The 57671-nt window shown below is 65.2% G+C and carries 40 protein-coding genes, 1 tRNA gene and 6 pseudogenes (2 of these 47 only partly in view); 27 read left to right on the forward strand and 20 right to left on the reverse strand.

Annotated features, from left to right (window positions below):
- Window positions 1-2078: the 3' portion of a BTAD domain-containing putative transcriptional regulator gene (locus tag ACIBGM_RS16565; protein WP_396386031.1), read on the forward strand. 1057 nt of this gene lie to the left of the window's left edge; 2078 of the gene's 3135 nt are visible here — the last part of the coding sequence; its start codon lies off the left edge, out of view; its stop codon occupies window positions 2076-2078.
- 319 nt (window positions 2079-2397) lie between these two features.
- On the opposite strand, the gene ACIBGM_RS16570 is transcribed toward ACIBGM_RS16565, so the two are convergent.
- Window positions 2398-3564, reverse strand: coding sequence for a helix-turn-helix domain-containing protein (locus ACIBGM_RS16570; protein ID WP_396386033.1), 1167 nt, complete (start codon window positions 3562-3564; stop codon window positions 2398-2400).
- Window positions 3565-3657: 93 nt separating this feature from the next.
- Here ACIBGM_RS16570 and ACIBGM_RS16575 point away from each other — a divergent pair, with 93 nt between their 5' ends.
- From ACIBGM_RS16575 to ACIBGM_RS16600, 6 genes are all read left to right on the forward strand, one after another.
- Window positions 3658-4005, forward strand: a complete 348-nt coding sequence (locus tag ACIBGM_RS16575) for a hypothetical protein (protein WP_396386034.1) — start codon at window positions 3658-3660, stop codon at window positions 4003-4005.
- A 104-nt stretch (window positions 4006-4109) separates the two neighbouring features.
- On the forward strand, window positions 4110-4403 hold the full coding sequence (locus ACIBGM_RS16580; protein WP_396386036.1) for a transposase: 294 nt from the start codon (window positions 4110-4112) through the stop codon (window positions 4401-4403).
- Window positions 4404-4553: 150 nt separating this feature from the next.
- Window positions 4554-5306, forward strand: a complete 753-nt coding sequence (locus ACIBGM_RS16585; RefSeq protein WP_396386038.1) for an IS3 family transposase — start codon at window positions 4554-4556, stop codon at window positions 5304-5306.
- A gap of 776 nt (window positions 5307-6082) precedes the next feature.
- Window positions 6083-6247, forward strand: coding sequence for a hypothetical protein (locus tag ACIBGM_RS16590; RefSeq protein ID WP_396386039.1), 165 nt, complete (start codon window positions 6083-6085; stop codon window positions 6245-6247).
- 526 nt (window positions 6248-6773) lie between these two features.
- Window positions 6774-7739, forward strand: a complete 966-nt coding sequence (locus ACIBGM_RS16595; RefSeq protein ID WP_396386040.1) for a nucleotidyltransferase — start codon at window positions 6774-6776, stop codon at window positions 7737-7739.
- Window positions 7740-7777: 38 nt separating this feature from the next.
- Window positions 7778-8338 carry a hypothetical protein gene (locus ACIBGM_RS16600; RefSeq protein ID WP_396386041.1) on the forward strand — a complete coding sequence of 187 codons (561 nt, stop codon included), beginning with the start codon at window positions 7778-7780 and terminating at the stop codon, window positions 8336-8338.
- On the opposite strand, the gene ACIBGM_RS16605 is transcribed toward ACIBGM_RS16600, so the two are convergent.
- The gene (locus ACIBGM_RS16605; protein ID WP_396386226.1) at window positions 8317-8589 is read right to left on the reverse strand and encodes a hypothetical protein; all 273 of its coding nucleotides are present in this window, start codon (window positions 8587-8589) and stop codon (window positions 8317-8319) included. The genes ACIBGM_RS16600 and ACIBGM_RS16605 overlap by 22 nt on opposite strands.
- Before the next feature lie 279 nt (window positions 8590-8868).
- On the opposite strand from ACIBGM_RS16605, the gene ACIBGM_RS16610 reads away from it, so the two are divergent.
- The 5 genes from ACIBGM_RS16610 to ACIBGM_RS16630 all read left to right on the forward strand — a co-directional run bounded on the left by ACIBGM_RS16610 (window position 8869) and on the right by ACIBGM_RS16630 (window position 11989).
- Complete coding sequence (locus ACIBGM_RS16610) at window positions 8869-9630, forward strand: ThiF family adenylyltransferase (protein ID WP_396386217.1); 762 nt, start codon at window positions 8869-8871, stop codon at window positions 9628-9630.
- On the forward strand, window positions 9615-10130 hold the full coding sequence (locus ACIBGM_RS16615) for a Mov34/MPN/PAD-1 family protein (RefSeq protein ID WP_396386042.1): 516 nt from the start codon (window positions 9615-9617) through the stop codon (window positions 10128-10130). The genes ACIBGM_RS16610 and ACIBGM_RS16615 overlap by 16 nt, the downstream gene beginning before the upstream one ends.
- Window positions 10127-10921 (forward strand): DUF6602 domain-containing protein, encoded by a 795-nt coding sequence (locus ACIBGM_RS16620; RefSeq protein WP_396386044.1) that lies wholly within the window; start codon window positions 10127-10129, stop codon window positions 10919-10921. Before ACIBGM_RS16615 ends, ACIBGM_RS16620 begins: the two co-directional genes overlap by 4 nt.
- Window positions 10922-10969: 48 nt before the next feature.
- A complete protein-coding gene (locus tag ACIBGM_RS16625) occupies window positions 10970-11140 on the forward strand; it encodes a hypothetical protein (protein WP_396386045.1) in 171 nt (56 codons plus the stop codon).
- A gap of 279 nt (window positions 11141-11419) precedes the next feature.
- Entirely contained in the window at window positions 11420-11989 is a 570-nt protein-coding gene (locus ACIBGM_RS16630) for a hypothetical protein (protein ID WP_396386046.1), read from the forward strand.
- Between the two features lie 53 nt (window positions 11990-12042).
- Here the strand turns inward: ACIBGM_RS16630 and ACIBGM_RS16635 are convergent, their stop codons facing one another.
- A complete protein-coding gene (locus ACIBGM_RS16635; protein ID WP_396386047.1) occupies window positions 12043-12879 on the reverse strand; it encodes a hypothetical protein in 837 nt (278 codons plus the stop codon).
- A gap of 1047 nt (window positions 12880-13926) precedes the next feature.
- On the opposite strand from ACIBGM_RS16635, the gene ACIBGM_RS16640 reads away from it, so the two are divergent.
- Window positions 13927-15333, forward strand: coding sequence for a helix-turn-helix domain-containing protein (locus tag ACIBGM_RS16640; RefSeq protein WP_396386048.1), 1407 nt, complete (start codon window positions 13927-13929; stop codon window positions 15331-15333).
- 1011 nt (window positions 15334-16344) lie between these two features.
- Here the strand turns inward: ACIBGM_RS16640 and ACIBGM_RS16645 are convergent.
- Both ACIBGM_RS16645 and ACIBGM_RS16650 read right to left on the reverse strand, forming a co-directional pair.
- Entirely contained in the window at window positions 16345-17445 is a 1101-nt protein-coding gene (locus ACIBGM_RS16645; protein ID WP_396386049.1) for a hypothetical protein, read from the reverse strand.
- 35 nt (window positions 17446-17480) lie between these two features.
- On the reverse strand, window positions 17481-19859 hold the full coding sequence (locus tag ACIBGM_RS16650) for a hypothetical protein (protein WP_396386050.1): 2379 nt from the start codon (window positions 19857-19859) through the stop codon (window positions 17481-17483).
- A 641-nt stretch (window positions 19860-20500) separates the two neighbouring features.
- On the opposite strand from ACIBGM_RS16650, the gene ACIBGM_RS16655 reads away from it, so the two are divergent.
- A complete protein-coding gene (locus ACIBGM_RS16655; protein WP_396386052.1) occupies window positions 20501-21376 on the forward strand; it encodes a helix-turn-helix domain-containing protein in 876 nt (291 codons plus the stop codon).
- The gene (locus ACIBGM_RS16660) at window positions 21373-22407 is read left to right on the forward strand and encodes an ImmA/IrrE family metallo-endopeptidase (RefSeq protein WP_396386053.1); all 1035 of its coding nucleotides are present in this window, start codon (window positions 21373-21375) and stop codon (window positions 22405-22407) included. The genes ACIBGM_RS16655 and ACIBGM_RS16660 overlap by 4 nt, the downstream gene beginning before the upstream one ends.
- 703 nt (window positions 22408-23110) lie before the next feature.
- Here the strand turns inward: ACIBGM_RS16660 and istB are convergent.
- From istB to ACIBGM_RS16675, 3 genes are all read right to left on the reverse strand, one after another.
- On the reverse strand, window positions 23111-23956 hold the full coding sequence (istB, locus tag ACIBGM_RS16665) for an IS21-like element helper ATPase IstB (protein WP_396386055.1): 846 nt from the start codon (window positions 23954-23956) through the stop codon (window positions 23111-23113).
- Window positions 23953-25575: an IS21 family transposase gene (gene istA / locus ACIBGM_RS16670; RefSeq protein WP_396386056.1), complete on the reverse strand. Its 1623-nt coding sequence runs from the start codon at window positions 25573-25575 to the stop codon at window positions 23953-23955. Before istA ends, istB begins: the two co-directional genes overlap by 4 nt.
- Before the next feature lie 223 nt (window positions 25576-25798).
- Window positions 25799-26743, reverse strand: coding sequence for a hypothetical protein (locus ACIBGM_RS16675; RefSeq protein WP_396386057.1), 945 nt, complete (start codon window positions 26741-26743; stop codon window positions 25799-25801).
- 546 nt (window positions 26744-27289) lie between these two features.
- On the opposite strand from ACIBGM_RS16675, the gene ACIBGM_RS16680 reads away from it, so the two are divergent.
- The 5 genes from ACIBGM_RS16680 (at window position 27290) to ACIBGM_RS16700 (ending at window position 31054) form a co-directional block, all read left to right on the forward strand.
- On the forward strand, window positions 27290-27757 hold the full coding sequence (locus ACIBGM_RS16680) for an RNA polymerase sigma factor (RefSeq protein WP_396386058.1): 468 nt from the start codon (window positions 27290-27292) through the stop codon (window positions 27755-27757).
- Window positions 27754-28602, forward strand: coding sequence for a hypothetical protein (locus ACIBGM_RS16685; RefSeq protein ID WP_396386059.1), 849 nt, complete (start codon window positions 27754-27756; stop codon window positions 28600-28602). The genes ACIBGM_RS16680 and ACIBGM_RS16685 overlap by 4 nt, the downstream gene beginning before the upstream one ends.
- Entirely contained in the window at window positions 28599-29441 is an 843-nt protein-coding gene (locus tag ACIBGM_RS16690; RefSeq protein ID WP_396386060.1) for an ABC transporter ATP-binding protein, read from the forward strand. Before ACIBGM_RS16685 ends, ACIBGM_RS16690 begins: the two co-directional genes overlap by 4 nt.
- A 97-nt stretch (window positions 29442-29538) precedes the next feature.
- Window positions 29539-30363, forward strand: a complete 825-nt coding sequence (locus ACIBGM_RS16695; protein WP_396386062.1) for a hypothetical protein — start codon at window positions 29539-29541, stop codon at window positions 30361-30363.
- 88 nt (window positions 30364-30451) lie between these two features.
- Entirely contained in the window at window positions 30452-31054 is a 603-nt protein-coding gene (locus ACIBGM_RS16700; protein WP_396386063.1) for a hypothetical protein, read from the forward strand.
- A gap of 119 nt (window positions 31055-31173) precedes the next feature.
- Here the strand turns inward: ACIBGM_RS16700 and ACIBGM_RS16705 are convergent, their stop codons facing one another.
- Window positions 31174-31998 carry an SAVMC3_10250 family protein gene (locus ACIBGM_RS16705; protein ID WP_396386218.1) on the reverse strand — a complete coding sequence of 275 codons (825 nt, stop codon included), beginning with the start codon at window positions 31996-31998 and terminating at the stop codon, window positions 31174-31176.
- A 282-nt stretch (window positions 31999-32280) separates the two neighbouring features.
- Here ACIBGM_RS16705 and ACIBGM_RS16710 point away from each other — a divergent pair.
- From ACIBGM_RS16710 to ACIBGM_RS16725, 4 genes and pseudogenes are all read left to right on the forward strand, one after another.
- Window positions 32281-34890 (forward strand): annotated as a pseudogene (locus ACIBGM_RS16710) (Tn3 family transposase); the annotation flags it as partial.
- 55 nt (window positions 34891-34945) lie between these two features.
- Entirely contained in the window at window positions 34946-35353 is a 408-nt protein-coding gene (locus ACIBGM_RS16715) for a Tn3 family transposase (protein ID WP_396386219.1), read from the forward strand.
- Between the two features lie 420 nt (window positions 35354-35773).
- Window positions 35774-44338: a DNRLRE domain-containing protein gene (locus ACIBGM_RS16720; RefSeq protein ID WP_396386065.1), complete on the forward strand. Its 8565-nt coding sequence runs from the start codon at window positions 35774-35776 to the stop codon at window positions 44336-44338.
- A gap of 9 nt (window positions 44339-44347) precedes the next feature.
- Window positions 44348-44737, forward strand: coding sequence for a hypothetical protein (locus tag ACIBGM_RS16725; protein ID WP_396386066.1), 390 nt, complete (start codon window positions 44348-44350; stop codon window positions 44735-44737).
- A 424-nt stretch (window positions 44738-45161) separates the two neighbouring features.
- On the opposite strand, the pseudogene ACIBGM_RS16730 reads toward ACIBGM_RS16725, so the two are convergent.
- Window positions 45162-45575: pseudogene (locus ACIBGM_RS16730) on the reverse strand (transposase); the annotation flags it as partial.
- Window positions 45576-45611: 36 nt separating this feature from the next.
- Window positions 45612-45890 (reverse strand): annotated as a pseudogene (locus ACIBGM_RS16735) (IS1634 family transposase); the annotation flags it as partial.
- 590 nt (window positions 45891-46480) lie between these two features.
- Between ACIBGM_RS16735 and ltrA the strand changes: the two are divergent.
- Entirely contained in the window at window positions 46481-47917 is a 1437-nt protein-coding gene (ltrA, locus tag ACIBGM_RS16740; protein ID WP_396386067.1) for a group II intron reverse transcriptase/maturase, read from the forward strand.
- Window positions 47918-48046: 129 nt separating this feature from the next.
- On the opposite strand, the pseudogene ACIBGM_RS16745 reads toward ltrA, so the two are convergent.
- From ACIBGM_RS16745 to ACIBGM_RS16780, 8 genes and pseudogenes are all read right to left on the reverse strand, one after another.
- Window positions 48047-49255, reverse strand: a pseudogene (locus tag ACIBGM_RS16745) (IS1634 family transposase); the annotation flags it as partial.
- Between the two features lie 121 nt (window positions 49256-49376).
- Window positions 49377-49807, reverse strand: a pseudogene (locus tag ACIBGM_RS16750) (transposase); the annotation flags it as partial.
- Between the two features lie 206 nt (window positions 49808-50013).
- Window positions 50014-51093, reverse strand: coding sequence for a hypothetical protein (locus tag ACIBGM_RS16755; RefSeq protein ID WP_396386068.1), 1080 nt, complete (start codon window positions 51091-51093; stop codon window positions 50014-50016).
- A complete protein-coding gene (locus tag ACIBGM_RS16760) occupies window positions 51090-51674 on the reverse strand; it encodes a hypothetical protein (protein ID WP_396386070.1) in 585 nt (194 codons plus the stop codon). The genes ACIBGM_RS16755 and ACIBGM_RS16760 overlap by 4 nt, the downstream gene beginning before the upstream one ends.
- Before the next feature lie 17 nt (window positions 51675-51691).
- Window positions 51692-52789 (reverse strand): HigA family addiction module antitoxin, encoded by a 1098-nt coding sequence (locus ACIBGM_RS16765; RefSeq protein ID WP_396386072.1) that lies wholly within the window; start codon window positions 52787-52789, stop codon window positions 51692-51694.
- A gap of 17 nt (window positions 52790-52806) precedes the next feature.
- Window positions 52807-53115 (reverse strand): type II toxin-antitoxin system RelE/ParE family toxin, encoded by a 309-nt coding sequence (locus ACIBGM_RS16770; RefSeq protein ID WP_396386074.1) that lies wholly within the window; start codon window positions 53113-53115, stop codon window positions 52807-52809.
- 336 nt (window positions 53116-53451) lie between these two features.
- Window positions 53452-53739, reverse strand: coding sequence for a transposase (locus ACIBGM_RS16775; RefSeq protein WP_396386075.1), 288 nt, complete (start codon window positions 53737-53739; stop codon window positions 53452-53454).
- Between the two features lie 202 nt (window positions 53740-53941).
- Window positions 53942-54322: pseudogene (locus tag ACIBGM_RS16780) on the reverse strand (transposase); the annotation flags it as partial.
- Between the two features lie 830 nt (window positions 54323-55152).
- On the opposite strand from ACIBGM_RS16780, the gene ACIBGM_RS16785 reads away from it, so the two are divergent.
- Window positions 55153-56613, forward strand: a complete 1461-nt coding sequence (locus ACIBGM_RS16785) for a helix-turn-helix domain-containing protein (RefSeq protein WP_396386076.1) — start codon at window positions 55153-55155, stop codon at window positions 56611-56613.
- 97 nt (window positions 56614-56710) lie between these two features.
- Here ACIBGM_RS16785 and ACIBGM_RS16790 read toward each other — a convergent pair.
- Window positions 56711-56783 (reverse strand) — tRNA-Thr (locus tag ACIBGM_RS16790).
- Between ACIBGM_RS16790 and ACIBGM_RS16795 the strand changes: the two genes are divergently transcribed.
- Window positions 56757-57671, forward strand: the 5' portion of a protein-coding gene (locus ACIBGM_RS16795) for an MFS transporter (protein ID WP_396386078.1). 309 nt of this gene lie beyond the right edge of the window; only the first 915 of its 1224 coding nucleotides appear in the window; it begins with the start codon at window positions 56757-56759; its stop codon lies off the right edge, out of view. The two genes, ACIBGM_RS16790 and ACIBGM_RS16795, sit on opposite strands and share 27 nt — an antisense overlap.

Below are 57671 nucleotides of genomic sequence, written 5' to 3' on the forward strand. Positions count from 1 at the left end.
GCCAGATCCCGCACTCGTTGCCTGAGCGGTCGGCGCTGTACCGCAGCGAACTCGCGCGGCGGCAGGTTCTGATCGTGCTGGACAACGCCGTCAGCGAAGAGCAGGTGCGGCCGTTGCTGCCCGGCGCAGGCCGGTGCCTCGTGCTGACAACCAGCCGACGGCGGCTCACCGGCTTGGACGGTGCTCGGCTGCTGTCGCTGGACGTTCTCGGGTCGGTGGAGGCCATCGGCCTGTTCAACCGGATCGCCGGTGAGACTGCCCCGGGTGATCCGGTCGAACAGATCGTCGATATGTGCGGAAGGCTGCCGTTGGCGGTTCGGATTGCGGCCGCACGGTTCCGCGCCCGCCCTGCGTGGACGATGGCCCACCTGGCCGACAGGCTCCGCGACCAGCGGACCCGGCTTGGTGAGCTGGTGGCCGGGCGGAGCAGTGTGGCCGCCGCGTTCGGTCTGTCGTACGGCAAGCTCGCCGCCGACCAGCGACGGGTGTTCCGGTTGCTCGGCCTGCACCCGGGGCCGGACCTCGACTGTCATGCCGCCGCCGCGTTGGCCGACACGCCGCTGTCGGAGACGAGCAGGCTGCTGGAAGAACTGGTCGACGTACATCTGCTGGAGAGTCCGCGGCCGGACCGGTACCGGTTGCACGACCTGATCCGCGCATACGCCGCGACCGCCGCCGCCGAGGACGAGAGCGAGTCCTCCCGCCGGTCCGCTCTGACCAGGCTGTTCGACCACTACTCCGGCTCCGCTCGGTCCGCGACCGCAGCCTGCCACCCGTCGGCAGGCCGGCTGCCGACCAGGCTCTACCGGGCAAGCAGCGTTCCTGGCCTGGACCATCCGGCGACCGCCGCCGAATGGCTCGGCCGGGAACGGACGAACCTGCTGGCGGTGGCGGCCCGGGCGACCGACGGCTGGCCGGCGCATGCCGTCGACCTGTCCCGCATCCTGTTCCGGCACCTCGACAGCCAGGGGCTGTTCGCCGACGCGGAGCGCCTGCACGGGCACGCCCAGGCGGCGGCCCGCCGGTGTGGCGACGACCATGGGCAGGCGGACGCGCTGCGCTATCTCGCCAGCGTCCATGCCCGGTGGGGCCTGATCGAGTCGGCCAGGGAACTGCTGCGGCAGGCTCTCGTGCTGTACGACCGGATCGACGACCCAGCGGGCGAGGCACACGTGCTGTACAGCCTCGGTCTGGTCAGCTCGGCCGCCGATCAGTATCACGAGTCGCTCGACCTCTGCCGACGGGCCCTGTCCAATTACAGTCAGCTCGGCGACATGCTCAACCTGGCTCGCACCCGTCATGCCCTCGGCGGCATCCAGGCTCGGCTGGGACAGTACGACGAGGCGCTCGAGCATCTCGGAATTGCGCTCGTGCTGCACCGCCGGCTGGGCAACCGGGACGGTCAGGCCCGGGCCGCCCAGAGGCTCGGTGAGGTCTGCCGACTCCTCGGCCGGGACGAGCATGCGCTCGCGCTGCTCCAGCAGGCGGCGGCGGTCCATAGGCAGACCGGTAACCGTGACTGCTTGGCCGCCACCCTGGACAGCCTCGGCTGCCTCTACCGGCAACGACATCAGCTGGACCTGGCGCTCGACCACCTGCACCAGGCCCTCGACCTGCGACGTCGGCACGGCCTCTGCCTCGGTGAGGCGGAGACCCTGAACAACCTTGGATACACCGCCCAGATGGCCGGCCGGCCGGACGAGGCATGCACGCACCACGAGGAGGCTCTGGTGGTCGCCCGTGGTGTCGGTGCCCGGTACCAGCAGGCCCGGGCGTACGACGGCCTGGCGCACGCCTACCATGGACGCTCGGCCGACAAGGCCCGCCATCATTGGCTGGTGGCCCTCGACATCCACACCGAACTCGACGTACCCGAAGCGACCAAGGTCCGCGCCCTTCTGGACGCGGTCGAGGGCGTCCAGGCCACGAGCGCCACCCACCTGGCACAATCGCCCCGAGCACGAACCGACAGGCCTGCAAAGAGCGGTGATGAACCAGAGCGCGACGGCGATCACGAGCCCGCCGAGCACCGCCACCCGCGTGCAGCGCGGCCACCAACAGCCGACCAGGACACGTAACCGACCGCAGCGACCACGGACGGCCCCGTCAACGGTCCTGCCCCCGTCTCCTCACAGCTGTGCTTGCATCGATTAGCAATTGCCCGCGCGACGAGGCGTCGTCGTCCCGAGAGCGCCGGCGTGGATAACACCACTGCGAGAGAGCCGGTGAGGGGATTCGAACCCCTAACCACCGCTTTGTCGTGACTGCTGTGCCGTCATCTCGCATTGATTGCCAGATGTGCCCGTGACCTGCGGAAAGGTCAGGGAGCAGTTGTTGTCGCTTCGCGACGTTGGCCGCTGTTGGCCGTTCATTCCGGTCAGTTAAGCGGTCAGTTCATCAGGTTGTCCGGAGCGCCTCGGACAGGTCGCGGCCTGTGCGGGGAAGCTTGGCGTCGATGACTGCCGCCACGCCGCGCAGTTCGTCGACTGCGTACCGGTTGAGGGCGAGAGCGTCCGGGGCGGTCTGGCCGGCCAGGTCGGACGCTGCATCAAGGTCACCTGCAACGGAGTGAGCCTTTGCGAGACATGCGGCGTACCAGGCGCGATCGCGGCGGTAGTTGTGGGGCAGCGCGTCGAGTGCTTGGCTGAGCAATTGGACGGCGGATTCGCCGTTTCCCAACTCCAGTTCGATCATGCCGCGCTGGGCGGTGAACCAGTCGTCTCCGTAGAAGTACATCCAGTCCGGTTCGTCTTCGGGGCGGTCGGCGGCCTGCGAGATCAGTGCTTGCGCCTCATCCAAGGCGCGCCGTGCCGCTTCGCCGTCACCGACCAGAGCGTGGCCTCGGGCAACCATCTGCGCGGCCATCCCATCCACGCCGTGGGAGACACGGTGGTTATGCCAGCGCGCAGCCTCGCCCATTCGGATTGTCTTGGGGCCGTCGCCGAGGGACCACGCTATGTGGGCCTTCATGCTGAGAACGGTGGCAGCCATCGCGGGGTTGGCGGCTTCCATCGCCCAGTCGTGTGCGCGGTCGTACCAGGCAACAGCTCCGGCCTTGTCGCCCAAGTCGTTCACGATCCAGGCCATGAACTGCGCGTACTGCGATGCCAGCGACACCAACTGATCGCGAAGGGCGGCGGGCGCAGCCTGTCCGAGGCTGTGGACGGTTCTCAGTTGCGCCTTGATCACAGGCGCGAGCGGTTCACCACCGACCTCGTCCTCGGCGCGGCGGTGATCAGCAAGCGAGCGCTCCAGCCAGTCGAAGACCTGAGAGTCCACGCGGGCCCTGCCGTTTGTGACTGCGGCCAGCCGGCCGAACATGTCATCGTCCGGACGGAGCTCGCCAAGGACTGGAATCGGCGATGGCGCAGGCGCGGCCGCGGCCAGCGCTCCGTTCTGCTCTAGCAATGCGTCCAGGGCCTCAGCGAGTGCGCGCGACGGGCGCTGTCTGCCACTTAGCGCCCGGGACAGGTAGGCGGGGTCGAAGTTCAAGGCGCGGGCTGCCGCGCGCAGAGACAGGCCTTTCTCGCGCAGCGCCTCGCGGGCAATCTCGCCGAACTCCATGCCCTGATCTCCCTCGGGCGATGACTGTTGACAACCAGCGTAGTCAACGCGGCGGAGGTATCCCACCACGCTGCGCAACGGGACGCTCGACTCATGAACAACGGGGAACGTGCGGTCGGCGAAACGGCGGCGGAGCTGCCGGTTCTGCACGGTTACTACCGCGAACACCTCTTCATGGACGCGCGGGAGAAGGCTGACATCCGGGCTCGCATGCTGCGAACGGCTGACCATCACGGTTACCGGCTCGGCAAGATATTCGAGGAGAAGGTCGAGACCTCACCAGCTGCGCTGCGCGCGCTGCTTGATGCGGCACTTACCGACGGCGCCGCAGTCGTGCTGCCAGGCATCCAGCATCTCGCCATCCACGGCGATCCGGTCAAGCTCCGGCGACACATCGCCGACGCCATAGCTCGCGACGTACTCATCGCCGAGAACTACTGAGCGGAAGAACAAGTGAGTGCGCGCAGACCAAACACCTTGCTCCGTGAGGCGCGGATGTGGGTTTCCCCTCGTAGCGTGGAGACATCCCCTTTGAGGTGAGGGCGATGGCTGAGGCACGACGGAAGTTTGATCGAGAGTTCCGGGAGGGTGCGGTTCGGATTGTCCGGGAGACTGGCAAACCGATCGCGCAGGTGGCTCGGGAGTTGGGTGTCAACTCGGGCACGTTGGCGAACTGGGTGGCCAGGGACAGGCGAGCCCACGGTGGTGACGGCCGGTTGAGTGAGGACGAACGGGCCGAGCTGGCCCGGCTGCGCAGGGAGAACGCGGAGCTGGCGATGGAGCGCGATGTGCTCAAGCGCTCGGTCGCCCTCTGGGTCAAGGACGCGATGGGCCGGTAGCCGTGGCCCGCTTCATCGCCGCCCAGAGGGACACCTACGGGGTGCCGCACGCGACCAGCTGCCGGGCGCTGGGGGTCAGCCAGGCCTGGTTCTACAAGTGGCGCCACGGCGATCCCGTCGCCCCAGCATGCGCGGCGGGAGCAGTTGAAGGTGGCGATCGGGCGGTGGTTCGCCACCCATCACGGGACCTACGGGTCGCCGCGGATCACCGCCGACCTGCGCGACGAGGGCTGGCGGGTCAGCGAGAACACCGTCGCCAAACTCATGCGGGAGCTCGGTCTGCAGGCCCGGCGGAAACGGCGCCGCAAGCAGACCACGCGCCCGGGCCGGGGGACATGGCGGGCACCGGACCTGATCGGGCGTGACTTCGCCACCGAACAGCTGAACCGCAAGTGGTACGGCGACGGCACCGAGATCGACACCGACGAAGGCAAGCTCTACCTGGACAGCGTGCTGGACATGGGCTCGCGACGCATCGTCGGGTTCTGCCTGGGGGAACACCACAACGCCGACCTCGCCTATGACGCGCTGGTGATGGCGGTCGCGGTCCGCGGCGGCCAACCCGCGATCGCAGGCGTCATCTTCCACTCCGACCAAGGCAGTGAATACACCGCCGGCACCTTCCGGACCGCCTGCACCCGGCTTGGCATCACCCAGTCCATGGGCCGGGTCGGGTCAGCACTGGACAACGCGGTGATCGAGGCCTGGCACTCCACCGTGGAGTTCGAACTGCGCAGGCTCGAGCACTTCAACACCTTGGGCCAGGCCCGCAGGCGAGTCGCGGCCTGGATCGAGGAATACAACCACGACCGGCGCCACTCCGCGCTAGGCATGCGCTCCCCAACCAGCTACGAACTCACCCTCCACGCCGGCCACGAGCCAGAACACGACCACGCAGCATGAACGACCCCGCTTCCCGCACACCGGAGTCTGACCTCGTCCTCGCCGGCATCAAGGCCAAGCCCTCCGGGTGGCCTCCGGCCAGCCCTGACACCGGACTCCGGGCGAGCTCCCCAGGCAGCCAGCGGGACACCGAGGGCCACAACCGAAAACAACAAATCTCAAGTCTCTACGGTTTCAGGGGATTGCCGATGCGTACGCCGTCCCCGGGAAATCCCGATCGTTCGATCTCACGCTCTGAGCTGGCGGACGCAGTCTGCGCGTGGCTTTGGCACACGAAATGCGAGCACGCCGCACTGGACGGCGCATACATCGCGAAGCTGGAACGCGGAGCGGTACGCCGAACCGGCAGCGCCTACCGGGAAGGCCTCAGAGCCGTCCTTGGCGTCTCCGCCGACCACGAACTCGGGATGGAGCCATGAGGCATGTGCACCCTTGCGGAGGATGTCCGGCAGCCAGGTCGCCGGGCCGCTGTGCTTGTCGGCAGCCTCGAGGAGTGGCGGCACCGCCGGCCGGGTCCGGTCGGATGTCGTCCACGCTTTAGCTTCGGGATCGACTCAGCACGGGCACGCGCAGCGCCAAATTGAGCCAAGTCACCGAGCGAACCTGGGTCGTCATTGAGATCAGACGAGGTTCGAAATCGGGTCTGGATGAGGTGCTGACCCGGATAGAAGGCGGCAGGCAAGCGTCGTCGGTTGACACTGTTTTACGGTTGTGCGAACCGTCGATCAGCTCCGTCTGCGGAACCTGGAATGTGCCGAGACCGGCCGCATCTGAGCGTGCGAAAGAGCCTCACGAAGGGCGGCGTTGGCTTGCTGAAGTTCGGTGACTTGGCGCTGCAGACGCTCGATTTCTGCGAGCAGAGCGTTGACGTCTTCGGCGCCTCTTGCCTCAATCGCTCGGACACGGCGCCGGTCTCGCCAGCGGCGGAGGCAGCGATCTGAGCAGAAGCGTTGGTCGGATCTGGCCGCCGTGTAGGTGGCAGCGCAGTGCGCACAGACATGTCGACGCGCGGTCGTATCAGTGCCAAACGGCGGTGGCGGCTCGTCCGTAAACGCTCAACGGCCGGCTCGGCCGCATGTAGGAATAGCCGTTGCACGTAGCTGAAACGCCTCGAATGCAAGAAGTGTGACGGCATCGCGGGACTCGTTGGGTGCGATCCGTGCCATCCTCCAGCCGGGGCAGTCCGGCGTTATGGTTGAGAGCTCAGCTATTGATCTGTCTCGCCGCAGGCCTATCGCGCCGGATGCCGACCCGGTGGTCTTCGATGAGTTGCAACCCCGTAACGCGGTGGCTCTCTGTAGCGATACAGGCTCTGCCGGGCGACTTCGTGACCTCCTGTCACCGATGGATGTGCCTGGTGGGTCGATGAACGTGGTCGAAGGGGGCGCGACGCTCTCGCGTTCCGCAGATCTGTCGGAGGTCATCTCTAGATTAGGTCGTAGAGAGACAAGGACGAGGAGAACCGCAGTGGACGTGAACGACGCCTTTGGCATTTTTCAGGACGCCGTGAACGTCCCTCCGGCACCGCTCAAGACGGCGAGGCAGCGTCGCGATGTCTTCAAGAGCGGCCTGGCGGTCGAGGCGGATGTCGACGAGGTTCTTCCTAGCGGGTCACTGGCCCGAGGCACGCACAAGGATCCAATCAACGACGTCGACGTGGTCGTGATCTATGACGAAGACGATCACCCCGACTGGGGCGAGCCGGGTGACTCTGCCGAAGACGCCCTCTCATATACGGGAAGCGTGATCAACGATGTCCTCGGCGCAACGGCTGGCACTCATGCGCGGGAGGTACGGCTCGCCTCGCCGCGCAATCATGCGGTCAAGTGCTTCCTCGATGACCCTGACGATGACAGTGGCTTCACGGTCGACGCCATGCCGGCTCTGCGTCGTGATGGTGTGCTCCTCGTCCCGGAAGCCAAGAACCGGATCTGGGTTGAGACGAATCCCGAATACCTGATCAGCGAGATCGCCGCCCGCCATGCCGAGTGGAACAAGTTCGCGGGCACCATCCGCATGCTCAAGTGGTGGGCATCCGATCAGGACATCAAGATCAAGTCGCTGGTGATGGAGGTGCTCGCGCTTAACTACCTTCCGACCGACACGAACCGCCCCTCCGCGCTGAACGAGTTCTTCCACAAGGCGTGGGACCACGCGAACAACGGATTTAACATCGAGGATCCGGCGGGCCTGTGCGGGGTCATACAGAAGGATCTTGACCTCGCCGCTTTCGGTGAGTGCTTGGCGACCGCTCGCGACTTATCCAGCAACGCCATCCGGGCACAGGCCCGGAACGGTACCGCGCTCGCCATCGGCTACTGGCGCGAATTGTTTGGGGACGATTTTCCGGAGCCACCATCGGACGGCGGCAAGTCGGTGATCGTGCCGCCCGTCTTGCCTCCGCACAAGGTCAAGGACACGCCGCAGGGATGACGGCCAATGGTACGGAGGCGGCCGCCAGCGTTCTCTGGATGGATGACGAACCCAAGCGGCTTGAACGAGATCGGCGAGAGGTCGAGGAGTTCGCGCCCGACCTGAGGTTCGTCGAACCACGGTCGCAGAGGTTTCTGCACGGCGGATGGCGCGGACGTCTGCCGTTGTGGCCCTTCGAGCGTGCCGAGCCCGACGGTCTAGGCAGACTGTTGGAGACGGGTCTCGAGATCGAGGTGGTCTTTTCAGCGGCACACCCGATGGTGTCCCCGGCGATCTACCCTGTGATGCCTGAGCCCGAGATCGAGGAGCGAACGCAGGCGATCTGGCACGTGGCCCCAGACGGATCCCTGTGCCTGCTGCAGAGTCAAGGCCAGTGGCAACCGGAGGCCAGCATTACCGAATTGCTCCTGAAAGCCGCTGGATGGCATGTCGAGTATGCGCTGATGAAGGCCGGTGTCATCGACAAGATGACCGAGCGCGGTATTGTCGATGACGACCGCCTTGACGGCCTGATCGGACCAGCCACGCAGCAGCTCGAAAACACGACGAACGACGAACCGGAAGATACAATCCCGAGTCAGAATGGCAACACCGCCTGATGTCGGTTCTGTCTGTGCTCTTTCCGCGCGACGCCCTTGAGAAATTCAAGGCGTCGGTTGAGGGTGGCGGCGTAATCGGACTCCGTCACGTCGTCGCCGACGACTTTTACGTGCTCAACCTCATTGAAACCAGCCGAGGATTGCGTCTCCCGGTCGATGTAGGAGACCCGTACAAACGCCTGAAGTGGGGCGACGTCGATGTGCATGGCCAGTGGCGGCGCGTGACCGGTGTCCCCCTCCACGAATGGCATTGGCACGCCCTGCGCCGGCCTGGCACCGCCCTCAACTATGACCGGTTCCGAGACCTCCTCGCAGGGGTCCTAGATCCGGGGAAGAACTCGGGAATCCTTATCACCCATCAACCAGATGTACTCGAGGTGTTCAAGCAGCACGGCGCGAGCGAGTTCGCAGCATGGCTGATTGAGCGTGAAGGCGTGCGCCCCATCGCGGTAGCAATCGAGCCAGAGGTACTTGGCCTCGGCCAGATGGCCGACACGTGGCCGCTGGCCCGCCTGCAACGTAACGCGGTCATGATTGTCGGTTGCGGGAGCATCGGCGCAGTCGCCGCCCAAGCACTTGCCGCCTACGGCATAGGACGAATCGAACTTGTCGATCCTGACCGCTACCTGTGGCACAACGTCGTGCGGCACGTCTTGCCTCCAGAGCATGTGGGATGGCGCAAAGCTGGGGCGCTCAGCACATATCTCACCGAACGGTGGCCACTCACCAGATTCATCCCGCACGCCCTCGACGTTGTTGACGACGCCCACCACGTTCGTCCCGCCATCAAGAACGTCGACCTTGTACTCTGCGCCGCCGACGGCATCGCTCCACGCCGAGTCGTCAGCCACCTCGCCCGAAGAGCGAACATCCCCGCAGTCCTCGCATGTGTCCTCGACAACGGCTCCATCGGCGAGATCATCAGACTCAGACCCACACCGCGCATAGGGTGCCTGCTTTGTCTTCGGCGCCGACTCGCCGAACAAGGGGCGATGGACGCTGAAGCCGACCAAGAGCTCGACTACGGCACCGGACGTGTGCACCAGGCAATGACTGCGGTGCCCACCGACCTCCACCACGTTGGCAATCTCGCCGCCAAGATCGCCGTCGCCACTGTTCTCGAAACCCTGCACGGGGACACTACGCAGCGGCTTCCCGCAGAGCACGCCATCGTTGGCCTACGCCCCACAGGCGATCTCACACCGCCGTTTGACCTCCACCACGCAGGAGAAACTCGCTGGTCAGATCTGCCGCCACCGCGCCCGAACTGTCCCACATGCGGGTCACGATGACCGGTAATCCGGACGCTTTCCCCACACTGGCCCCCGAGTCGAACAGCGCGCCAGAAGTATCGATCACCGCGACCGCACTCAATGTGATCGCCCGCGAAGCACGGCAGTCTCGCGACGGGCTGGAAACCGGCGGCATACTCCTCGGCCACGACTTCGGCCAACGGGTTGAAATTCGGCACGCAGGCGATGCCGGCCCTGACGCCCGACGCGGAACACACACCTTCGACCGCGATCTCGCACACGCCACGGCGCTCGCCGAAGCAGCATGGACCCACGACCGCAGTCAATGGCTCGGTGAATGGCACACCCACCCAAACCAAGAACCCGTCCCAAGCCCCCGCGACCTGACCTCCTACCTCCAACATCTCAACGACCCAGAACTCGACTTCACCCAGTTCATCTCGATCATCGTCACTGAGCACGAAGGAACCATCAGCGCCGTTACATGGCTCGTCGACTCGACCCATGCCACCCCCATCTCGCTCAGGAGACAGCCGTGACGGACGAACAAGACGAGCGCCCAGCATTCGACCTCCACCGGGCATTCATCAACAAGCAGGCAGCCCTTAAGGCCTCATTCCTCGCCATCCGCGACGTGACGAGCCATGGCCCCACCCAAGGGGATGTATCCGAAGGCGACTGGACCGGTCTCATCCGTGACTTCCTCCCCACCCGATACGAAGTCGGCCCGATCTTCGCCGTTGACCACCATGGCAACATGAGCGAACAAATCGACGTCGCCGTCTACGACAAGCATTACTCGCCCCAATGGTTTGGCGGAGCCAACAACGTGCGCTTCGTGCCTGTCGAAAGCGTCTACGCTGTCTTCGAAATCAAACCCGAACTCAACGCTGCCTACGTGCGGGCCGCGATCCAGAAGGTCACTACCGTTCGCAACCTAGAACGAACCTCAGCACCAATCGTCCACAAAGGCGGCAAATACGAGCCTGCACAGATCGCCCTCAGCCCCATCATCGGCGGCATACTTGCCACCCGAAACGGTTGGCAGGACGCCCTCGCCAACCTCGACAAACACCAACCCACTCCTGACGACCCCGGGTTCCTCAACATCGGCATCGCCCTAGACGACTTCTGCTTCGACTACACCCCCACACTCACCGGAGCCATGGTCACCACCCAACGCACAACCAGCGACAACGGACAACAACTCATCCACTTCGCCATTCGACTCTTCCGGCAACTCCAAGCCATCGGCACTGTCCCAGCCGTCGACATGGAGAAATACGAGCAGAAGATCCAGCAGGCCGGAGCAGCAGACTCCGGGACGTGACCGCATCACGGCGAGACGCTAAGCGCCTTGGCCCTGCATCATGCGTGCATGAGGACGTATCGATTGGTCAACGGCCCACTCGCGGGCGACAAAGTAACTGCCCAACCCGACAAGGATCAGGTTGTCGCTCGCGACCCAATCAACCCCAGCATCGTCTACGTCGCCTCCGGCAATCAGGACGAGGACGGCACTGAGCAGGCGCACATGCTCTACGACTGAGCAAACCTGACCGTTAAGCGGCGTTGTTGTCGTTGCTTCCCGGCGGACAACGCTGCTTGGCGACCACTCCGATCATCAAATGTGGCATCGGGATGTCGACAGGCATGTTCCTGTCCGAGCAGGCCCGATAATCACCGAAGCTGCCTCACCGGGCCAACTAGTCGGTCGGGCGGGGACCGATGGGCCGACATCATCTCCAAGTCGTCGGAGCTCCGAGCGCATGCGGCGGCCGCTCCAGACTGGGCCTAAGGCCACCGGGACTGATCAGTTGTCAAGTTGATGGATGAAGTCGGTGAACTCAGTTGGCACCACGAGGTGGGTCGCTCGAACTGCGTGACCGGCGTAGTACGCCTGCAGGGGCCACTTGGCGTCGGCCGGCAGGAGTCCTGCGCGTACGAGACGTTTCGTGATCCTTCTGGCTGGCCTGGTGAAGCCTTTGAGGCTTCGACTTTGCTCGTATGCGGCAAGCGCATAGACACGAGCTCGAGTGATCCGACCGTGATGCCGAGCCGCGTACTCGATTACTGCCGACTGCACAGCGTCCTCTTGCCGGAGGAGGCGAATAAGTTCGGAGAACGCATCGGGATTCCATGGGGATCCACCTGGCTCTTCGGCGGAACCTTCATCGCGGTAGGCGAGGTCAGGTCGCCGCCAGGGCTCGCCTGGGTCGAAGCTCGTTGGATCTTGAAGTGGCCGGACGCGTGGTGCTGGTTCGAAGGTCACCTCAGCCAGCTCGCCGCCCATTGCAGCGATCAAGAGTGGGCGGGGCCGAGGGGGCTGAGGGCTCGAAATGGCATCGAGATTTCCGATGTCCTGGTTGACCGGTTCGGCTACTACCCAACGGGCTAGGCCCTCGGGTATGGCGAGACGCAACGTCATCGGCTGCTGTGTGTTGTCGGTAGTCACGAGCCACTCGCTAGGCCCACTCCGTGCCAACGTGAGCGGACGTTCCGGCTGGCGGTCCACGATCTGTTCGTTGAGAAAGGCGTTCGCGTCCTGAGGTTCGTCCGGCTGGAGAAACACAATGAAAGGGCTGTCGGTCGCGAAGCCGACGTACAGCTCGTTGTCGATCCTCTCGGCTGCATCGTGCGCGATTTGCGCAGCTCCGTTTGCGGTAGACCGTCCTTGAACCTGAACGGCGGAAGCCCGGGTGGCATAGTCGCGAAAGCCCTCCGCAGCGCGATGCGGACTTGCCGCACACGAAAGGTGCCCTGCTTGTTCTTGCTGGCCAATTTCAGGATGGCGGTCGTTGTACTGTCCGCGGCGTCGCGTAGCCATCGGAAGGCTGGCGTGCTGAGGTCCCCGAGCGATAGTCGTTGTGTGACGGCGTACTGGATGGCATCGTTCGTGAAGCCTGAGGTGGAGAAGATCGCATAGCGATAGTCATACCGGGCGGTGCTGGAAGCGTCGTTCGCAGCTCGCCAAGAGTAGTGTTCGTTGACGTCGTTGAGGACACCCAGCGCGTTGCGCAGGGTCGCCAGCCCTGTTTTCCCGTTGCGGAACTTGACCTCGATGAACAAACGCAGAGGGTAGGTCAGAGGGATCTGCGTCCGCAGTTGGCCGAGCACGTCTACCTGATGTGGAGCGCCGCGGCCCAGGATGTTGAGCTCATTGCTCTTCGTTGTCAGCGCGAAAGGATCCTGCGAATGATGTACGAGTAGGTCGTAGCCGCTGTCCTTCACGAGCCGTGCAATGAACTCCTCGAGGACATAGCCACGCAGCGCCTCCTGGGTCACCATCCACGAAGGATACGGGGCGGCGTGAGGCCATGGAATGGCTCACATCGATCAGCGCACTTCGGAGCGAGGCCAACTGTTGACCAGCTTGCGGAATGCCGCCCCGGCTCGGCGGGAGCACTCGCCAGCCGTTTTGCGGTCATGTGCCGGACTCCAGATGACTCGGATCGACAGCTTCGTTCCTACGGTGAGCTGCTGAGCGTGGCGCGGAAGGCGCGTGAATAGCCTCGCGATTGGTACAGAGTGCGAACGAACACATCCCGCGTCTTGAGCGCCAACTTGGTTCCACGAGGTCGAACTCGTGGAGTGTCGACCCGTTAGCCCAGGGGCTAACGCCGCCATGCAAGTCGATTGCCTTCACGAGGGTCGCTTCGCAGGCGTGCATCGTGCCGGCAATGCTCACGGGGAACAGCGGGCATGTCGATGTGGGCGTTTGCCTCAGCGGCTTAAACGTCGTTCGAGGTGCTCCACGCGACCGTGTCGGCGACCGGAGCGAGCAGATCCACGAGAGAACGACGCTGGTGCGCGCCGAACTCTAGGCGTCTCCATCCCTGCGGACTCCGGGGCCAGCCTTTTCCAAGGTTGCTTGAGGCAAGTACCTGCTCCGTCACAGCTCCGTTAGGCGATGGCAACCAACGATGAATGCTGAGGAACGCTGAGAGGCGAACGCGCAGGTCAGGCGCGGACTCGGCCTTGTGGCGCCTATCGCTCGGCAGGCTCGAAGAGATCTACACCTTCTGCGCGGCGTCTCGGACATTCGCTGATCTCGCGGTGGCTGGTCGAAACCTCATCAGTTCGCACGCAACTGAGGGCCCGGACGCTTTGGTGGTTGCCTGTCGACGGCATCGCCTGGCCGCAAGCAGTTGGCGACGCGGGTGCCTGTCGCGCATCAGTATCTTCCACCCCTCACGAGTGCGTGGAATGTCGCGGGTCTCAGACGTTGAGCTTGCCTCTAGTCGTTCGGATGGGTCGGGCGGCGTTTGCTCGGAGGTTGGGATGGCGAGGCAGCCGTTGCCGTTGGGGACTTGGGGGGCGATTTCGTCTCGGGCTGTGGGGTGGGACGAGAAGGGGCGGGCAGACAGGTTTGAGGCGAAGGGTCGGTATCGGGATTACGACGGGCGGACTCGGCGTGTGGCGGCTTGGGGGAAGACTGCTACTGAGGCTGAGAACAAGCTTCGGGCGGTCTTGAAGACCCGGATGCGGTTGAGTGGGTCTGCGGAGCTCAAGGCTGAGGATCGGGTGTCGGTTGCGGCTGAGTTGTTCCTTGCTGAGATCAAGGAGCTTGGGGAGCAGGAGGTCTTGGCGCCGGGGACGTATCAGACCTATCGGTATCAGTACGACAAGAACCTTGCGCCGCGCATTGCCGAGGTTCGGTTGGTCGAGACGTCGACGCCGAGGGTGAACGAGGTCGTGCAGGCGATCCGAGAAAGCGTCGGGGTGGCGAGTGCCAAGACCTGCAAGAGCATCTTGTCGGGGACGTTCTCATTGGCGGTGCGGCATGGGGCGTTGGCGGCGAATCCGGTGCGGGAGATCAAGATCCGTGGCAAGGGCCGGCGTCAGCCGCCGCGGGCGTTGGAGGAGGCGGAGAGGGAGGCTTGGTTCGAGCTGCTGCGGCAGGATGAGCGGGCGGTTCGGGCTGACCTGGTGGATCTCTGCAAGTTCATGTTGGCCACGGGAGAGCGGATCGGCGAGACGCTGGCGGTCACCTGGAGGGATCTCAATCGGGAGACTGGCGAGATCGACTGCAGCTACCAGATTCAGCGGCTCAAAGGTCAGGGATTGGTGCGCCGGCGAGTGAAGTCCGCTGCCGGTGAACGGATTCTGGTGTTGCCCGGCTGGGCTCTTGAGATGCTGAACTCTCGGTGGAAGCCAGGTATGTCGCCCGATTCTCCGATCTTCCCGGATGCCAAGGGCGGGTTCCGGGATCCGCACAATGTTCAGCATGCGCTGCGCGACGCGCGGCGTCCTGTGGGTGGTCAGCGGCGAGCTGAGCTGGGGAACACGCTGAGCGCCTATCGGCGTAGAGCTGGTCTCACGCAGGTGCAGGCCGTCGCGAAACTCGGTTGGCGAAAGACGCGGATCAGTCTGATTGAGACGGGCAGGGTGAGGCTGGATGCTGAGGAAGCAGTGGCGTTGGCTGACGCCTACGGGCTGAGTCGGAGTGATCGGACGGCGCTGCTGGAGCTGACCGAGTTGGCTGGGATGCGGTCGCTGGCGGACGAGATGGCGTGGGTTACTGCGCATGTCTTCCGGAAGACGACGGCGACGATTCTGGAGGACTCGGGGCAGACGCCGCGGAGGATTGCTGACCAACTTGGGCACTCACGAACCTCCACCACGATGGACGACTACGTTGGTCGGAAGGCCAGGAACCCTGAGGCCGCCCGACACCTGGATGACGCTCTCAGGGCCATCCATGAACAAGATCGACCGTCGCCAGACGACCTCGCACTGTAGGAGTACTCCAGCCGCGACGGACAGTTTGTCCTGCGGACGGACGCTGGCCAGGTAGTCGATCGCGCGGCAGCGCGCAAACGCGGCGATAGCCCGCAGGGAAGGTCGGGCGGGTGGGAGCGCGCGTAGCTGACGCGACGCAGGAGCGGCTGCGTAGCCCGCGTGGGTTGATTCACTAACCCAAACACAAAGCGGTCAGTAAGCGGTCAGTTGACCGCCATTTCAGCATGCCTGTTGAGGCATATCTGCTGGTCAGAGAGCCGGTGAGGGGACTCGAACCCCTAACCACCGCTTTACCGGGCCAGGACTGCGGTGTCCTCTCAGCCGTTGCCGAAAATGCGCGTGACCTGCGGAAACATGACAACTCGGTTGTCGCAAGATCGCGACGTTGCCCAGTCATTCCCGTTCAATCAAATGAGCTAAACAATGAGCGTCCACCTGCCGAGGCCGCACCTCCCGCTCTACCGAGTGCCGACGGTCAGTGGCTGGTTGCCCCCTCGGTAGCGGACATCTCGCGCGAGCCGGCCACCGAGTTTCGCTACACGCTCACGAGCAAGGCATGCCGTTCCAATCAGTCGTCGTCCCGCGTGAAACCCTCCGGCCACGAACGAGTGACATCTCCGGCGGACAGGACGCCCTGGAAGAGCCGCAGTGGCCCGAGCTCATCACTGTCGCCTGTATCGAATCCCGGCACCTGAGGTTGATCACCGCTTGTCGGTGATGAGTGTCGACGGGAGCTGAATACTGATCAGTGGGCTGCCGCCCACTGGTCAACTTTCGGCTGCCGCTGACAATGAGCGAAAGCTTCTACTGGTAAGGGATTCGGGGCTAGTGTCGTGCCCATCGGTTCTCATCGCTCATCATCCTCTCGCGCTGATTGAGGTGCGTAAAGAGGTGCGTTGTTGGGAGGTGTGGCCGAGACTGCGAGCGAGACTAGAGGACGGTAGGTGGTTGCTCCGTGTGCTCCCCTCATATCGAGGCGGGGATGAATGAACGCGCGACGGGTATCGGGAGCTAGGGCCGTCCGTGGCCTGCTCGCTCGCTTTCCTCGGTGAGCGTCGACTGGAGATCACGCTGCAGCGCGCTGATGGCGATGTCTGCGACCTGGCAGAGGGTCGGTGTGCGTGCTTTCATCTGTTCCAGCCACGCGATATCCGACTTGATGGCGTTCGATTCGTCACCTGCCCAGGAGCGTTGAGACGTGATGCGGCGGGCTATCTGATCTGGTGGCACCCCATGGGTGAGCAACACTGGACCAAGCATCTCGACGCCGCTGTCGAGGCGGCCGGTCAGCACGTCGAGGGCACGGTACCCGTCGAGTACTCCGTCGTTGAGGAGCCTGGCGGCGAGCTCTGCGTCGTTGCTGAGCAAGGCAGGTAACAGGCCATAGCCGGGGTATCCGGAGGTGGCGGCCACGCGAGCAAGCCGCTCGCGCTCGGGCTGGGGGAGACGTGCAGGAACTGTCTCCACGCCATCCATCCACACCGAGGTACGAGTCGGTCTCTCGCCCTCGCCGAGGCGCCGCTCGTACCAGTCGGCGCAGACGGCGGGCCGAGAATCGGCGAGAGCTTTGAGCATCTCGCCCAACCGCCATTGCTGATGCCCATGGACAGTGCTGGGGCTCGCCGAGAGAAAGGCCCGCTCCCATGCTGGCCACCAGTCAGGTGGGAGCAGCACACCATCGCCCGTGCCGACATCGCATGCGAGTGCTGCAGCAGCTCGGATATCCACGACCGGATGCTGTAAGAGGCTCAGCAGCACCATGTCAGCGGACGCGCTGGCAAAGAGGTGGTCGAGTTGCCAGGAGTCGCTCGATTTGAGGTCTGCCACGACAAGGATTGCGAGTGCATCCGCGCCACCGGACTCAAGGCACGCAGTGATGACAGCGCTTCGGAGCTGAGGGTCGTGAAGAGCCCGTGACACCAACGTGATATCGACCGGTTGTTGGCGGTGTCGTGCACCCCAGAGCGCGCTGCCGAGGACGTCTGACGAGCGGTATTGGATGGCCGGCGGAATCCAGGCGACTGGATTGGCGGTGAGATCGGCAACGGCGTGGGCCATCCTGTGCGTGGGCTCGTGCTGACCGACCTCGGCTACGTGGGCTGCGAGCTCCATGAACCGGATCGTGCCGTTGACCGGCCCGAGAGCAACTATCCGCTGGGCAAGGGTTCGTCGCTCGTCCTCTCGTCGCTGGAGCCAGTCTTCGATCGGAGACTCGAGGTCACGGCGGCCGACGAGGAGAACGAGATCCTCATCGAGGACGATCGGCGCAAGGTCGGCCGGGGGTGCAGATTCCAATGGTCGGCGAGGTCGAGTTCGCGCTGCACCCGGAGTGCAAGCCCTGGCCGCGCATCGAGCCTCGGCCGCAGCGTCCGGAGAATGCGCCAAGCCCCCGCGGCGCCGACTGCGACTTGGTCGGGGGACGGTGTGGCTGGGCCAGCTGCGTGCCCACCGGCGAGCCGCAACCAGTCCCCGAACAGGCCGATGAGGTGTGTCACGGCGTTCGCCGGCAGATGAGACGACTGCGAGCGAATCAGCGCGTCGACCTGGTCCCATAACGTCACCAGTTCGCGGAGCCGGTCCGGTGATTCGACTGAGTTTGCGATCGTGATGCTTCCTGAACCGATCGGATCGGTCCATACACCCTCGATTGATGGATCGAAGCAGTGCGAGATGATCTCTGCGCAGATGTCCCAGCGCGCGCGGTCATCGACCCGCATCCATTCGACGGTCTCGTTGAGAAGGGCCGCTCGGATCTCAAAGAGTGAACCTCGGTCAGGATCAAGATACCGCGTGAGCTTGCCGAGTTCTTCGAGTGGCTTCTCGCTGAGCGCCGGCTGCGCCGGATCGATCGCTAGGTCGAGGAGGCCATGGATCGCTTCTTTGTTGAACCAGGTGCGTAGGGAAGCGAAAAGTACCTTTGCAGCTGCAGAGCCTGTGGGGTCGTGGGGCGTGCCCCAGGGTGACAACTCTGCCGCTCGCTCGGCAGCCAGGATCTCCCGCGCGCACTTCGATGCAAACTCACCTGCATTCCGGCTCGTCAAGGCGTACAGCTGCACTTGGTCGATGGTCGACTCACTCCAGGTGAGTGGCTGGCCGAGCGTCCGAGCCCATCCCACTGCTTCCCGCCTCGCATCCTCCGACGTTTCGGCAGCAGCGAGCAATGTATCCGTGAGTTGCCGGCGCGTGTCAGGAAAGGCGTCGAGGAGCGAGCTCCAGCTTCGAGTGCGCTGTGCGCCGAAGAACCACCGGCTGACCAGCGGCAATCGTATTGGTGGCGAAAGACCCCAACGATCGGCTCGAAGCTCGATGACACCTCGAGTCGCAACGGTGCGGACCGCGGCCATGAGAGATGCCAGTGGCATGGCTGTCAGTTGGCTGATTCGCTCCAAATCGTGCTGAGCTGCTCCGTTCAGCGCCGCGATGCAGGCGATGGCGTCCAGACTGACGGCGGAGTCGGTCGCCAATCGCAGGTAACGCATGACATGGTCTAGCAGAAGCTCACCGGAGACCACCCTCTCGCCGTCGCCATCGATCAGTGCACGACACAGCTGCAGAGCCCATCCGGGCCGACCGTCCGCCTGCTCGAGTACGAGTCTCCGGGCATGGACGCCGGTGACTCCCGCGGCCTGTATGACTGCGTCTATTTCGGCCCGGGACATGAGGCCTAGGGTCACTCGACGGCAACCGGGGAGTTTGTCGGCTGTAGTCTCAGCGTGGTCAGGCCAGGTCGACGCCACCACGCTGAACGTCAGCCCCTCTTGCCGCCGCAGGCGCATGAGCTCTCGCAGCAAGTCTTGATGAAGGTGGGCGTCGTCGACCACGACACATGACGGTGCGACTGAGAGGAGGTCGTTCGCAAGGTACTGAGCGGCCTCCGGAACCGCAAAGACCATGTCTTCATCAGGACCGACCTCGAGCAGCAGCCGGCTCTTGCCCACGCCGGGTACTCCGATCAGCAGGACATCATCGCTGCGATGCACATACGTCCTGATGTCGGCGATCTCCTGGTCCCGGCCGACCAGCGCAGTGCTCTGGTCGTCGGTTGTGAAAGGCCTGGGACTCAGAGAATCCATCCGCCCTGTCACGCCAGTGAGGAGCTCCCTCCAATCGGCATCGCGGACGAGTTCCAATACCAGCCAGTCGCGCCCGAAGTACTCCGGAAGGGGAAGCGTCGGTTCCTGGGTCTGGCAGTACTGGTCGATCTTCGCGCGAGCGGACGCGGTGATGTTCCTCGAGCAGACGATGACGATCTTGTCTACGCGGAAGCCGGGTTCCTTCTGCCAGCTCTTGTGGCTTCTCTTGAGGTTGGCGAGTGGATCACCGGTTGTCGCGAGTACGCGTCCTCGACTCTCCGGGTCGTTAGCGATCACTGCGTAGATGTCGGCGTCACGGCCCATGTCCTTGCCTGCCTCGACAGGCGAGATGGACGGATATCGGCTCTGCAACAAGGCAATGGCCGTGCGCTCGAACTTGTCCGTGTCGACGCCGTCGTCGAGTGCGCGCTCGATTCGATCAATGAGAGGCACGGCTCCCTCCTGCCGCGCTACCGTCGTTCCTGTCTACCAACAGCGTCGCGTCTTCCGCCATTCCTCTACGCCCGAACCGAGGGCCCAGTGAGTACTGCACAGCTGAAGCCTACGACGCACCGCCGAGACGTGCCGCTGGGGACGCCAACCATCAGTGGCCGGCTGCAACGATCTGGCAACGGTCGAAGGTGCATTTGGCCGTTACCCGATCGCGGGCACGTAGGCTTGCGGGATGCCAGGGGGGTCTGCGCGGCGCGGGGACATCTATGAGGTTCACCGCAATGCAACACGCGAGAATGATGAAAAGCAACGTCGGCGCATGGTCTGCGTGGCTGAACTGCCGTTCGAGTCGACGTGGCGGGCGATGCCTAGAATTACTACAGGCAGCAGGCCAGGTGATCTGCCCAGCCCGCGGCAGGACGAGTTGAAACTGACCAAGCCTGGTTGGTGGACGACACGGTTCATCAGGGCTGTGCGCAAGGACGTGACAGGACAGCGGGGCGTTTGCGACTTCAAGTCGACGCTACCGGAGCCTCTGCGAACCTCTGTTCTGAACCACTACATGAATCGTCCGCGGCCGAAGGCATGATGACGGTGACTGAGAGTCTTGCAGTGTGGTGTGCGGCTGGAGGTGAGCGGTGATGCTGGACCTGGCGCATCCACCGGCCGATGTCACAGACCGGTCGCGATGGCTGAACGGCGAGCCCGGACCCGTCGGGATCGGCGATCTCTGGCTGCTGTCGTGGGATGGTATAGGGCTTGGCCTGGCGATCATCTCTGGCATAGCGGACGACTATGTCCTGGTGTGGCCGGCGACGTTCCCTTCGCAAGAAGGTTTTCGGCCTGCGATCGAACTACCCTCGACTCGGCTAGGCACCACCTTGTTCGTCTGGCCGAGTCGTGAAACCGGTGTCGGGCTGCATCTCTTGCATCGGCGATTCGGCACGGAACTGTCGCAGCGAACGATGGCGTTGATGCTCGACGCTGTCGAGAACGGAACGGACTCCCCGTATCCGTACGCGCCGCTTCAGCCCGATGATCCCACGGCCTGGCGGCAGGATGCGGCGATGGTCGACCAATGGGAAGACATCTGTCTCAACGTGTGGCCGGAACCGGTCGTTGGCGAGGCACCTTTGAACCGCGAGGTTCTACGATCTCATGGCATTACCGTTGGAGATCTGGCGGGGGCGCTCCGCCTGGCGCCACAGGCGGCCGCGTCGCTGTTCCTCGCCGAGGCAGCGCCATCGCCCGGCCAGGTCGAAACCGTTGCCAGGCAGTTCGGCCTTGACCGCTCAGAGTTGCTCGCGCCGTTGGTCGATGAGTCCGTCCTCGAACTGTTGTCACCGGTCTGGAAGGACGATGTCCTCGCGGTGGCGCGCAGGCTCCACAGTGGAGAAGCGGTCGCGCGGCAGCGGCTACGCGAGGAGTACGCATTGGCTGCCAGGGCGTCAGGTCCGAACGCGAGGCGGGACAGGATGACGGCGGCGGTGCAGCGGATCCTGCGTGACGAGATATGACGGCAGGCGACAACTTTGCCGGATGGCTCAGGCAAGGAGACTTTCGCAGCATCGCCCAGGCGTTGGTCGAACTGGAGAGGCAGCGAGGTGTTCTGGACCTGGCGGCGTTCCGCGACGATCCGATCGCGGCGCTGTCGCGCCTGCCCGAGTTAAGCGTCGAACTTGATGACAGGCCGCCGGCAGGGTGCTCGGTCTCCGGATTCTATCGACCAGATCCACCAACGATCGTCGTGCATCCATCGGTCTCGAACAGACGCGACAACTTCACGGTGCTGCATGAGTACGGTCACCATACTCAGCGCCAACATCTGGACTGGTTATCGGTCTGGATGAACCTAGGAGACAATGACGGTCGTCGAGTTAACGAGATTGTCTCGGATACGTTTGCGTCGGAGATTCTGTTGCCTGCTGACAGTCTCACGCTAGGAACCGGTCGTCTCAGCGCGACCCACATCCGCGATGCATACGAGAACTCTCAGGCATCGCGTCAAGCGACAGTAATGCGAGCCGCACAGCTCGCCGCGCCGGACGAACGGGTGGTCATCGTGATCACCACACCTGACGGCACCGTCACGTTCGCCCGGAGCCCCAGCAGCGATGTGATGCCTCGCCGTGGCGCGATACAGCCTGATCTGGCGCGGCTGATGACGGAGGCGCTTGCTAGCAATGGCTACGCCAGAGGGCGCCTCGTCGACGGAGTTCAGACCACGTCAGGATGGACGCAGCACGGCCTCATCGCCGAAGTCGCTGTAGATCAGCTCGGCCGTTATGGGTTCGTGGTCATCACCAGGGAGTCGCGATTCGGTCCCGAACAGTGGGACAGGGCAGAGTTCGACTGCCCTAACGCTGCTTGCGCCGAGACCTTTGTGCTCGACGAGTCGGTCCAACGCTGCCCGGACTGCAAAGACCCCAGATGTTCCTCCTGCGGGGCATGTTCATGCGACGAAGAGACAGTGCAGGCGTGTCCGAGATGCTTCCTCCAGCTCAGCGTGGCAGAAACGTCCGGCGCCGTCGCGCACGAATGCTACTAGCCGCTCAGCGCAAGCGCTGCCACGCTGGTCCGGAGCAACATCCGATCCTCTCAATCGCTGTCTGAATCTCTGGCCACAGATGTCGTGGCCGGCCGCGAAGCGCTGGACCGACCGCTACCGCGACCACGGTCAGGCCGGCATGACGGATCGGTCGCCTCGTCCCCGTCATCAGCCGCACAAGACCCCGCCAGGCGCTTCATCGCCTGCCCATCTCGTGACAGCGGACCTGTAGAGAGCAAGCCGCCCGCCGCGTCCGCTTGGCCGCGGATGCGAAACTGCTCGACGAGATCGCGGAGTCATATGAAATTGAAGCGCGGTATCAGGACGCCGACGCGGGGGAGGCTCAAACGCGGGGTGTAGTCACCTCCCGGGCGCGGTCGCTCCGCCGGAACGCGAGCTCGGCGGCGACGACACCGATCCTCGCAGCTGCCTCCGTCAGGACACCTGGCCAGGGTGGGCGCGGTAACGTGTCGCGTAGAACGGGTTGCCGGCTCAACGGAAGCTGCAGGTACTCCCACAGCTGCCGGAGGTCGATCCGTACGTCGTGCACAGTTGGCCCCGCGACCGTGGTGGTCTTGAGCTCGAGCTGAACCGTCCTGCTCGGTCGGCTGTGGCAACCACGCGAGGTCAATTGTCGCTTGCCAGCGTGATGGGACCACCTTGTTGCCAGGAGCATGGGACCACCTGGAGGTGTGAGTGAGCATCACCGGTCTTTGTCCTCGTGGTCAACGGTGACGCGCTGGTGGGGGTGGCGTTGCCGGTAGGAGGGTCCTTCGATGATGAGGGTGTGCGCGCCGGAGGTGAGCCGGTCGACGGCGGACTGGGCGAGCAGCGCGTCGCTCATCATGGTGAGCCACTCGGAGGGCTCGCGGTTCGAGGTCACGATCGTGCTGGCTCGGCGGTGCCGTTCGACGATGATCTCGTAGAAGTCGTTGGTCTCGGTGGCGTCGAGCGCGCGCAGTGCGAAGTCGTCGAGGATGAGTACGTCGACGCGGGCGAGCTTGCGGAGCTCGGCTTCGAGGGTGTTGTCGAGTCGGGCGGCGCGGAGCCGGGTGAACAGCTTGTCGGCGCGGGCGGCGTGCACCGACAGGCGGCGCCGGATCGCGATGTGTCCCAGTGCCGTGGCCAGGTGCGTCTTGCCCACTCCGACCGGGCCTAGGACGAGGACGCCGTGGCCGGCTTCGGTGAACCGCAGGCTGGTCAGGTCCGACAGCAGGGCTCGGTCGTAGGTGAGGTCGTCGAGTTCGTCCCAGGTGTCCAGTCGCATCGAGGAGTCGAGGCCGGCGGTGCGGGCGCGCAGCATCGCCGAGCGGGACTCGCGGCGCGTGATCTCGTCGGCCAAGATGAGCTCGAGGAACGCGGCGTGGCTCATCTTCTGCTGCCTCGCGAGCGCGAGCCGCTCGGGCAGGGTCTGGCTCATCTGGCCGAGTTTGAGCGCTTTCAGCGTCTGGGTCAGGTCGGCCCCGACCGTGTCGAGTGGGCCGGTTCGGGCGCTGGGCGTAGTGGCGGTTGTGGTGGCGGTTGTGGTTGTGGTGGCGGTGGCGGTCACTGGTGGTCTCCTTCGGGGTGGGTGTCGGCGGATGGTGCTGCGCCTGGTTCTGCGCCGCCGGGGATGAGGGTGAGTTGGACGCCGCCGCGCATCGCGTACTCGCCGGGGTCGCGGGCGAACCGGCCGGTCGCCGATCCGGCCGCGGCGGGCAGCGCCGGCTGCTCGCGCTCGGTGGCCTTCTCGAGCATCGCGGCGATTTTCGACACCGACACGACGTCGAGGTCGAGGGAGCGAGAGCAGGCGGTCTCGACTGGGTCGGGGCCGTAGCGGCGGATCAGGCCGAGCAGCCGGTAGACGCTGCGCATCCTCGTCCAGGGCAGCGGGTCGTCGAGCAGCCGCTCGGCGTAGATGCCGACGTTCTCGCCGTGCAAGGCGCAGGCCGCGATGAGCCGCGAGAGGTCTCGCAGCGCATAGCCGGCCTTGTGCTCGGGCAGGTCCTCGCGGTGGGTGGACCGGCCGCCGGGTGGCTGCCGGGGGTGGGTCTTGGCCAGCCTGCCGGCCCCGGCGCCGCCAGTGGAGTAGAGCTTGACCAGTTCGGAGTCGGCGCGCGCGTCCAGGTAGTGGCCGAGGTACTGCTCCGGCACCGAGTAGAGCGCCTTGGCGACCTCGACGTGGTAGTCGCGGTACACCGGGACGTCGTACGGTGGGGGAACCTCAAGCAGGCATGCCGATTCCAGCTCGGTGAACATCTCCACCGGCCGCCGCTGGGTGGTGCCGTGGATCCGCATCCCGGCTCGGTCGCGGCACCAGGTCTCGGCCCGGGCCTGGGCGTCGGCCAGGTCGGCGAAGTCCTCCCCGGCCCAGAAGTTGCCGCGCACGTACTGCACCGCCCGCTCCACCCGCGGCTTGTCCTGCGGCGAGCGGACCCTCGCCGGGTCGGTGCCGAACCCGACGTGCTGGGCGTAGTCCAGCCAGCCCTTGCTCAGCTGCGGGTTGACCGTGTCGGCGTTGCTGACCACCGGCTTGAGGTTGTCCGGCACGAGGACCTTGAAGACACCGCCGAAGAACCCCCACGCGGCCTCACAGCCGGCGACTACCGCGGCCAGGGTCTGCGAATAGGTCAACCACACGAACATGTGCCGGCTCACCACCGCGGTGAAGATCAACGCGTGCACCCGCCGCTTCTTCCCGGTCTCCGAGTCGAGCAAGTAGCCCATCTGGGCGAAGTCGATCTGGCACTCCACGCCGGGCTCGCCGTCGACGACCCGCACCGTGGCCGACCCGGCCCGGAACCCGCACCGCTCGACCGCGAACCGGTGCAACGTCCGATACGGCACCACCACGCCGTGGCGCGCCAGCAACTCCTCGATCTTTACGATGCTCAACGGCTCCTGCCCGTCGCCGCCGCTCACCCAGCCGCGGACCTGCTCCTCGTGCGCCACCAGCAGCTCCCACGACGCGCCATGCCCGTTCGGACGGGCCGGCCGCACCGCCTCCACCACCGCGCCGACCAGCTCGTCGGTCACCGCCTCCGCCCCGGCGTCCCGCCTCAGGCCGGCAGCCTCTGCCGCCACGACGTAACGGCGCGCGGTCTTGCGGTCTACCCCCGCCCGCTCGGCGACCTTCCGCAGCCCGTGCCCCTCCAGCCACGCCCGCAGCACCTCACGCACCTCAACCACGCTGACCTCCCTGAATCCCACGCCCGACGACCTCCGCGTCCACCGACATCACGCGGGCAGTCAACGAGCGGATCGAGGACCCACCGAGCAGGCGCGCCGGGTGGTCCCATGACTGGCAACCCAGGTGGTCCCATGAAGCTGGCAGAAAACCGGTCAGCCCGGTCCCATGCTCATGGCAGGCGACACCCCGGGGCTCGGCCCGGAGGCAAACGCGGTGTATCGGTCAGCCGACCTTTCTCACCTGCATGAAGATCTGGTAGCGGCCGGCCGCCTTGTTTTCGTCGGTGTAAGTGAGAGGAAGCACCCCAGGGCCGTAGCCGAACGACGTCTTGGTAAGCCACTCTGCTGCGTCGTAGTTCAGGGTGATCACGTACGGGTTAAATGAGTACTTGCCCTCGGCGTTCCTTGGTCCGGTCCCGATCGGCCGATCACCGGCAACGCCAAAGACATCGTCCAAGGTGAGGAGGATGTTCACCCCCACCTTCACTGCCGTCAAGATGACTGCCCCGGTTGTGCCAGTCAGCGGGAACGGGACTTTGTCGAGCGCGTTGCTGAACACCTTGGCCCAGTCTGAGACCGCACTGTTTTTGCCGTCCCATTCCCAGATCGTGGGCGAGATTACGACGTAGTTCTGGCCTTGAACAAGGTCGCCTTCGGTGACTTCCATAGGCACACGGCCGTCGGTGAAAGCTCCCTCGGGAGGAAGGACGTTCGGCTTGTCGTTCATGCACGAGTCGCCGGTCCGAATGCCGCCCAGGTTACTTCGCGAGCCACACTGCAGCCGACCATTCAACCGCCACGTGTCACCCATGAGCTTGCTCTCAGTGACGAAGTCCCTGCCCTCACCGGCCGGAACCACGGGCGTGCGGTCAGCCTTCATCCATCGGGTACCGACCGAGAAGAAGACCTCGTCGCCCTTCCCGTCCCACTGCCAGATGTCGTCCCACGTTTCGGCTTGAACGCGAAAGCCGTTGAGCGTCACCTGATAGCGGCCCTGTTTTGGTGGCATCGGGGTGTCGACCGACGGCGATGGGGTCGTCGATGTGGCCCCAGGACCGGCTGGGTCTTTGCGGGGTCCACATGCGGTCGTGACCGTTAGCGCCAAGCACACGAGGACCGAAGGCACGAGCTTGGCGATCCGCGCGCCGGTGCAGGGAGCGGTGTTCATGTTCGTTTCTCCAGAGGGAATGCCGCCGCAGCGGCCGGAACTGGTGATACCGACGCCTGCTTCGCCGAGAGTCAGGCCTGGCCGGGGCGCGCTGATCAGGACGGAGGTTGCATCGGGGCCGTCACCTCACCGCTGGCGAGGGTGACCGGGTATTGCGGGTCGTAGTCCGGGAGCTCGGGGATCCCATCCGAACGACTCTGACCAGTTGTGCCGGTGCGGCACCGATTCGGTTCACACGCATGTGCATGGCTGGAACGCCGACATCTGGATTGGCCGGCTTCGACCAGACCGACCACGGCTCGAGGCTGGAGACGAAGTCGAGAACACGTGCGGGGACGGCCGTCGCCGGCGCGGGCCCAGCTCATGCCAGCACGACGATCGGCGCAACTCTCTTGCCACATTCCGCATCGGGCTAAGTGAGACCTGGGGATGAACCGATCGGACTATTCGAGGGCACAAGGGGATGTGACTGTCAGCCCGGATCATCTGGACCCACGCAGCGACAGCGAGCTGATCGCCGGTGTCGCCGAGGGTGATCGTGGTGCAATGCGTGAGTTGTTCGATCGGCATCAGCCATGGCTTTCGGCGCGGCTGAGGCATCGCTGTGCCGACCTCGACATCGTCGCCGAGGTGGTGCAGGACACCTTCGTTGTGGTGTGGCGGCAGCCGGGCAGGTACAAGGGCGACGGTGAGGTCGCGGCGTGGCTATGGGGTATCGCGATTCGCACCCTGTTGCACGCGGTGCGGCCGCGGAAATCTGTTCTGGATCGACTCGTCCAGCTGCGGCCTGCTCAGGCGGCATCCGCGGAGGAGCTGGTCTTGCAGTCAGTCGAGCACAGCGATGTCGGTCTCGCCCTGTCCCGCCTGTCGCCGGAGCTGCGAGCCGTGGTCCAAACGACCGTGCTCGATGGCTTGTCCACCCGTGAGGCAGCCGCCCTGCTCGGCATCCCACGCGGCACTGTCAAGAGCCGGATGAGCCGAGCGCGGCTCGAGTTGAGGGAGGCGCTGCTATGACAGACCGCCGAGTCGAGTGGCATGTTGACGAGGCCGACCTCGCGACCTATCTGGCCGGCACCAGCTCCCAAGTAGTCAGCGCTTCGATCGAGGCTCACCTGATCCGTTGCCCGGCCTGTCGCGCCAGACTCGCCGATCAGGCGGGTCAGGAAGAGCGCCGACGGGCCTGGAACCGGCTGGCCGAGGCGATCGACCGCCCCACGCCAACCGTGCTGGAGCGGGTCACAGGTGGCCGTGCGGTGACTCGGTCCGCGATCGCGACCCCACCGATGGTTCGGGCCGCGGTCGTCGCGATCGGGCTGATTGTGCTCGTTCCACTCGTGACGGTGGTCCTCATCGGTCAGTCCGCTCTCATCACATTGCTGATCTTCGCTCCCCTTGCACCCGCGGCCGCGGTGGCCATCGCCTACCGCTCGGGATCGGATCCTGCCGGCGATCTCGCGCTGGCGACGCCGACCGCTGGCCTGCGACTGGTCGCGGCACGTGCGCTTGTGGTCTCGGCGACGGCGCTGCCACTCGGGGTCGGCGCGGCGCTGATCGTGGACGTGCCGTCGCGGGTGGCCGTCGCCTGGTGCCTTCCCGGCCTCGCGCTAGCCGCCATCGTGCTCCTCGCAGGAACCACGCGGCTGGATCCTCTTCGTGTCGCAATCGCACTCGGTCTGCTATGGGCCGTCTGCGTCAGCACACCAGCGGCGGTCCGCCATGGAATGCGGGCACACGCCGTCATCTCCACGATCGCAAGCCCCGCCCTGCAGGCCAGCGCGCTGGCCGTCGCCGTGGCTGCTGTGCTGCTCACGCTCGTTCGCCGCGACGCCGTGGCATATCGGAAGGCCTCAAAGCAATGAGCACAGCCATCACCGCGACCGGGCTCGTCAAGAAGTACCGCACCAACCGGGCAGTCGATGGGGTCACGCTGTCGGCGACGCAGGGTGTCGTCGGCCTGCTCGGCCCTAACGGCGCCGGCAAGACGACGCTGATGCGCATGATCGCCACCGTGATGGCGCCCGACGTAGGCCACATGCGACTACTGGATCTCGACCCGGCCCGTCCCCGCGACCGTGTCGAGATCCGCCGTCGGCTCGGCTACCTGCCGCAGGCGCCCGGCCTGTACCCGGGGTTCACGCCCTTCGACCTCGTCGACTACGTCGCGGTGCTCAAGGAGCACACCAACCGCCCGTGGCGCCGCCGAGAGACCCGCCGCGTGCTCGAATTGGTCGGCCTGCAAGACCAGATGCACAAGAAGATCCGCACCCTGTCCGACGGCATGAAGCAGCGCGTCGCGCTGGCGACCGCGCTGATCGGCAGCCCCGACCTCCTCGTGCTCGACGAGCCCGCCACCGGCCTCGACCCCGACCAGCGACTCCGGCTCAGCGCACTAATCTCACAATCACCGACCGTGATCCTCGCGACCCACAACATCGCCGAGATGGCCGCACTCTGCCAGCACGTCTACGTCATGTTCTCGGGCCGCATCCGCTTCGCCGGGACACCGGCCGAACTCGCCGAGCTCGCCGCCGGCCGGGTGTGGGACGACGACCAGCCAGACCCCGACGCGATCCACAGCTGGAAGACCGCTGCCGGAACCTTCCGCCACCTCGGCCAGCCACCAGCCAACGCGCACCTGGTCGAGCCCAGCCCCGACGACGGCTACCTGCTGCTTGCCCATCAGGAGCAACAGCGATGATCGACTGGCACGTGCCCACTGCACCCGAGACGTCCCGGCCCCCTCCGGCCGTCACCGCTGCGGTTCTGACCACTACGGTTCTGGACGCGAGAAACCGATGACGACCACGCTCAGAAGCCAACCAAGAGTTCCCACCACCCCGCTGGCGGCGGTGGCGGCTCTGACGTTGCTCGAGGCTCGCCGGATGATTCAACAGCCCGCACCGTGGGTGGGGATCTGCCTGTCAATCTGGTTCGGCGTCCAGAGCCTGGACGCACCGTGGATCGGCGCCGCATACGAGGGGCTGGTCACGTCGACCATGCCGATGCTGCTCGGCGTGTCGATCGCAAGCGTCGCCTCGTTCGGGCGTGAACTCATCCCGCTCTCGCAAGACGCACCGAGCAGCACATCGCGACAAGCCCTCGCCCGGCTGCTCGCGGGTCTATCCATGGTTGGCCTCGTCGCCGCCGTTGTCGGCACGGCAGCCCTCGCGCTACGCAGCAGCGGTGGCCTCAGTCTCGGCGACTGGCCCGCCCCCATCCTGCATGCGCACTACACCACCCCGGAACTGCTCCAACCGGTCACACTTGCCGGTCTTGCGGTCGCCCTCGGCGCCGCACTTGTCCATGTCATCCGCCATCGCCTGGCGGCATGCATTGTGCTGTTCGTGATCTGGTATCCGACCCGCGAAGGGTACTGGCTATTCCAAGGCGACGCGCTGCGCACACTGACACTCCTGCAGGTGCAGCCCGTGTACAGCAACATCGGAGCCGAACTCGCAATTTCTCCCGCACTGGCCGCGTGGCACAACATCTACCTGGTGGGACTGACAATGCTGGCGATCGGTGTCGCCGTTCCCGGCCGATGGCGCCCCAGGCTGCTTCTCGCCGGAGCGGCGGTAGCAGCTGTGGCCGTGGGCATGCAGCGGTCGGTATCGCCGTGAACCCGCGCGCCCGCCCTCCGACCCCACTGCCAAGCGAGCAACTGCGAACCACTACGTTCTTGCCATGCAAATCAGGGGGGAAGTATCGGTGACCGACGTCGTGAGCTCGGCGGTCGCATTTGTTGCGCTCGGGGTCGCGGTCATCGCACTCGTGTACGCCCGGAAACAAGCGCGTGAGGCGAAGCGCCAGGCCGACGCAGCGGCCGACGCGGTGAAGGTCGCCGGCGAGAGCAACGAGATCGCACGGGAAGCTCTGGACGAGTCGGCCGCGGTCCGCGAACTGGCTCACCGCGAGTGGCATCGCAACGCTCAGCCCGCGGTGACCGTCAGGCTCGGCCGGAAGCGAGCCAAGCCTCGCGGCTGCGAGCTCCTGGTCGAGACCGACCAGGACCTAGACACCTGCACCCTGGAACTGGCCGAGGGAACGTCTCTCACCGAGGCGACCGGCCTCAATGCGGGGCTCACGGAGACCATCTTCAACCACAACCCGCAGGTCGTTCTCCGCCGTGTGAAGGTGGGGACGACGGCCCGGCCGGCACTCTGGCTGTCTCCCACCTCCGGGGCGGTCACGGTGAAGCTGCGCTCCACCGTGACGATCGGCGAGAACACTTGGGGGCCGAGCGTGCATGAGATCAAGGTCCTGGCCAAGCCGAGGATCGTCACGGCAGGGAGCCCTTGGAACAACCTGTAAGGTGTATTACTATCCTTTGGACCTGACATAAGGCGGGCTATCGGCGCGCCTGCATCGCTCTAGTCGTCGTGCAAGCGATCGATTCTCAACACCACCGACGTCACGCCGACCATCGAGCCTCACCGTGGGGGCGGGATGTACTCCACATAGAGCGGACTTGCTACGACCGTGCGAACTGGCGGCCCTTGTGGGCCAACATCACCCCGCAGGCCTCGTTCGAGCGGGCGCGCGCGATGTACGTAGTCGAACGTGACCCTCGCGATACCTGACATCCAGGCGGCCGTTTCGTACGGTATCGCCGAGCTGACTGCGGTGATGGCTCTCTCGATTGCGCTCGGTACTGTCCCGGTGAAGGGCGGCGATGCCTCCCCGTTCCAAACATGCGGATTGGCGACGAGTTCGAAGAAGTAGTTCGCGAGCGAGGCAGCGTAGGTACTCACTGATGCGTCCTCATTGGATGGGACAAGGTGCCTGACCGAGCCATGCAGAAGGAGTCGCGGAGAGGTTCTAACGCCATGCTCCTCGTTCCCCCAGAACAGGGCGGCAGTCTTCCCGGCCGCCGAAGTGCCGTCCCGGCCGGCGATCACACCGAAGTTCAGCCTGTTCTCAAACTGAACCCACTCGCCTGGCGTGATGTCTGTCTCCGCCCACCACCTAACGGGCCAGGTCTTGCGGACCACCTCGACAGCACGGTCAAGATCAACGATTTGCGCCTGGCGCTCCTTCGCGGGGTCGTAACTTGCCGAGGCCTCAACTGTTGGCAGGGCATCAACGCCGGCAGTAATCCCGATGCCGCCGCTGAGTCCACCGAGCCGCCCGGGCCTCTTGTGGAACTGAGCGAGCTTGGCATGCGACAGAAAGAGCAATTCGCGCATCGAAGTCAACTTCCATCTGGTGGTGCCGCCAGCATAGGGATCGATTCTCAACACCTTCGGATTGACCATCACACGGCCTGAGGATCCGGCTGGACCTCTGACCGTTCCGGCTAGAGGCTGTCGTCGCCGGCGAAGGTGGTCAGTTGGCGGTTCCGACGGTACCGGCGTCGACCCAGCGCGCGAGGATGCTGAAGGCTGCGAGTTGTTCCAGGGCCTCGTCAGCCAAGGCGGCCATGGCGTGTACGGGGCATGACGAGCATCCGAACGGAAAGTCCCGTTAGCGAGCGCACCAGCTAACTTTTCGGTCTTGTCCTGGTCTGGGTCGCGGGACCTGCCCTACGTTCGGCGTTTATGCCGGTTGAGTTCTTGAGTGATGGCGAGGCGGCCGCGTATGGCCGGTTCTTGGCTGCTCCGTCGCAGGCGGAGCTGGAGCGGTTCTTCTTCCTGGATGATGCGGATCGTGCGCTGATTGCTGAGCGGCGCGGGGCACATGCTCGTCTCGGTTTCGCTGTGCAGTTGACGACGGCTCGGTTCGTGGGGCGGTTTCTGGCCGATCCGCTGGAGGTGCCTGATGAGGTGCTGGTGTATCTGGGTGAGCAGCTCGGGATCGTGGAGGTGTCGCAGGTCAAGCGGTACTCCGAGCGGCGCAGTACGCCGTTCGAGCATCAGGAGGTGATCCGCGCGGCTTATCAGCTGAGGGAGTTCTCGCAGGCTGAGGCCGAGTTCACGGCCTGGGTGGATTCGCGGGCGTGGAATACGGGCGACGGCAAGAAGACGATCTTCTTCGACGGGGTGACGTGGCTGCGTACTAACAAGGTGCTGCTGCCGGGCGTGACCACCTTGGCGCGCCTGGTCGCCCGGGTGCGGGATGAGGCCACCGATCGGCTCTACGGCACGCTGGATGCGGTGTTGTCGCCGCGCCAGCGGGTGATCCTGGGGACGTTGCTGGAGGTGCCGGATGGCAGGCGCGCTTCGGATTTGGAACGCTGGCGCAGGGGTCCGGCGGGGCCGTCGGGCAAGAATCTGGAGAAGGCACTCGAGCGCGCCGCGGAGATCCTCGGCGTCGGTCTGGGGGCGATGCCGCTGCCGCCGGAGGTGCCGCATCGGCGGATGGTGGACCTGGCCCGGTACGGCATGCAGGCTACGGCCTCGACGCTGCGCCGGCATGGCCCGTCGCGTCGGCTCGCGACGCTGCTGGCCACTGTCGTCTACCTGGAGGGCAAGGCGGTCGACGACTGCCTTGAGCTGCTGGACCTGCTGGTGACCACCGAGTTGGTGGGCAGGGCCGAGACCGCGACCAGCAAGGTGCGGGCACGCCAGCATCCGAAGCTGGCCAAGCATTCGGCGACTCTGGCCGCGGCTGTTGAGACGTTGCTGGAGGTGACCGAGTGCGGCGAGGAGCTGCGGCTGGATCAGGTGTGGGAGGCGATCGAGGCCATTGTGTCGCGTCGGGAGCTGCGGGAGGCGGTCGCCGCGGTGAGTGAGATGGTGCCGCCACCCGGCGCCGATTCCGACGGGGAGATGCGCGCGCTGCTGGCCTCCCGGATCGCGACAGTGTCGGGGTTCCTCAAGACATTGACGTCGGTGATCGAGTTCGGCGCCAATGCCGAGGGCGCCAGGGCGCTGGGGGCGATGAAGCAGCTGCCGCGGCTGCTGGACGGCCGCAAGAAGCAGGTCACCGAAGCCGACATCGACCCCGATCTGGTGACCGGATCGTGGAGGCGGCTGGTGTTCAAGAGCCTGCCGAACGGCAGCAGCGTGGACAAGAACGCCTACGCCATGTGCGTGCTCACCCAGTTCCATCGCCATCTGAAGCGCCGTGACGTCTACGCCGAAGTCTCAGCCCGTTGGCGAGACCCGCGAGGACAGCTGCTTGATGGCGCGCGGTGGGAGGCGGCCAAGGGCCTGGCGCTGGTGGACCTGCAGCTGCCGGAGAATCCCGAGCGGTTGCTCGCCGAGCACGCGATGGTGCTCCACCTGGCTCTCAACGATGTCGCGTCCCGGGCCGGGCAGCACGGCCGGGATGGCGTGGACGCGGGTATGGGCGTGACGGTGGATGCGGAAGGTCGCCTGCACGTGGCCAGGCTGGCCGCGCTGCCGGAGTCGCCGTCCTTGATCGACCTGCGGAATCGGGTTGCGGCGATGCTGCCGCGCGTGGACTTGCCGGAGTTGCTGCTGGAGGTGATGGGGCGGGTGCCGGCGTTCGAGGCTGCGTTCACGTCGGCTGCTGGTGGGGTGAGCAAGCTCGCCGACTTCGATATCTCTGTCGCGGCCTGCGTGACCGCACAGGCGCTGAACATCGGCTACGCCCCGGTGGTCAAGGCCGGGGCACCGGCCCTGGAGCGCGGCCGGTTGTCGCATGTGGCGCAGAACTACCTGTCGGCTGAGACCTACACGCTGGCCAACAGTCCGTTGATTGACGAGCAAGGCCAGATCGGGTTCGCCGAGTCGCTCGGCGGCGGTCTGGTCGCCGCGATCGACGGGATGCGGTTCGTGGTGCCGGTGCCCTCGATCTACACCCGCCCCAACAAGAAGTACTTCGGCCGCTCGCGCGGGGTCACCTGGCTCAACATGATCAACGACCGTGGCGTCGGACTCGGGGCGAAGGTCGTCACCGGCACGGTCCGCGACTCGCTCCACATGATCGACGTGGCGTTCCGGCGCGACGGAGGCCCGCGCCCCGAGATTCTGGTGACCGACACCGGTTCCTACAGCGACGTGGTCTTCGGCCTGGTCCACCTGCTGGGCATGCAGTACCGGCCCGCGCTGGCCGACATCCCTGATCAGAAGGGCTGGCGCATCCAGGACGCCGATTACGGCAGCCTGTCCCGCTTGGCGCGCGGGAAGATCGACCTGGACAAGGTCACACGGCATTGGGGCGACATCCTGCGCGTCGTGGTGTCGATTTACACCGGCGAGAGCCGCGCCTACGACCTGCTGCGCATGATCCAACGAGACGGCAACCCCGACCCCGCTGGGGGAAGCGATCGCCCATTATGGGCGCATCTTCAAGACGTTGCACATCCTCACCTACGCCGTCGAAGAACCCTACCGCCGCGATATCAAGGGTGTGCGCAACCTGCAAGAGTCTCGCCACGCCCTGGCCGGGAAGATCTTCCATGGCAAGAAGGGCGAGCTGTACCAGCGCTATTACAAGGGCATGGAAGACCAGCTCGGCGCGCTCGGCCTCGTCATGAACTGCGTCACCTTGTGGAGCACCGTCTACATGGACCGGGCCCTCGACCAGCTCAAGGCCGAGGGATACCCGCTGGCCGAGGAAGACCTCGCCCGGCTGTCGCCCTTCGTCCGCCAGCACATCAATGTGATCGGCACCTACTCGTTCGCCCTGCCCGATCTCGGTCCCGCCGGCGTCCGCCGGCTGCGTAACCCCGACGATCCGGACTGGGACGACGACACCCAGTAGACCCCTACCACACGGATCCAGGGCGTTGGTGGCCCGGGGCCGGTCGCAGAGGGCGTAACACAAGCGAACGCCTGTGGCGCTGGCGTGGCGTGTCGTCTGCAGCAACATGCAGTGGGGTTGCAGGCGAGCAATTCGAACGATAGAAAGTCTGTTGTCTATACCGGTGCCGCGGGGGCTGCGCTGGTGCTTCCGCCCCTTCGTCTGCTGGAGTGCCCCATGCGCCGCGCCCGTAGGTTGCTGACGTCTGCCCTGGTTCTGTGCCTTCCGGCATCGCTCGGAGTTCCCGCCACCGCTCTGGCGCATCCACAACAGGTTGCGCAAGTGGCTGTACAACAAGCGCCTCGTGCGGCCGTCGGCCCGCTTGCGCCGCCTGTCCCCGCGCGGGTCGTCAACGCTTCGAAGGCAACCGCTGGAGCCGTGATGGGGAAGCCGACGCGGGTGCGGGAGTTGGAGGAGCGGCGTACGGCGTCGTCGTCGAGCTACCGCATGTCTGATGGCACGACGCAGGTGGTGTTGTCGACGGCGCCCGTGCATTACAAGGACTCCAAGGGCAAGTGGCAGCCCATCGACACGAAGGTGACCGCGGGCTCCGGTGAGGACTCGTTCGAGAACGCGAAGAACACCTTCCGCACGCGGTTCGGCAAGTCGACCGATCGGTTGCTGACGTTCGAGGCGGGCGGCGAGTCGATCAGTCTCGGTGCAGCGGGTGAGAAGCGGGCTCTGACGCCGCTGACGAAGGACTCGTCGGTGGCGTTCCCGGATGTGTTCGGTACGGCGGATGTTCGGTACTACGTATCCCGCACCGGTGTGAAGGAAGCCGTCGTGCTCACCGCAGCCGCCGACGCTGCGGACGAGTACACGTTCGAGCTGCGGACCAGCGGTTTGACGGCGAAGGCGCAGCCGGACGGGTCGATCGGGTTCTTCAAGAAGGACGACGACGAGCGGCCGAGGTATGTGATCCCGGCGCCGAACATGTCCGACTCGTCGACGCAGAACCGGCTCGGCCAGCCCGGCTACTCGGACAAGATCACCCAGACGATCAGCCAGCAGGGCGGGAAGACGCTGCTCACGCTCAAGCCGGACAGTGCCGGTACGGCTTGGCTGAGGGCGAAGGAGCGGGTCTGGCCGATTCTCATCGATCCCACGATCGTCGTGGTTCCGGATCCGTCGGCGGCGCAGGACACGTCGATCTCCGAGGCGCCCGCGAATGTCAACACCAACTACGGCAGCATTCCGACGATGCTGGCCGGTGACGACCTGAGCCACAACACGTGGCGGGGCTTGTTGAAGTTCGATCTGTCGATGATCCCGTCGACGACGACGATCCGGTCGGCGGATCTGAATGTGCATTACGGTGCGGGGTTCGGCGGGGATTACAAGTTGCCGTTCGCGGCGGTGAAGGTCACGCAGGACTGGTCGGAGACGACCGCGACCTGGGCGTCGATCAACACGGCGTGGAACGGGACGTACGCGACCAACATCGTGCAGGTCGACGACCAGGACACGCTGTCGTCATCGTACGAGGGCGCGTGGAAGGACCAGTCCAACGCGAGCGCGATCAACGGCTGGTTCTCCTACGCACCGACCGGGACCACGCCGGACACGTTCACGTGGAACGCGCGAGTGCCAAGCGAAGGCGACTACCAGGTCCAGGGGCACTATTACCCGTCGAGCGTGCGGGGCCAGTTGCCGACAAAGCTGGTCGGCGCGACGGCCGATGGTGTGCCGACCTCGCAGGACGTCACGTGGAACCAGACGGCCGGTACGCCGGGTCCGGGTGGTGACTTGTGGTACACGCTGGGCACGATCCATTCGCGTCCGGGCAACACGACCCAGGTGAAGATCACGCGGCAGCAGTCGCCCGTGGCGGCGACGATTCCGATCGCGGACGCGATGAAATGGGTCAAGTACTCGACGGCGACCAAGCAGGTCGGCGACCGCGACGGGTGGCACTCGTTCGGGCTGGGCAGCTACGTGCAGTCGTGGGTGAACAAGCCGGCGGACAACTACGGGGTGATGCTGAAGGCCGTTGACGAGAACGCGGCGACGGCCCCGGCCGGTGGTCTGTACTACAGCGCGAGTGAGGGCACCTACGGCGGGGAGACCGCGGCGCGGCCGAACCTGGTGGTCACCTACGACGAGCCGGGCGTGACGCTGAACCCGCCGTCGACGGTCAACGCCTCCGGCCCGGAGCTGACCTGGAGCAAGTACATCGATCCGACGCCGGCCGATGACGACGACCTGGTCGAGTACCAGATCTTCCGTGGCTGCCGCGCGCTGCCGGGTAACACTTGCGCGACGCCGGTGGGTGACTACTTCTCGACGACTGCGCCGACCGCGCTCACGTTGGTCGGGACCGTCCCGCCCGAGGTGAGGTCGTTCACCGACACGACAGCGAAGCCGTCGGCTGTGAAGACCACTGGCGAGCCTGATCCTGCGACGTACAATTACTGGGTCGTGGCGCGGACGGTCGCCGACGTCAGGAAGGGCGAGAACGGCAGAGCGGCGTCGAACGTGCAGACGGTCACGATGCCGCGCGAGGGCCGGATCCTGCGGTCGTTCAGCGGCGATCTCTCTGATACCACGTTGAGCAAGTCGCAGCCGACGACGAACTTGTCGCGCCCGGACGGCGGCGGTACGCCGAACACCCGGTACTGGGTGCAGGTCGGCAACAACCACCCGACCTACGGTATCGAGCGTGGGGTGTTCGCGTTCGACACGAGATCGATCAAGCAGGGTACGAAGGTCACCGATGCACGGGTGGAACTGTTCTCGAACTACGGTTCTGGCAGTGGTCGGGCGGACTTCGATCTGTATGCGTTGACCCGGCCGTTCAAGGAGGACTCGGCGACCTGGAACCAGTCCGAGTCGACGATCAATTGGACGACGTCAGGTGGTGACTACGACGCGACCAAGCTGATGGCGTCGGTTCATCCGGACGGGAACGCGCAGCGGCTGACGTTCGCGCCGAACGCCGACGACGAGAACTTCTTGACGAAGGTCCAGTCGTGGGTCGACAACCCGGGCAACAACCACGGCCTGTTGCTGAAAACCAGCAACGAGGCACCGGACGCGACAGGTCAGCAACTGATCAGCATCACGAACGGCGAGTCGCCGGATGTGTTGTTCCGGCCGCGGTTGTGGATCGAGCACCTTGCCAAGAACGAGGCCGAGACCTATCAGGCCGACCAGATTCCCGAGCGGTTCCAGCCGAACACCACGGTCACGACACCTGTCACGGTGACCAACACCACGAAGGCTGGCTGGCCTGGCGACTTGGTGGTGTCGTACCGGTGGACTGATCCGGGCAGTCAAGTTGACCTGACGACCGAGGGTGAACGCCTCAGCGTCCCGCTCGAGCGGGCTTTGGCGCCGGGCGAATCGACGACCGTGGATCTGCCGATGAAGGCGCCGATCAACGCCGATTCGGGGTCGAAACGGAAGTCATACGACCTGCATCTGGATCTCAGGAAGCCGGACAAGACCTGGTTCGACGGCGACAACGCAGCATCTCCGCCGCCCATCCCGAGCCAGGGCTGCGCGATGGAGACCTCCGGCCTGTTGTGTGTGGACCGTTTTGTGGAGGATCCGACGTCGAACCAGTTGGGGCTGGAGAAGTTCTTGTCGTACACCGGTGAGGAGACCGGTGGTGGTTCGCAGTTGCTGGCGAACTTGTCCAACGGCAACGTCGTGTGGTCGTACGACGCCTTGTCGAACCCGTCGATGGGTCCGTCGGCGTTCGTGCGGTTGGCGTACAACAGCCAGGACGACACGGCGACGACGTCGTCGGCGACGGGGTATGGGTTCTCTGTGCAGCCGGCGACGCTGGCACGGCTCGGCGAGGGGCTGTCGGTCGTCAACAGCAACGTCATGGCGTTCGTGGACGGCGACGGTACGACGCATTTCTACAGGTTGGACAAGCAGGTCGGGCAGGAGAAACTCTATACGCGCCCGGCGGGTGTCGCTCTGGATCTGAAGCAGGACCTGGCCGCTGACGACGCGCATCGGTGGGTGCTCTCGCGGCCGGACGGGACACGGTTCTTCTTCGACTCCACGACGCGCCGGCAGACGTCGGTTGTGGACCGCAACGGCAACACGATGTCGTTCAGCTACGACACCCTGGGCCGGTTGACCACCGTGATCGATGCGAGCGGTCGGCAGGTGCTGACGCTGGGATACGTCACCGGCACCGACAAGCACGTCGCGTGGATCCGCGATGTGTCGGGGCGCGCGTTGAAGTTCAACTACAACGGCTCGTTCCAGTTGATCAAGCTCGAGGACGGCGGCGCGTTCGACGCCGCCACCGGGACGTTCCCAGTGAATGCGCCGGTGAAGACGTTCCAGTTCGCTTACACCGACACCTCGAACAACAGCAACACGAAGCTGATCTCGGTCAAGGACCCGCGCAACCCCCAGACCGGCGCCGAGACCAGGATCCAGTACTACACGCCGAACGAGACCTCGACCTACGCGCTGTGGCCCAAGAGCTACACGGACCGCCGGGGCAACAACACCATGTTCGCGTACACCCAGCCGGACCCGGCCGCGAAGGACCGGCTGGCCACGGTCACCGACGTGAACGGCAGCACGCCGTCGGTGACGACGTACAAGATGGATGCGTTCGGCCGCACCACGAGCATCGTGGATGCCAACCAGAACGCCGTCGGCGGTGACAAGTCGACGCTGCTGGCCTGGGACCGGGACCACAACGTCATCCGTCTCCAAGAGCCGAACGACGCCGTCTCGACCTGGGAGTACGACCCGACGACCGGCTATCCGCTGGTCGTGAAGGATGCGATGGCGGTCAAGAACGGATCGCCGGGCGTCGTGCTGACCTACCAGACGCTGACCACCGGAGCGAAGCCAACGGTGTTGTTGTCGAAGAAGAGCGCTGCCGGTCGCATGAACACGTTCACCTATGACGCCAACGGCAACGTGAAGACGGTGAAGAACGGTCGCGGGTTCGGGCCGACCTACACCTACAACGAGAACGGAACACTCGCGACGGCCACCGACGCCCGCGGCAACGCGACCCAGTACCCGACCTACGACCCGAGCGGCTACCCGACCAAGATCACCGATCCGCTGCTGACACCGACCGAGTTCACCTACGACGCCCGCGGCAACGTGACCCGCGTCGCCGAAGACTTGGTCGGCACCGAGTACCAGCGGGAGACGATCGCGGAGTACGACGCGTTCGGCCGGCCGACCAAGATCACCACGCCGTACGACACGACCCAGACCCCCGCGGTGACCCGGACGACGGCGACCGAGTACGACCTGAACGACAACATCACCAAGGAGACCGCGCCGAACGGTGCGCAGTCGGTGTCCACGTACGACGCCGCCGACAACCTGCTGACGAAGACGTTGCCGGACAACAACACCACCGGGCGGCAGCTCGCCTACACCTACGACGTGCTCGGGCGGAAGGTCACCGAGACCGCGCCGAAGGGTGTCGCGACCACGGCGGATCCGAACGACTTCGTCACCAAGTACAGCTATGACCGGATCGGGCAGGTGCTGAAGGTCGAGACCCCGTTCATCGACGGCGCCGGGGCGGCGCAGAGCCCGACCACGACGTATGAGTACGACCTGGTCGGCAACCAGACCACGGTCATCGATCCGCTGCGGAACGCGTCCCCGGCGACCGATTTCACGTCGAAGACGGTTTATGACCTGAACCACCGCCCCACCGCGGTCACCGACGCGGCCGGCTACACCACCAAGAAGGTGTACGACGCCGACGGCCTGGTGACCGCGGAGATCAACCAGACGGGTCACGCCAAGACGACCAAGTACGACGAGGCCGGTCAGCCGATCGAGGTCAGTGTCCCGCACACCCCGATCGGAGGCCATCAGGAGCAGCGGGTCACCAAGCTGACCTACGACGAGGCCGGCAACGTCACCCGCCAGACTCGCCCCAGCGGCCGGTACTCCGAAACCGTGTACGACAAGAACAACCGGCCGATCCAGAACAAGTCCGCGTTCGACGCGGCCGACGCGGACTACGACAAGCCGTCGAGCACATTCCTGCAGTACTGGCCGACCGGTGAGATCAAGGCGCAGTCCGAGCCGACGTTCGAGAGCTCGGGCACCCAGTGGACCAACTTCACCTATTACGAGTCCGGTGACATCAAGACGTCCACCGATCCGTGGCAGATCGCGACCACGTACAAGTACAACCCACTTGGCCAGCAGACCGACCGCACCCTGACGGTGCCCGGCGACGACGCCAAGCGCACCCAAACCTGGCGCTACTATCTCGACGGCGCGCTGCAGTTGCGCTCCGACACCGCCGCCCAGCAGCCGGTCGACGTGATCGACAACGCCGACACGTGGCAGACGACCTCGACCGGCACCTGGACCACCGAGCCGGGCGGCACCAACACCCAAGGCGCCAACTACCGCACCCACGCGGCCGCGGCGGCCGGCTCGCCGGAGGCGAACGATACGTTCAACTGGCGGGTGTTGCCGGATGTGGCTGGTTCGTTCGACGTATACGCGTCCTGCCCGGTCCGTACTGACGCGACGACAGCGGCGACGTACACGATCAACCATTCGGGCGGTGCGGCCTCGAAGACGGTCGACCAGAAGGCGTGCACCGCGGCCACGCCGTGGGTGAGCCTGGGCAACTACTCGTTCCCGAACGGCGTCGCTAAGACCATCGTGCTGAAGCCGTCGACCACCGGCCTGGTGAGCGCGGACGCGATCAAGTTGGTGTCGACCAGCCCGGTGGAGTCGCGGTCGTTCACCTACAACTACGACCAGAACGGCCAGCAGGTCGAGGTCAAGGACACCAACCCGAACGCGCTGACCGACACGTTCAAGATCACCACCGACGGCCTGGCCCGCACCACCCAGGTCCAGGAGCTGAAGGCGACCCAGAACCGGGCGACGACCGACTACACCTACGACCTGAACTCGAACGTGCTGTCCACGCATGCGCAACGCTTTGCCGGAGGCAGCAACCTCGAGGCGAAGCGGTACACGGCCTACACCTGGGATGTCCGCAATCTGGTGGACACGGTCAAGGCCGGGGAGTCGCCGACCGGGTCGTTGGACACCTGGAGTTACACCTACGACCCGCGCGGCCTGCGCTCCACGGTCACGAAACCGAACGGCAACGTGACGACGCAGACCTACCACGAGGATGGTCTGCTGCGGACGCTGGTGGAGAAGCGTGGTCAGCAACTGATTACGTCGCATTCGCTGCGGTTCAACGCTGACGGTGACCGCACCCAGGACGTGGAGAAGGTGCTGCAGGCGGGTTCGGCGTTGTATCTGGATCAGGCGTCGAACTACACCTACACCCCGGCCCGGCAGTTGAAGCAGGTCGCCAAGACCGGCGTCGACAAGGGCGACAACGAGTCCTACGTCTATGACGCGGCCGGCAACGTCATCTCGCAGACGATCGGTGCGACGACGTCGACGATGACCTATGACCGCAACCGGCTGATCAAGACGGTCACGGGCGGGACGACGCAGAATCATCGCTACGACGTGTTCGGCCGCTCCACCACCACCGACGTCGGTGCCCAGGTCATCGAACAGAACGGCTACGACGGCTACGACCGCCTGGTCCGCCAGCAGAAGTTCGATGCGGCCGGCACAGCGACGTTCACCCGCAACCAGACCTACGACCCGTTCGACCGGGTCTCGTCGCAGTCGGAGAAGATCGGCGCCGCGCAATCGATCACCACCCGGTACACCTTCGTCGGCCTGGCCGACCAGATCGCCATCGAGGAGGAACGCGACACCACCAGCGGGGCCTGGGAGGTGTCGAAGGCCTACGCCTACGGCGCCAACGGCGAAAACCTCTCGTTGGTCGACTCCCCGGTCAACGGCACGACGTCGAAGAAGTCGTTCTACGGCGTGAACCCGCACGGCGACGTCGAAACCCTGACCGACGCCAGCACCGGTCAGACCACGTCGACGTACCGCTACACCGCCTACGGCCAGCCCGACACCAAGGGCACCACCGGCGACGACGAGATCATCACCGGCGACGCCGGCCAGAACGCCGACATCGTCAACCCGTACCGGTTCAACTCCAAACGCTTCAACGGCGCCACCGGCACCTACGACATGGGCTTCCGCGAGTACAACCCGAGCCTGAACCGGTTCCTGACCCGGGACATGTTCGCAGGCGCCCTGAAGGACCTGGCGCTGGGCGCCGATCCGTGGAACACCAACCGGTACATGTTCGGCGGCGGCAACCCGGTCGGCCGCATCGAACTTGACGGCCACATCAACGACAGCCTCACCACCGGCGGCGGCGGTGTCGTCGACCCGGAACCAGTACTACCGCCAGTCACCGTGTCCGAGCCGACCGAACCAGCGGAAACTGGCCCTGGCGAGTCACCAGCGGACTGGGCTCGCGACAACCCCGATGCCGCGGGCGACGTCGAGGTGAACCGCGAGGCTCTTGGGAAGATCCTGTCGGACATCGGCTGGATGGGCCTGGGCGCCGTGGTAGCTGGTGCGGGCGGATCGGCGACCCAGATGGGCGTACAGATCTGCGGCGGGAGTGCGGGAATCCTCTGTCCAGCCGGCGCGGTCGCCGTCGTAGGCGGCGTCGTCATCTCGGCAGCCGGCACCGCGATGATCTCGACCGGTGCAAGCCGCTTCAGCAACGACTGGAGTCGGCTCCTCAACGAGAGCTACTCCTCGGGGTCAACGAACCCGGGACCAACAGGTCCGAGGTTCTCGACACACGAGGAGAAGGCGGGTGACCTGGCAAAGAAGTACACCGAAGGACAGTCCACCCGCGATCCATCGTCGCAGTGGTATCACGAGTACCTGAGCAACGATATGCTATTGGATTCAATCAACAATGCAGCTGAGGGGAGCGGGATTGTAGTATCACGCAACGGGACGATCCTCGGAGGGCACCACCGCTGGGATGAACTTCAATCGAGGGTAAACAGAGGTAGTATCGATCCAAATACGCAAGTCAATATCCAGGTCTATCTCGGGGAGTAGAGTGTCCTGATGCCCATGATCCATTCGACGGATCCCGACTTCCGCATATGCCAGATCAGTTTCGATACATTAATCGAGATTCAGGCCGAGGCTGAGGCTCGAGGTTGGGGAACGCGCTGGACTTCGATGGACGCACTACGCGGCCAGGTCAAGGAAGGCGCGGTCTTCCTGCAGGCCCTGATGCGTGAGGAGCGAGGCGGCGTTGTGCGGTCGTATCGATGCCTCGTATTGTTCCCGCTCGCTGATGGCGCGGACGCTGGCGGCGTTGCCACGATCGATCTCGATCCTGCGAGGTTCGAGTCGCTGGTGCGACTCGATCGCGATCTGGATGTTCGGACGGCGCTTGTCCGAATATTCTCACTTGCAATGGGTGGAGTATCGACCATCGCGAAGAAGTAGCCGTCGAGGAAGAACTCCTCGCGGGCGGGACGCCATGATTCTTTGGAGCAAGGCTGTCGGGGGATGGCTCTGCTGACGCGATCGCGGCTCGGTCCCCGGGGGCGAGGCGGGAGGTGACCCTCCATGCGGAAAGTGGCGCGCTTCGACTGGATGTCCTGACCTCCGCTGGGCAAGCTATCGAGCCACAGGTCGGCCGCACATTGCTGGCCGATCGCACTCGTCAGGAGCAAAGGGTGTGGCGTTGAAAAATCGCACTAGCCCGGATCCTTCATGGCGACGCTGATGTGGTGTGTTCCGCGGTGTTGGGCCGGATACGCGGTTGATTGTTCCAGGTGGGTAGGATAACGGCCCGAGTGTCGTCTCGGGTGGGCGCCGGTTCCACAGGCCGGGTTGTCCGGGGCAGGTGGGCGGGCAGGTAGTGTGGTTAGCCGGGTTCGGCGAGCGCTCGGAGCCTGGTCAGCGCATTGACGAGCAGGCTGGTCCATGTGCCGTCGCGGGCGAGGTGGACGAGTGTGCGGCGTCCTGCGCGGGCGATCCGTGCGGCGGTCGAGAACAGCCGCAGTCGTAGGCGTTTGGGTTCCCAGTGGCGGGCCTCGTGGTGGTGGTCGCCGGTGAAGGCGAGCATCTGCATCCATGCGGTCAGCTCGCAGGCCAGCGAGATGATGGCACACCAGATCTGGTTCTGGGTGAAGTCGTGTAACGGCAGGTTGGTGAGCCCGGTGTCCTTCGCTACTCGGATCCGGTCTTCGGCGCGGGCGCGGCGGCGGTGCCGCAGCTCGAGGTCGGCCAACTGGCCGCGGGTGGTGTTGGTGGCGAACGCGGTGACGCGGTGTCCGTCGACCTGACTTCGGTCAGGCTAGTGCGCACTTCATGGTCAGGTGATTTGGGCGAGTGCGTCGCGTAGGTCGGTGGGGAGGGGGTCTTCAGCGGTGAGGAGTTGTCGGCCGGCGCGGATTTGGACGGTGCGATAGCGGCGGGCTGTGGTGACGAACTTCTTGATGGACCAGCCGGTGCGGTGCTCGATGAGCCGGGTGATCGCGAGCGCGGCGAGCACGATGTTCAGGTGGGCCTCGATCGAGTCGCGTTTGTGGGCGTAGATCGGCCGGGCGGCCAGGTCGTGCTCGGACATTCGGAACGACTTCTCGGCGCGCCACGAGGCGCCATTACTCCGGGCGGAGGTGGAAGGACTCCGCTGCTGGTCTGTCGCAGCAGACCGGTTGAAGCTGAGGGCAGCCCGACTGTGGAGACGCACGGGAGGGTGGGAGCAGCCCTGACAACGACGGGACACGCCGGTACTGCCAGACGGTGTGGGTCCGGCAAGCAAGACGAGACGCCGTACGAGAGGAACCAGTGTCTGACGCCCCGTAACCGTTCCACCGGCTCCAATCTGGCGGATACGCCGGGATGCAGTGCGCGCTGCCGAGTCGAGCATTTGGCGGCGACTCCGTGGCCGGGTCGAGAATCCGGTCGCGGAGGCCACGGTGAATGCCTGCGGCGTAGTCGTGGCGAGGCTGTCGGGGTATAGCTGGGCGGCTCGCTCGTCGACCGGGTGGTGGTGAACGTGGGAAGCGGTCTGGTGTCGCCCGTCCCGCCTTCGGGTGAAGGGCAGGTCCGGCGTCGGCTGAGGACACCAGATCGTGGCGGAGGTCTCGTAGTAGTCCGAGCGCGCGAGAGGCGCGTGCATGGCGAAGGGGACCAGCAAGTCAGCGACCGACGTACTGGAAGACCAGGAGGATCTCGCCGGTGAATACCGACGAACTGGAGGACGCCACGTGGGTGGCGGAACGACGGGTACTGGAGATCCAGACCAAGTTGCACCGTTGGGCCAGCGATGATCCTGATCGCAGGTTCGATGACCTGTTCAACCTCGTCACCGACCCAGCCTTCTTGCTGGTGGCATGGGCTCGGGTGCGGGGCAACAAGGGTGCCAGGACCGCCGGGGTAGATGGCCGCACCGCGGCATCCATCGCGGCGGGGACGGGTGTTGAGGAGTTCCTCGACGGGCTGCGGTCGGCGTTGAAGGACCGCAGTTTCCGTCCCCTTCCGGTACGGGAACGGATGATCCCCAAAGGCGGCGGCAAGCTGCGGCGGCTGGGGATCGCCACGATCACCGACCGGGTGGTCCAGGCGTCACTGAAGCTGGTGTTGGAGCCGATCTTCGAGGCGGACTTCCTCCCGTGTTCCTACGGGTTCCGTCCGAATCGCCGGGCCCATGACGCGGTCGCCGAGGTGCACTACTTCGCGTCCCGCCCACGCCGTTATGAGTGGGTGGTCGAAGGAGACATCACGGCATGCTTCGACGAGATCTCGCACCCGGCCCTGATGGACCGGGTGCGTCGGCGTGTCGGGGACAAACGCGTCCTGGCTCTGGTGAAGGCGTTTCTCAAGGCAGGTATCCTCGGTGAGGACCGTGTGCTGCGAGACACCGACACCGGAACCCCGCAAGGGTCGATCCTGTCGCCGTTGCTCAGCAACGTGGCACTCTCGGTGCTGGACGAGTACATCGCCCACGCACCGGGCGGGCCGAGCGCTACCCGTTACGAGCGGTCCAAGCGACGAGCACCGGGCCTGCCGAACTATCGGCTGGTCCGCTATGCCGACGACTGGTGCCTGCTCGTGGCCGGCACGAAAGCCGACGCGGAGGCGCTGCGCGAACAGATCGCAGACGTTCTGGCACCGATGGGTCTACGCCTGTCGGAGGCCAAGACGCTGATCACCCACATCGACGAGGGCCTCGACTTCCTCGGTTGGCACCTGCAGCGCCACCGCAAGCGGGGCACGAACCGGTACTACGTCTACACCTATCCCTCACGCAAGGCCCTTGCGGCCGTGATGGCCAAGGTGAAGACGCGGTGCCGCCACACAGGCACCGACCTGCCGCTCGACGCCCTGCTCATCTGGTTGAACCCGATGCTGCGGGGCTGGTGCGCCTACTTCCGGCACGGCGTGTCCAACGCGACCTTCCAATACCTGCGCTCTTACGTCTGGGGCCGGGTCATCGGGTGGCTGCGCCGTAAACACCGCCGAATCACCTGGAAGGACCTGCGCCGCCGCTATTGCGACGGCAAGTGGTGGCCAGCCAGTGACGATCGGGCACTGTTCAACCCCGCCTCGGTACGCACCATGCGCTACCGATACCGGGGCACTGTGATCCCGACACCCTGGCCGGTCACGGGATGAGGACCACAATGCGCCCTGACACGGGACTTGTGGAGCGCCCGGTGCCTTGAGAGGGGCACGCCGGGTGCGGGGAGCGGCCCGCAGAAACGGCCCGACCGAAAGGCGGGACCGCGCTGCGGGCCGACTCCACATCCGCCAGAGCTGGCTGTAGGCGCCGATCACGAGTTCCGGTGAGGGGTTGTCGAGGTTGGTGACGTAGCCCTTGAGGCCTGCGAGTGCGCAGGCCTTGGTCTCGAGGTCGCGGTTCACGCTCTTCTTGGCGTTGACGATCCTGATGAACCGGTTCCTTTTGACCGGCTCCTTGCCCGCAACGGCCTGCTCGGCCTTGGCGACCTGCTCGTCGATCCCGCGCAGCGCCCGGCGGGCCCGGTCGGCCTTGTACTGGTAGTAGAAGACGTGATCGCGCCGCTTGTCGTTGGGGCCGGCCGGCCAGGGCTGGACGAACACATGCCCGTCAGGGATCTGTTCGTCAGGATGGTCCGTGCGCCACTTCTTAACCTGGTAAGGGATCTCGGGGATCTTCGCGCCGATGATGAACGGCAGCCCGGCGGCCTCGATCGCCTTCTTGTTGGCATCCGACACCATCCCGGCGTCGGCGACCACGGTCACATCCTTCAACTGGTGGGCGGCCATGAACTTCTTGATAGTGGGCAGCATCGTCTTGGTCTCGGCCTTGTTGCCCTCGAACGCCTCCACCATCAACGGGAACCCGCTGGCATCGGTCAGCAACCCGATGGTGATCTGCGGCTCCAGCCTGCGTTCCTTCGAGAACCCCGGCTCACGGAACCCATCACCGGCATCGGTCTCGAAGTACAACGTGCTCACGTCGTACAAGACCAGACTCGCCGGCTCCAGCGCCGCATGCTTCGCGCACGCAGCCGCGAGCCGTCGCCGCCACCCGTCCTTGGCATAACTCGGCAGCCGCCGCGTCACCGTGCGATACGACGCCGCAGCGACCCCGACCTCCTCCAGCACCCGCAGAGCGTCCAGCTTGCTGGTCGGCTCCACGATCCGCGCCAGCACCAGGCCGCGGAACACCTCGTCCCCACCCGTGGCCTCATCGAACCCCAACACGTCGTAGGCGCGGCACAACGCCTCCCACAGATGCGCCATCCGCGACGACGCGATCTCCAACGGCCCCGCCCCAGCAGCCGCAGCGAGGCCAAGGTCGAGCTCGGGCTGGCCCTCCGACAGCCGGTCCGCCGCGGCCGCCTTCAACGCCTCAAGCTCCCGCTCATCATGCGCCGACCCCAAGTGCTCGATGTTGCGCGAGCCGCGCCGCGACGACCACACGATCTGAACCGCCGTCGCCCCCGAAGACGTCTTCACCGTCCGCACGTAGGCCACAACGACCGACTCTACGGCCCCGGCTAGTGCGCAGGTTCAGCGACTCCGCCGGACAAACCCCCAGGTCACCAGCCCGCCGCCGCACTCAACACAGCGACGTGACCGAAGTCAGGTCCTTCGCTACTCGGATCCGGTCTTCGGCTCGGGCGCGGCGGCGGTGCCGCAGCTCGAGGTCGGCCAACTGGCCGCGGGTGGTGTTGGTGGCGAACGCGGTGACGCGGTGTCCGTCGACGTCGGTGATCCGCAGCTGGGCGCCGGGGTGTGGGCGTTCCTTGCGGACGATCACCCGCATCCCCTGCGGCTACGCGGACAGGTTCAGCAGCCCGGTGACCTCGGCGACCCAGGCACCGTCACGCACGTCACCGTCAGCGTCGTAGGCCGGGACCCACGCGTGGTCGGGGATCAGCGCGAGTTTGTCGGCGAAGTCGTCGGCGAAGTCGTCGGGCAGGGTAACCCGACCGAGTACGACAACCGCTGGGCGACGATCCAGTCGAGGAAGTTATGGGTGCAGCCGGTCGAGTCGGCGCGGATCAGCACCCGCCGCCCGAGCTAGGCCCTCGGCCGGTACGAAGGCAAGTCGATGGCAGGCCTTATCGCCCTGGTCAGCACCGGCGAGATCGGCAGGGACTCAACGGACTTGTATGCGCATCTGGGCGGCCAACCCGCGTTGAATGCTACCCAACCGGTCCGGGCCAGCCCGTCGTACAGCCCGATATCTGAGAGGCTGATGCCGCCTACAGCGGAAGACGTCAGCGCGACTGGGGCGATTGGATAGGGAGTAGGTAGATGCCGGTGCCCTCGGCTGCGACGTAGCGCGCAGCCGGCGGAGTATCAGGGGTGTGGTTGGCGAGTGCTTCGTGGTTGGCAAGTTGCATGTTGGGGGCGTAGTACGTCAGCGATCCGAGTTGATGGGTCTGCCCGTTGAACTGGAAGGTGGCGTTCTCGATGGACATGCGTATTCCTGCCTCTGGCCGTTTCTCATGGGCCTGGAGGAACTCGCTCGACTTGTCCGGCGCGATGTTCAGCACCAGTTCTTCCGTCGCCAACTGGATAGACTCGCCGCGGATCGCGCGTGCGATGCAATCGAGGGCGCGGAGCTCTCGGGTGGGTACATCACCTGGCACGATGATGTCGTGGCCTGTGTGGTCTTGGAGAGTGATGAGATTTGCGACCAGGCCGGCGAGGTTCTGCAGCGTCGCCAGCTGTGGCAGGCCTGCTGGTGCCTTTCCTCGAGCTTTGATTCCGCGGCCGAATCGGATCTGGAACTCATCGCCGCCGTATACGGCGAGGAGAACCTCGAGCGTGGACCGGACGGGATCGGCGAGGCAGCCCGCGAATGGCCCGACTTGCATCCGCAGTGCTGGCTGGAGCTGGGCAGGCGCGCTTGGATCGGGCACCGGAAGCTCCAGGTGCAGACCGCCGGACTCGTCGCGGGCATAGAGCGTGGCCCCGAACCTCCCCCGTCGTTGTTCGTACGACGTGATCCGTGTGCTTGCTGTGACCCGGGATCCAGGGCTCACCGCCTCGAGGAAACCAGACCGCTTGGGTGCGTCCGCGTCCGGCTGCGTCCCGAGTTCGATCGACTCGACCGGTCCGGTCAGGAGATTCCCGAACAGACCTGCGGTTTGCTCGGAAGCGGTGATATCGATGGCCTCCAGATACCGACTATCTACCGACATCTGTCCGCCGAAAGCCACGAGCTGGTCATAGGTCGCTTGTGTGAGCTCGATCGCGGCCTGGTCGGACGCATCAGGGGAGCCAAAGCGCAACTCGACCGCGATAGGGTCCAGGCCAGCCGACTCGGCGTTCTTCGGTTGGACGCGAATCATCGTCTGGCCGTTGACCGTCGCAGGTTCGATCCGCCAGAACGGCGAAAGCTCGTTCGCGCGTTCAGCGAGGCCCGTCTGACGTGCGGCGAGATCAGGGATGCCGCGCCTCCGAGTACAGCCTGCTCCATCCCGTGCTGTTTTGCTCGCTTGAGTAACCGGCTGTCCGGTCCTTCGACGTAGCGGGTGAGGTCTTCACGCGAGGCGAACTGGCCGTCGAGCCAATCACGTCCCCACCACTCCAGCGTCGCTGGCGCTGCAAGCGAGGCGAGCGTTTGGGTGAACCACTCCTCCTCGCCCGGCGTGTGGTCGTGTGGGATGACCAGGACCCACTCGCTGATCTGCTGGTGGGTCAGAGCGACCTGCAGGGAACGTTGAATGTTGCGGCGTTGGCTGCCGCTCAGCGTGCGCGAGTGCGACTTGATCTCGAACACACGCATCCTGCCGTCCTCCAGCAGGTACGCGTCGTGCCCGCCGTCACCTCCCGACCCGTCCATGCTCCGGAGCCTGGGGTACAACTCGCGCAGCAGGATCTTGATAGCGCGCTCGACCTTGAGCGGATCGAGATCGTGCCAATCGAGCATGTCATCTCCAGATCGAGTTAGGGAGAGAAGGTTCCGGTCAGGTCTTTGCAGAGTTGGTTTCCGAATCTGTAGTCGAGTAGACGACGTCGATGCATCTGGTGAACGGCGACGCCGGGCGAGACTCCGACTCGTCGTGCGGCCGCAACGATCGCGGAGTTGGTCGTCAGCCCCTCGAACGGCTCCATTCCGGATTCGCCGAAGAGGACGTCCATGGCGAAGGTGTTCGCGTTCCGCTCGGCAGCGCTGTTCCGCTTCTTTTCGGTCTTGTACTCGAGATGCATCTCGCCTCTAGGGTCATTGAGAACGTGGCCGATCTCGTGGAAGAGGGCCCAGATCACGAACCCGTCCTTTCCCCAGCGACCCGTCTGCTGGATGACTGGCACGCGCTTGTCGATCCACCTCGTCATGCCGAGGAGTGGAAATCTGGCAGGTGGCTCGACCACCATGAACACGACTCCAACCCTCGCTAGACCGCGAGCAATGTCTTGCAACATGTCTCCGTCCGGTCGTGCAGCGCGGTCGCGTAGCTCTGGAAGCGCCTTCCGGAGCTGGTCAGGATCGTAGACATAGCCTCGTCCACGCTCGAACGCTTCAGAAAGCTCACCGGCACGGAGCCATGTCGTCAGCACCGTGATGTCGATCGTGGCGCCGGCGTCTTTGAGTGCCGCGAGTGCATAGTCGCCCGTTGTGGCTGACTCGTGGAGGTGGGTGTAGGCGGGCCAGGTTCCACACCTGTGGAAGGCGAGAAAGTCCGAGACAAGCCTCCCAGGGTCTCGTCGGGTCGCTCGTGTGGCTCCGAGTCGGCGAAGATAGGCAATTGCGTTCGGATCGATTGCGTCGAAATGCGCGGCGAGATTTTCCTCGTCGGCGATCCGAGCAAGGTCAGCACGGTAGGCGGCCTCGTACCGTAGCCAGGAGGCCGCGGGGACGCCCACCACGCGCTCCAGCCGAATCGCGGTCTCGCTTGTTACTGGCGCGTGGCCGTTGATGATCTCGTTTACCTGCTTTCGGCTGCGCCCGAGAAGATCTGCGACACGCTGCTGAGACAAGCCTTCTTCGGCGATCCATTCCTCCAGGTACTCACCTGGGGCAACGGCATAGGTGGTCGCGGTCATGGCTCTCCTTCCGAGTCTCAGTGGTAGTCGACGATCTCGATGACGGTGACGATTACTGCCTTGCATAACTCGGCGTCCCCTTCGGGCCGGATCAGCAGCCGGAAATTCCCGCTCAGCTTGCCGGCCCACATGCCATCCCTGTCCGCACCAAGCTCATGCCAGTGCCCGAGAGGATCGAGCGTCTCCAGTTCTCCAACCGTCTGTGCGATCTGCAGTGCGTTGATCCGCAACCGGAGCCGGCTGGCGATGTCGGCCCGCTTCTTCCGCATCTCTCGCTCGTCGGTGCACAGCTTCTCGAGCTTCGAGTCCTCGTATCGTACTTCCACCTTGGTGTCACCGATCTCGTTACAGTCTAGCACGCATGTTCGACCTATCATGCCCTAGTTGGTCGGTGGTGTGTGCCACATTCAGGCCGATAGGAGCGCCGAGCGGTGCAACCCGCGGGAGTGGAGCGGCGCGGTCAATCGCTTGGGCTGTAGTGCCCAGGGAGGTTGGTTAGGCGGGTGATGGGTGGGAGTTTCCTGGTGCCGGTGGACACTCCTATGTCTGTCAAGCGGGGAGTGGCGGGTGCTGGCTGCGTTGAGGTGCCGGTAGATTTGTCTGGCGGGGTAGCGCTTCAGGCAGCGTCGGATCTCTTTGGTGGAGCGACCCTCGGTGCGGCGTCATTCAACGGATTCGCGGGTGGCGGGGTCGTGGATTATGCGGGTGATGGTCGCCATGCGCAGAGCGCGGTTGAGGCGCCGGTCTCCGCCGCGGTTGAGCCGGTCCGGATCGTGTTTGCCGGAGGACGCGGGAATCGGGTCTACTCCGGCCAGGCAGGCGAAGGCGGCCTCTGAGCGAACCCGGCCGTGGTGGGGCCAGGCGGTCAGGCAGATCGCGGCGGTCACGGGCCCGATCCCGATCTTGTCCAGCAGCCCGGCCGCGGGAGTGGAGCGCAGCAGGGTGTCCATCGTCTTCTGTTTGGCGGACAGTTCTTGGTCGAGAGCGACGATCCCCTTCGCCAGACGCACGGCTTGGCCAGACGCACGGCCTCGGCGCGTGCGGTGGTGGCGGCCACCGGCTCGTCGCGGGTGCGCAGGGGAGATCTCGATGATCTGCTGGTTTGCTGAGTGGACGGCGAGCGTCGAGGCCGAGGTCGACGCCCCGAACGAGCGCGGTCAGCGCGTTGACGGCAGCCGTGCGTTCGCGGGTCATGTGATCTCTAGCCGCCACCAGGACAAGCAATGAGGCACGTTCACCGTCGCCGTGGCGCGGACGTCGCAGTTGGTGTTCGCCCAGCGGCAGCGCGGCCTCGGCTATTCGGCGGGCACCCAGAGGATCGGATTTTCCGACCCCGCGGTCGCCGCGATCGTTCATCCTCGGCGCCTCGAGGATCTGGTAGCCGGCCTGCGCCACGGCGTGGGCGAGCTGGGCGCCGTAAGTCGCGGTGCACTCGATCACCCACAAAGCAGCGAGGTCACCGCCAGTGCGGCGGGCGGCCGCGGCGATCGCGCGAGCAATGCCTGCCTTCTTCGTGGGGAACTCGCCCGAAACAACCTCGTTTCGACCGTCGCTATGGCCTCATTTTCGAGCGTCGCCGACATGCCCAAGCCCACGCCGAGCCAAGTGTGCAGCCGCCCACCCCGCCTCGGACCGCAGCAACTGGTCCCGAAAGAACTGCCCCGCTGCGACGTGAGCCTCCATCAGCCGACGATCATCACTGGTCACGCGCCACTCACCCCAGTCTCATGCCAATTCCGCCGTCGCCTCGAAGCTCGACGGTGGCGGTCGGCAACGGAACCCAGATCTCCAAGTCAAGGACTCTTGGATCAGCTCATGGGTGACGTCATGCAGGCCCTGGCCCGCACAGCAGGCACACACTCATGGGAGCTCTGGCCCGCGAACTGGTTCACAGGGCTCGGCATCGATGGGCGGTCCGTGATCGTCGATCGGGGTACGTCTCGCGCGCCTCCGTACCTCGTGCGCATCTCCGGGCGAGCTTGGCAACTCTTCCGGTGAGTCGGCATAGACGCCGGCGGACCGAGCCAACTGCTCCCCCATGTTGTCGATCGCTTCGTCCAGCAGCTCAATTGCGTATCGGATCGACCATCTCAACGCCCCCTGTCGGCAGGATGTTGTGGTCCTCTGCCTCCAGATCGTGCCTCGACGCCCGAGAATCTCGATGCACCGGCGCACCCTCTTCCTGACGACAGTTCCTCGAGGCCAGAGTCGGTCGGCTGAGCGGTAGGAGACACCCGGATGACGACTTCCGGGAGTCCTGGACGTCGGCCCCCAGAACGGCGACCAATTGAGACTTCTGTGGCTCAGGCGTTGAGCAGACCTCTGATTCGCCCGGTGGGCGATGAGTGGGTCAGGAGGTCTGGATGAGCAGGGAACCCTTGCCTGTGGGGACATGGGGAAAGATCACGTCGCGAGTGATCAGTCGGGATGCGAGTGGACGGGCTTTGAAGTTCGAGGCCCGTGCGAAGTTTCGGGATCTGGATGGACGGACCCGGCCGGTGGCGAAGAGGGGAAACACCGCGAGCCAGGCTGAGAATCGGCTTCGGGAAGCCCTGAAGGCTCGTCAACAGACCGGAGATGCAGGAGAGCTCAAATCCAGCGACCGGGTGTCGGCTGCCGCCGAGTTGTTCTTGGCAGAGGTCCTGGACCTCGTCGACCAGGACGTGCTGGCGCCCGGGACTTACCAGACATACAGATATCAGTACGACAAGAACCTCGAGCCACGCATAGGAGAGCTCCGCCTGATCGAAGCGAACACTCCTCGAGTCGCAGACGTCATCAAGGCAATCAGGGATGAAGTAGGCGCTGCCAGCGCAAAGACCTGTAAGAGCATCCTGACCGGCGCGTTCAGTGTGGCTGTGACACACGGCGCCCTGACAGCCAACCCGGTTCGGGAGGTCAAGATCCGGGCGACCTCCAGGAAGCGGCTGCCCCGCGCACTCGAGGCCGAGGAACGCGAACAGTGGTTCGAGCTGTTGCGGCAGGACGAGCAAGCTGTCAAGGCCGATCTGATCGATCTGAGCAAATTCATGATGGCCACCGGCGAGCGCATCGGCGAGAGTCTCGCCGTCACGTGGCAGGACCTGAACCGCATGACCGGAGATATCGACTGCAGTCACCAGGTCCAGCGCATCAAGGGCAAAGGACTGGTACGGCGCCGGGTCAAGTCTGTCGCTGGAGACCGGATCATCGGCTTACCACCGTGGGCGCTGGACATGCTCCTCGCGCGGTGGACAGCCCGGACTCCGCCGGATGCGCCGATCTTCCCGGACAGCAAGGGTGGATTCCGCGACCCACACAACGTGCAGAAGGCACTACGCAACGCACGCCGGCCGATCGGGGGCCACCGACGGCAGCAGCTGGGCGGGATGCTTCGCACCCATCGACGCGGCGCCGGCCTCACGCAGAACGAGGTCGTGGCCAAGCTCGGCTGGCGTAAGACCAGAATCAGCCTGATCGAGACCGGGCGGGTGAGACTGGCGCCCGAGGAGGCGGTCATCCTGGCCGATACCTACCGCCTGGGCAGAGCCGACAGGGCGGTCTTGCTCGAGCTCACGGAGCTGGCCGGCATGCGCTCCCTCGCCGACGAGCTCGAGTGGGTAACGGCTCACACGTTCAGAAAGACCACCGCCACCATTCTCGAGAGCGCCGGGCAGACGCCACGAGACGTTGCCGACCAGCTCGGCCACGCCCAGACCTCGACGACCGTCGACGACTACTTCGGCAGACGGCGCCGAAACCCCGGGGCCGCTCAGCACTTGGAGGACGCCCTCAGACACATCCATGAGAAGGATCGCGAAGCGTCGGCCGGGCCTGAGATGTAACGGCAGATCTCAACCAGCCGCTGAGGCAAAAGTGTGAGTAAGGGGTGAGTTGTGCCCCGGAAGCTCATCACTTCCGGGGCATATCCCCAGGTCAGAGAGCCGGTGAGGGGACTCGAACCCCTAACCACCGCTTTACAAGAGCGGTGCGCTGCCAGTTGCGCCACACCGGCGGGTGTAACGTGCTGGACCATCTTAGAGGATGGTGGGTGGTGGGGTTTCGGCGGTTGTGGGTGGCTCGGGCGGTTTCGTTTCTGGGGGACTCGCTGGGGCTGGTGGCGTTGCTGCTGTACGTCGAGGGGGCGACGGGGGCGGGGTTGGCGGTGGCGTTGTTGCTGTTGGCGGGGGACTTCACGCCGGGGTTGTTCGGGGCGTTCGCGGGGGCGATCGGGGATCGGTTCGACCTGCGTCGGGTGATGGTCACGTGTGATGTGCTGCAGGGTGGGCTGGTGGTGGCGATGGCGGTTACGTTGCCGCCGCTGCCCGTGCTGCTCGTGATGGTCGCCGTACGGAGTTTGGTGGCGCAGGTGTTTCAGGCGAGCTCGCGGAGTGCGGTGCCGGCGCTGGTGAAGGATGAGGAGCTGGAGCGGGCGAACTCTTGGCTCGGGGCGTGGACCAACGGGCTGGAGGCGATCGGGCCGCTGATTGCGGCGGGGTTGTTTCTGGTGGTTGACGTCCGGGGGATTCTGTTGGTCGACGCGGCGACGTTCTTCGTGTCGGCGGTCCTGCTGAGCGGGTTGCCGAAGCTGCCGCCGAGCGGGCCGAGGGAGCACAGCCTGGTCAAGGATGCGAGGGATGGGCTCGGGTACATCTGGCGTACCAAGGCTGTCCGGGTCATCGGTCTCGGGTTCTTCGCGGTGGTGGCGTTCAGCGGGGTGGATGACGTCGCGATGGTGTTTCTCGGCAAGGACGAGTTGCGGGGGAGCGACTCGGCTGTGGCGACGCTTTACGCGGGTGTGGGCATCGGGCTTGTCGCGGGGTACGCCGTACTCAGCCGGTATGCGAGCCGCTTCCGGATGCCGGCGTTGATGCTGGTCGGGTTCGCCGTGAGTTGCGCGGGG

The organism is Kribbella sp. NPDC050470 (assembly GCF_044458365.1).
Lineage (GTDB): Bacteria > Actinomycetota > Actinomycetes > Propionibacteriales > Kribbellaceae > Kribbella.

Excerpts from the sequence above, each read along its gene's own strand:
- ACIBGM_RS16575 (WP_396386034.1), top strand. The coding sequence starts at position 3,658 with ATGAACAACGGGGAACGTGCGGTCGGCGAAACGGCGGCGGAGCTGCCG.
- ACIBGM_RS16600 (WP_396386041.1), top strand. The coding sequence starts at position 7,778 with ATGGATGACGAACCCAAGCGGCTTGAACGAGATCGGCGAGAGGTCGAG.
- ACIBGM_RS16580 (WP_396386036.1), top strand. The coding sequence starts at position 4,110 with ATGGCTGAGGCACGACGGAAGTTTGATCGAGAGTTCCGGGAGGGTGCG.
- ACIBGM_RS16570 (WP_396386033.1), bottom strand. The coding sequence starts at position 3,564 with ATGGAGTTCGGCGAGATTGCCCGCGAGGCGCTGCGCGAGAAAGGCCTG.
- ACIBGM_RS16605 (WP_396386226.1), bottom strand. The coding sequence starts at position 8,589 with ATGCCATTCGTGGAGGGGGACACCGGTCACGCGCCGCCACTGGCCATG.
- ACIBGM_RS16720 (WP_396386065.1), top strand. The coding sequence starts at position 35,774 with ATGGGGAAGCCGACGCGGGTGCGGGAGTTGGAGGAGCGGCGTACGGCG.
- ACIBGM_RS16680 (WP_396386058.1), top strand. The coding sequence starts at position 27,290 with ATGCGTGAGTTGTTCGATCGGCATCAGCCATGGCTTTCGGCGCGGCTG.
- ACIBGM_RS16610 (WP_396386217.1), top strand. The coding sequence starts at position 8,869 with ATGATTGTCGGTTGCGGGAGCATCGGCGCAGTCGCCGCCCAAGCACTT.
- ACIBGM_RS16615 (WP_396386042.1), top strand. The coding sequence starts at position 9,615 with ATGCGGGTCACGATGACCGGTAATCCGGACGCTTTCCCCACACTGGCC.
- ACIBGM_RS16630 (WP_396386046.1), top strand. The coding sequence starts at position 11,420 with ATGGATGAAGTCGGTGAACTCAGTTGGCACCACGAGGTGGGTCGCTCG.
- ACIBGM_RS16695 (WP_396386062.1), top strand. The coding sequence starts at position 29,539 with ATGACGACCACGCTCAGAAGCCAACCAAGAGTTCCCACCACCCCGCTG.
- ACIBGM_RS16685 (WP_396386059.1), top strand. The coding sequence starts at position 27,754 with ATGACAGACCGCCGAGTCGAGTGGCATGTTGACGAGGCCGACCTCGCG.
- ACIBGM_RS16765 (WP_396386072.1), bottom strand. The coding sequence starts at position 52,789 with ATGACCGCGACCACCTATGCCGTTGCCCCAGGTGAGTACCTGGAGGAA.
- ACIBGM_RS16655 (WP_396386052.1), top strand. The coding sequence starts at position 20,501 with ATGCTGGACCTGGCGCATCCACCGGCCGATGTCACAGACCGGTCGCGA.
- ACIBGM_RS16690 (WP_396386060.1), top strand. The coding sequence starts at position 28,599 with ATGAGCACAGCCATCACCGCGACCGGGCTCGTCAAGAAGTACCGCACC.
- ACIBGM_RS16645 (WP_396386049.1), bottom strand. The coding sequence starts at position 17,445 with ATGGAGCTCGCAGCCCACGTAGCCGAGGTCGGTCAGCACGAGCCCACG.
- ACIBGM_RS16660 (WP_396386053.1), top strand. The coding sequence starts at position 21,373 with ATGACGGCAGGCGACAACTTTGCCGGATGGCTCAGGCAAGGAGACTTT.
- ACIBGM_RS16755 (WP_396386068.1), bottom strand. The coding sequence starts at position 51,093 with ATGATTCGCGTCCAACCGAAGAACGCCGAGTCGGCTGGCCTGGACCCT.
- ACIBGM_RS16760 (WP_396386070.1), bottom strand. The coding sequence starts at position 51,674 with ATGCTCGATTGGCACGATCTCGATCCGCTCAAGGTCGAGCGCGCTATC.
- ACIBGM_RS16635 (WP_396386047.1), bottom strand. The coding sequence starts at position 12,879 with ATGGTGACCCAGGAGGCGCTGCGTGGCTATGTCCTCGAGGAGTTCATT.
- ACIBGM_RS16625 (WP_396386045.1), top strand. The coding sequence starts at position 10,970 with ATGAGGACGTATCGATTGGTCAACGGCCCACTCGCGGGCGACAAAGTA.
- ACIBGM_RS16775 (WP_396386075.1), bottom strand. The coding sequence starts at position 53,739 with ATGGACACCCTGCTGCGCTCCACTCCCGCGGCCGGGCTGCTGGACAAG.
- ACIBGM_RS16705 (WP_396386218.1), bottom strand. The coding sequence starts at position 31,998 with ATGGTCAATCCGAAGGTGTTGAGAATCGATCCCTATGCTGGCGGCACC.
- ACIBGM_RS16675 (WP_396386057.1), bottom strand. The coding sequence starts at position 26,743 with ATGAACACCGCTCCCTGCACCGGCGCGCGGATCGCCAAGCTCGTGCCT.
- ACIBGM_RS16785 (WP_396386076.1), top strand. The coding sequence starts at position 55,153 with ATGAGCAGGGAACCCTTGCCTGTGGGGACATGGGGAAAGATCACGTCG.
- ACIBGM_RS16725 (WP_396386066.1), top strand. The coding sequence starts at position 44,348 with ATGCCCATGATCCATTCGACGGATCCCGACTTCCGCATATGCCAGATC.